The organism is Allobosea thiooxidans (assembly GCF_900168195.1).
GTDB lineage: Bacteria > Pseudomonadota > Alphaproteobacteria > Rhizobiales > Beijerinckiaceae > Allobosea > Allobosea thiooxidans.
The window spans coordinates 1-55,546 of record NZ_FUYX01000018.1; the positions used below are offsets into that span (position 1 = coordinate 1).

At 67.6% G+C, this 55,546-nt stretch carries 53 protein-coding genes and 1 tRNA gene (1 of these 54 cut by a window edge); 37 read left to right on the forward strand and 17 right to left on the reverse strand.

The features are described 5' to 3' along the window. Positions 1-286: 286 nt before the first annotated feature. The gene (locus B5Y19_RS22795; protein WP_055730067.1) at positions 287-1,153 is read right to left on the reverse strand and encodes a LysR substrate-binding domain-containing protein; all 867 of its coding nucleotides are present in this window, start codon (positions 1,151-1,153) and stop codon (positions 287-289) included. A gap of 199 nt (positions 1,154-1,352) precedes the next feature. On the opposite strand from B5Y19_RS22795, the gene ilvD reads away from it, so the two are divergent. From ilvD to B5Y19_RS22825, 6 genes are all read left to right on the forward strand, one after another. Next, a complete protein-coding gene (gene ilvD, locus B5Y19_RS22800) occupies positions 1,353-3,194 on the forward strand; it encodes a dihydroxy-acid dehydratase (RefSeq protein WP_055730068.1) in 1,842 nt (613 codons plus the stop codon). Between the two features lie 202 nt (positions 3,195-3,396). Beyond that, on the forward strand, positions 3,397-4,503 hold the full coding sequence (locus B5Y19_RS22805; protein WP_055730069.1) for an HPP family protein: 1,107 nt from the start codon (positions 3,397-3,399) through the stop codon (positions 4,501-4,503). A 322-nt stretch (positions 4,504-4,825) separates the two neighbouring features. Beyond that, positions 4,826-5,671, forward strand: coding sequence for a transporter substrate-binding protein (locus tag B5Y19_RS22810; protein WP_055730070.1), 846 nt, complete (start codon positions 4,826-4,828; stop codon positions 5,669-5,671). A gap of 18 nt (positions 5,672-5,689) precedes the next feature. Next, positions 5,690-6,349 carry an amino acid ABC transporter permease gene (locus tag B5Y19_RS22815; RefSeq protein WP_055730071.1) on the forward strand — a complete coding sequence of 220 codons (660 nt, stop codon included), beginning with the start codon at positions 5,690-5,692 and terminating at the stop codon, positions 6,347-6,349. A gap of 7 nt (positions 6,350-6,356) precedes the next feature. Beyond that, the gene (locus B5Y19_RS22820) at positions 6,357-7,010 is read left to right on the forward strand and encodes an amino acid ABC transporter permease (protein ID WP_055730072.1); all 654 of its coding nucleotides are present in this window, start codon (positions 6,357-6,359) and stop codon (positions 7,008-7,010) included. Continuing rightward, the gene (locus B5Y19_RS22825) at positions 7,010-7,783 is read left to right on the forward strand and encodes an amino acid ABC transporter ATP-binding protein (protein ID WP_055730073.1); all 774 of its coding nucleotides are present in this window, start codon (positions 7,010-7,012) and stop codon (positions 7,781-7,783) included. Before B5Y19_RS22820 ends, B5Y19_RS22825 begins: the two co-directional genes overlap by 1 nt. A gap of 96 nt (positions 7,784-7,879) precedes the next feature. Here the strand turns inward: B5Y19_RS22825 and B5Y19_RS22830 are convergent, their stop codons facing one another. Further along, the gene (locus tag B5Y19_RS22830; protein ID WP_055730074.1) at positions 7,880-8,335 is read right to left on the reverse strand and encodes a hypothetical protein; all 456 of its coding nucleotides are present in this window, start codon (positions 8,333-8,335) and stop codon (positions 7,880-7,882) included. A 234-nt stretch (positions 8,336-8,569) separates the two neighbouring features. On the opposite strand from B5Y19_RS22830, the gene B5Y19_RS22835 reads away from it, so the two are divergent. Both B5Y19_RS22835 and B5Y19_RS22840 read left to right on the forward strand, forming a co-directional pair. Next, complete coding sequence (locus tag B5Y19_RS22835; RefSeq protein ID WP_055730075.1) at positions 8,570-9,013, forward strand: Lrp/AsnC family transcriptional regulator; 444 nt, start codon at positions 8,570-8,572, stop codon at positions 9,011-9,013. A 188-nt stretch (positions 9,014-9,201) separates the two neighbouring features. Continuing rightward, complete coding sequence (locus tag B5Y19_RS22840; protein ID WP_079592159.1) at positions 9,202-10,332, forward strand: saccharopine dehydrogenase family protein; 1,131 nt, start codon at positions 9,202-9,204, stop codon at positions 10,330-10,332. Between the two features lie 33 nt (positions 10,333-10,365). Here B5Y19_RS22840 and B5Y19_RS22845 read toward each other — a convergent pair whose 3' ends face one another. Then, entirely contained in the window at positions 10,366-10,980 is a 615-nt protein-coding gene (locus tag B5Y19_RS22845; protein WP_055730077.1) for an HAD family hydrolase, read from the reverse strand. A gap of 124 nt (positions 10,981-11,104) precedes the next feature. Between B5Y19_RS22845 and B5Y19_RS22850 the strand changes: the two genes are divergently transcribed. Both B5Y19_RS22850 and B5Y19_RS22855 read left to right on the forward strand, forming a co-directional pair. Then, positions 11,105-11,977, forward strand: a complete 873-nt coding sequence (locus B5Y19_RS22850; RefSeq protein WP_244555697.1) for a protein-methionine-sulfoxide reductase heme-binding subunit MsrQ — start codon at positions 11,105-11,107, stop codon at positions 11,975-11,977. An 80-nt stretch (positions 11,978-12,057) separates the two neighbouring features. After that, a complete protein-coding gene (locus B5Y19_RS22855; RefSeq protein ID WP_079592160.1) occupies positions 12,058-13,788 on the forward strand; it encodes an MFS transporter in 1,731 nt (576 codons plus the stop codon). 142 nt (positions 13,789-13,930) lie between these two features. On the opposite strand, the gene B5Y19_RS22860 is transcribed toward B5Y19_RS22855, so the two are convergent. Then, positions 13,931-14,728, reverse strand: coding sequence for an undecaprenyl-diphosphate phosphatase (locus B5Y19_RS22860; RefSeq protein WP_055730079.1), 798 nt, complete (start codon positions 14,726-14,728; stop codon positions 13,931-13,933). 255 nt (positions 14,729-14,983) lie between these two features. On the opposite strand from B5Y19_RS22860, the gene B5Y19_RS22865 reads away from it, so the two are divergent. Genes B5Y19_RS22865 through B5Y19_RS22875 form a run of 3 tightly spaced genes read left to right on the forward strand, consistent with a single transcriptional unit; the run spans position 14,984 to position 17,675 of the window. After that, a complete protein-coding gene (locus B5Y19_RS22865) occupies positions 14,984-15,676 on the forward strand; it encodes a glutathione S-transferase family protein (protein ID WP_055730080.1) in 693 nt (230 codons plus the stop codon). A gap of 11 nt (positions 15,677-15,687) precedes the next feature. After that, positions 15,688-16,812, forward strand: a complete 1,125-nt coding sequence (queG, locus tag B5Y19_RS22870) for a tRNA epoxyqueuosine(34) reductase QueG (RefSeq protein ID WP_280174397.1) — start codon at positions 15,688-15,690, stop codon at positions 16,810-16,812. After that, positions 16,809-17,675, forward strand: a complete 867-nt coding sequence (locus tag B5Y19_RS22875) for an SDR family oxidoreductase (protein ID WP_055730081.1) — start codon at positions 16,809-16,811, stop codon at positions 17,673-17,675. The genes queG and B5Y19_RS22875 overlap by 4 nt, the downstream gene beginning before the upstream one ends. 6 nt (positions 17,676-17,681) lie before the next feature. Here B5Y19_RS22875 and olsB read toward each other — a convergent pair whose 3' ends face one another. The 5 genes from olsB to B5Y19_RS22900 all read right to left on the reverse strand — a co-directional run bounded on the left by olsB (position 17,682) and on the right by B5Y19_RS22900 (position 23,624). Continuing rightward, on the reverse strand, positions 17,682-18,554 hold the full coding sequence (gene olsB, locus B5Y19_RS22880; protein ID WP_411914167.1) for a l-ornithine N(alpha)-acyltransferase: 873 nt from the start codon (positions 18,552-18,554) through the stop codon (positions 17,682-17,684). A gap of 183 nt (positions 18,555-18,737) precedes the next feature. Next, positions 18,738-20,828, reverse strand: coding sequence for a hybrid sensor histidine kinase/response regulator (locus B5Y19_RS22885; RefSeq protein ID WP_055730083.1), 2,091 nt, complete (start codon positions 20,826-20,828; stop codon positions 18,738-18,740). 86 nt (positions 20,829-20,914) lie between these two features. Continuing rightward, positions 20,915-22,468 (reverse strand): YifB family Mg chelatase-like AAA ATPase, encoded by a 1,554-nt coding sequence (locus B5Y19_RS22890; protein WP_055730084.1) that lies wholly within the window; start codon positions 22,466-22,468, stop codon positions 20,915-20,917. Between the two features lie 96 nt (positions 22,469-22,564). Beyond that, positions 22,565-23,221: a peptide-methionine (S)-S-oxide reductase MsrA gene (gene msrA / locus B5Y19_RS22895; RefSeq protein ID WP_055730140.1), complete on the reverse strand. Its 657-nt coding sequence runs from the start codon at positions 23,219-23,221 to the stop codon at positions 22,565-22,567. An 82-nt stretch (positions 23,222-23,303) separates the two neighbouring features. Then, positions 23,304-23,624, reverse strand: a complete 321-nt coding sequence (locus B5Y19_RS22900; protein ID WP_055730085.1) for a hypothetical protein — start codon at positions 23,622-23,624, stop codon at positions 23,304-23,306. Between the two features lie 185 nt (positions 23,625-23,809). On the opposite strand from B5Y19_RS22900, the gene B5Y19_RS22905 reads away from it, so the two are divergent. Beyond that, positions 23,810-23,899, forward strand: a tRNA-Ser gene (locus tag B5Y19_RS22905). A 313-nt stretch (positions 23,900-24,212) separates the two neighbouring features. On the opposite strand, the gene B5Y19_RS22910 is transcribed toward B5Y19_RS22905, so the two are convergent. Further along, positions 24,213-25,625: a M20 family metallopeptidase gene (locus tag B5Y19_RS22910; RefSeq protein WP_055730086.1), complete on the reverse strand. Its 1,413-nt coding sequence runs from the start codon at positions 25,623-25,625 to the stop codon at positions 24,213-24,215. A 14-nt stretch (positions 25,626-25,639) separates the two neighbouring features. On the opposite strand from B5Y19_RS22910, the gene B5Y19_RS25900 reads away from it, so the two are divergent. From B5Y19_RS25900 to B5Y19_RS22920, 3 genes are all read left to right on the forward strand, one after another. Further along, complete coding sequence (locus B5Y19_RS25900) at positions 25,640-26,077, forward strand: hypothetical protein (protein WP_139384526.1); 438 nt, start codon at positions 25,640-25,642, stop codon at positions 26,075-26,077. Positions 26,078-26,137: 60 nt separating this feature from the next. Beyond that, positions 26,138-27,517, forward strand: coding sequence for an L-serine ammonia-lyase (locus tag B5Y19_RS22915; protein ID WP_055730141.1), 1,380 nt, complete (start codon positions 26,138-26,140; stop codon positions 27,515-27,517). Positions 27,518-27,588: 71 nt separating this feature from the next. After that, positions 27,589-27,801, forward strand: coding sequence for a beta-eliminating lyase-related protein (locus tag B5Y19_RS22920; RefSeq protein ID WP_055730087.1), 213 nt, complete (start codon positions 27,589-27,591; stop codon positions 27,799-27,801). A 196-nt stretch (positions 27,802-27,997) separates the two neighbouring features. On the opposite strand, the gene B5Y19_RS22925 is transcribed toward B5Y19_RS22920, so the two are convergent. Genes B5Y19_RS22925 through B5Y19_RS22940 form a run of 4 tightly spaced genes read right to left on the reverse strand, consistent with a single transcriptional unit; the run spans position 27,998 to position 31,669 of the window. After that, entirely contained in the window at positions 27,998-28,771 is a 774-nt protein-coding gene (locus tag B5Y19_RS22925) for a LamB/YcsF family protein (RefSeq protein WP_055730088.1), read from the reverse strand. Continuing rightward, the gene (locus B5Y19_RS22930) at positions 28,768-30,273 is read right to left on the reverse strand and encodes a tripartite tricarboxylate transporter permease (RefSeq protein ID WP_079592162.1); all 1,506 of its coding nucleotides are present in this window, start codon (positions 30,271-30,273) and stop codon (positions 28,768-28,770) included. Before B5Y19_RS22930 ends, B5Y19_RS22925 begins: the two co-directional genes overlap by 4 nt. Positions 30,274-30,280: 7 nt before the next feature. After that, the gene (locus B5Y19_RS22935; protein ID WP_055730090.1) at positions 30,281-30,694 is read right to left on the reverse strand and encodes a hypothetical protein; all 414 of its coding nucleotides are present in this window, start codon (positions 30,692-30,694) and stop codon (positions 30,281-30,283) included. Between the two features lie 39 nt (positions 30,695-30,733). Continuing rightward, entirely contained in the window at positions 30,734-31,669 is a 936-nt protein-coding gene (locus tag B5Y19_RS22940; protein ID WP_176168701.1) for a Bug family tripartite tricarboxylate transporter substrate binding protein, read from the reverse strand. 128 nt (positions 31,670-31,797) lie between these two features. On the opposite strand from B5Y19_RS22940, the gene B5Y19_RS22945 reads away from it, so the two are divergent. The 7 genes from B5Y19_RS22945 (at position 31,798) to B5Y19_RS22975 (ending at position 39,402) form a co-directional block, all read left to right on the forward strand. Then, positions 31,798-32,703, forward strand: coding sequence for a LysR family transcriptional regulator (locus B5Y19_RS22945; RefSeq protein ID WP_055730092.1), 906 nt, complete (start codon positions 31,798-31,800; stop codon positions 32,701-32,703). A 518-nt stretch (positions 32,704-33,221) separates the two neighbouring features. Further along, entirely contained in the window at positions 33,222-34,355 is a 1,134-nt protein-coding gene (locus B5Y19_RS22950) for a mandelate racemase/muconate lactonizing enzyme family protein (RefSeq protein ID WP_055730093.1), read from the forward strand. A gap of 16 nt (positions 34,356-34,371) precedes the next feature. Next, positions 34,372-35,361, forward strand: a complete 990-nt coding sequence (locus B5Y19_RS22955; RefSeq protein WP_055730094.1) for an NAD-dependent epimerase/dehydratase family protein — start codon at positions 34,372-34,374, stop codon at positions 35,359-35,361. After that, positions 35,358-35,816, forward strand: a complete 459-nt coding sequence (locus B5Y19_RS22960) for a RidA family protein (protein WP_055730095.1) — start codon at positions 35,358-35,360, stop codon at positions 35,814-35,816. Before B5Y19_RS22955 ends, B5Y19_RS22960 begins: the two co-directional genes overlap by 4 nt. Positions 35,817-35,906: 90 nt before the next feature. Further along, positions 35,907-37,499, forward strand: a complete 1,593-nt coding sequence (locus tag B5Y19_RS22965) for an ABC transporter substrate-binding protein (protein WP_244555699.1) — start codon at positions 35,907-35,909, stop codon at positions 37,497-37,499. A gap of 90 nt (positions 37,500-37,589) precedes the next feature. Next, positions 37,590-38,534, forward strand: a complete 945-nt coding sequence (locus tag B5Y19_RS22970; protein WP_055730096.1) for an ABC transporter permease — start codon at positions 37,590-37,592, stop codon at positions 38,532-38,534. Between the two features lie 88 nt (positions 38,535-38,622). Then, the gene (locus tag B5Y19_RS22975; protein WP_244555700.1) at positions 38,623-39,402 is read left to right on the forward strand and encodes an ABC transporter permease; all 780 of its coding nucleotides are present in this window, start codon (positions 38,623-38,625) and stop codon (positions 39,400-39,402) included. Between the two features lie 114 nt (positions 39,403-39,516). Here the strand turns inward: B5Y19_RS22975 and B5Y19_RS22980 are convergent, their stop codons facing one another. After that, entirely contained in the window at positions 39,517-40,236 is a 720-nt protein-coding gene (locus B5Y19_RS22980) for a FadR/GntR family transcriptional regulator (protein ID WP_055730098.1), read from the reverse strand. Between the two features lie 167 nt (positions 40,237-40,403). On the opposite strand from B5Y19_RS22980, the gene B5Y19_RS22985 reads away from it, so the two are divergent. From B5Y19_RS22985 to B5Y19_RS22995, 3 genes are read left to right on the forward strand one after another with little or no spacing between them, the layout of a single operon-like run. Then, positions 40,404-42,104 (forward strand): thiamine pyrophosphate-binding protein, encoded by a 1,701-nt coding sequence (locus B5Y19_RS22985; protein ID WP_055730099.1) that lies wholly within the window; start codon positions 40,404-40,406, stop codon positions 42,102-42,104. A 32-nt stretch (positions 42,105-42,136) separates the two neighbouring features. After that, positions 42,137-43,012 (forward strand): alpha/beta hydrolase, encoded by an 876-nt coding sequence (locus B5Y19_RS22990; RefSeq protein WP_055730100.1) that lies wholly within the window; start codon positions 42,137-42,139, stop codon positions 43,010-43,012. Positions 43,013-43,064: 52 nt separating this feature from the next. Further along, positions 43,065-43,667, forward strand: coding sequence for a cupin domain-containing protein (locus B5Y19_RS22995; protein WP_055730101.1), 603 nt, complete (start codon positions 43,065-43,067; stop codon positions 43,665-43,667). A 312-nt stretch (positions 43,668-43,979) separates the two neighbouring features. Here B5Y19_RS22995 and B5Y19_RS23000 read toward each other — a convergent pair whose 3' ends face one another. Beyond that, entirely contained in the window at positions 43,980-44,177 is a 198-nt protein-coding gene (locus tag B5Y19_RS23000) for a hypothetical protein (protein ID WP_055730102.1), read from the reverse strand. Between the two features lie 406 nt (positions 44,178-44,583). On the opposite strand from B5Y19_RS23000, the gene B5Y19_RS23005 reads away from it, so the two are divergent. The 10 genes from B5Y19_RS23005 to B5Y19_RS23050 all read left to right on the forward strand — a co-directional run bounded on the left by B5Y19_RS23005 (position 44,584) and on the right by B5Y19_RS23050 (position 54,990). After that, positions 44,584-45,054 (forward strand): TRAP transporter small permease, encoded by a 471-nt coding sequence (locus tag B5Y19_RS23005; protein ID WP_055730103.1) that lies wholly within the window; start codon positions 44,584-44,586, stop codon positions 45,052-45,054. Further along, positions 45,051-46,322, forward strand: a complete 1,272-nt coding sequence (locus B5Y19_RS23010; protein ID WP_055730104.1) for a TRAP transporter large permease — start codon at positions 45,051-45,053, stop codon at positions 46,320-46,322. Before B5Y19_RS23005 ends, B5Y19_RS23010 begins: the two co-directional genes overlap by 4 nt. 28 nt (positions 46,323-46,350) lie before the next feature. After that, positions 46,351-47,343 (forward strand): TRAP transporter substrate-binding protein DctP, encoded by a 993-nt coding sequence (dctP, locus tag B5Y19_RS23015; RefSeq protein WP_055730105.1) that lies wholly within the window; start codon positions 46,351-46,353, stop codon positions 47,341-47,343. 49 nt (positions 47,344-47,392) lie between these two features. After that, positions 47,393-48,199, forward strand: a complete 807-nt coding sequence (locus tag B5Y19_RS23020) for an IclR family transcriptional regulator (protein WP_176168703.1) — start codon at positions 47,393-47,395, stop codon at positions 48,197-48,199. Beyond that, complete coding sequence (locus B5Y19_RS23025) at positions 48,196-49,419, forward strand: CaiB/BaiF CoA transferase family protein (RefSeq protein ID WP_055730107.1); 1,224 nt, start codon at positions 48,196-48,198, stop codon at positions 49,417-49,419. Before B5Y19_RS23020 ends, B5Y19_RS23025 begins: the two co-directional genes overlap by 4 nt. Further along, positions 49,416-50,198, forward strand: coding sequence for an enoyl-CoA hydratase/isomerase family protein (locus B5Y19_RS23030; RefSeq protein ID WP_055730108.1), 783 nt, complete (start codon positions 49,416-49,418; stop codon positions 50,196-50,198). Before B5Y19_RS23025 ends, B5Y19_RS23030 begins: the two co-directional genes overlap by 4 nt. Then, positions 50,195-51,355 carry an ABC transporter substrate-binding protein gene (locus B5Y19_RS23035; RefSeq protein WP_055730109.1) on the forward strand — a complete coding sequence of 387 codons (1,161 nt, stop codon included), beginning with the start codon at positions 50,195-50,197 and terminating at the stop codon, positions 51,353-51,355. The genes B5Y19_RS23030 and B5Y19_RS23035 overlap by 4 nt, the downstream gene beginning before the upstream one ends. A 17-nt stretch (positions 51,356-51,372) precedes the next feature. Next, a complete protein-coding gene (locus tag B5Y19_RS23040; RefSeq protein WP_055730110.1) occupies positions 51,373-52,515 on the forward strand; it encodes an extracellular solute-binding protein in 1,143 nt (380 codons plus the stop codon). A 228-nt stretch (positions 52,516-52,743) separates the two neighbouring features. Then, the gene (locus B5Y19_RS23045) at positions 52,744-53,676 is read left to right on the forward strand and encodes an acetamidase/formamidase family protein (protein WP_055730111.1); all 933 of its coding nucleotides are present in this window, start codon (positions 52,744-52,746) and stop codon (positions 53,674-53,676) included. A 42-nt stretch (positions 53,677-53,718) separates the two neighbouring features. Beyond that, positions 53,719-54,990: a M20/M25/M40 family metallo-hydrolase gene (locus B5Y19_RS23050; RefSeq protein WP_055730112.1), complete on the forward strand. Its 1,272-nt coding sequence runs from the start codon at positions 53,719-53,721 to the stop codon at positions 54,988-54,990. 3 nt (positions 54,991-54,993) lie between these two features. Here B5Y19_RS23050 and B5Y19_RS23055 read toward each other — a convergent pair whose 3' ends face one another. Continuing rightward, a protein-coding gene (locus B5Y19_RS23055) for an aldo/keto reductase (RefSeq protein ID WP_055730113.1) crosses the window boundary here: on the reverse strand, positions 54,994-55,546 show its 3' portion. It continues 485 nt past the right edge of the window; only the last 553 of its 1,038 coding nucleotides appear in the window; the start codon falls outside the window, past its right edge; its stop codon occupies positions 54,994-54,996.

Genomic DNA, 55,546 nt, shown 5'->3' on the forward strand with positions numbered 1-55,546 from the left:
GGTCAAACCCACCGGACCAAACGCCCTGCCAGTCAGTGAAGCGCGTCAACAGCGCCGCTCAGCGGCGGCGCCGTCTCGATGGGCGGTTTATAGGCGGGACCCCTTTCTCCTGTCAACGGCCATTTTGAAAGTTTTTCGACAAAAAACGGTTCTCCATGGAATTCAAATAGTTAGCCGGAGAATCCGGTTTCTCCCGGCAGCGGCGCCCCGTTTTTCTCCACCGCAGCGCCGCATGCGCCCTTCCCTGCCCCCTGGGCGAGGCTCGCAAGGCCGGCTCAGAACCGCCTCAGGACGGCAGATCGGCCTCGGCCAAGGCCTCGGCAAGAAAGCCGCTCAGCGCCGCGACCGCGGCCGACGCACGACCGGGCGCCTGATGCAGCGCGATCTCCGAGGCCGGCAGAGCCGGCAATCCCTGATCGGGGCCCAGCAGCTTGAGGCCCGGCCGGGCCGTGCCCGCCTTGACCACGGTCAGCGCCGCGCCCGAGGCCGCCACGGCCTCGACCGCGCCGATGCTCGAGGAGGAGAACAGGATGCGCCAGCGCAGCCCCGCCTCGTTCAACGCCTCCAGCGCCCATTCCCGGAACATGTTGGGCGCCTTCAGCAGCGCGAGTTGCAGCGGCTCGTCCAGCGCGAAAGCCACGCGATCGGAGCAGGCCCAGGCGGTGTGCTCCTTGCGAAGCACATCGCCGCGGCCATCGCCGGCCTTCTGCGTCGCGAGCACGAGATCAAACTCCTCGCCGAGGCTGTTCAGCAGATCCCGGGTGAAGCCGGTCGTGACTTCGAGTTCGACCTCGGGATGCGAGCGGGCGAAGCGGGCCAGCGTCTCGGGCAGGACGATGGTGGCGTAGTCATCCATCACCGCGAGCCGGACGCGGCCCCTGACGCTTTGCGCGTTGATGACGTCGAGCGCCTCGTCATGCAGGGCGACGATGCGGCGGGCATAGCCGAGGAACTGCTCGCCCGCGCGCGTCAGCAACACCTCGTGCGGCGAGCGTTGCAGCAGCGTCTGCCCCGCCAGCTCCTCGAGCCTGCGGATCTGGGTGCTCACCGTCGACTGGCTGCGGGCGAGAGCGGCCGCAGCGCGGGTGAAGCTGCGCAACTCGGCGATCGTCGCGAAGCTGCGCAGCAGATCAACGTCGATATTGCGCAGCATGCCCCTGCCCCCAAGGCTCCTTGCGATGACCAAGGCCCGTTATGCCAATTTGGCACCGGGCTGTCCCGGCCATCGGCGCAGGCGCGGCCATGCGCGCCGCCGATCATGGAAATCGAAGAATTCAATTATGCCGCAGCGGGCGGCGACGATAGGTTGCAGCCCAACGGGACATCAGGAGCCCGCAACGGAGACGCATGAGATGCCCAGGCTGAGATCCGCCACCTCCACCCATGGCCGCAACATGGCCGGCGCCCGCGGCCTGTGGCGCGCCACCGGCATGAAGGACGGCGATTTCGGCAAGCCGATCATCGCCGTGGTCAACTCCTTCACCCAGTTCGTGCCGGGCCATGTCCATCTGAAGGATCTCGGCCAGCTCGTCGCGCGCGAGATCGAGAAGGCCGGCGGCGTCGCCAAGGAGTTCAACACGATCGCGGTCGATGACGGCATCGCCATGGGCCATGACGGCATGCTCTACAGCCTGCCCTCGCGCGAGCTGATCGCCGACAGCGTCGAATACATGGTCAACGCGCATTGCGCCGACGCGATGGTCTGCATCTCGAATTGCGACAAGATCACGCCAGGCATGCTGATGGCGGCGATGCGGCTCAACATCCCGACCGTCTTCGTCTCGGGTGGGCCGATGGAAGCGGGCAAGTTCATCGCCGAGGGCGTGCTGAAGAAGGTCGACCTCGTCGACGCGATGATCGCCGCGGCCGACGACAAATACACCGACGCGCAGGTCGACGTGATCGAGCGCTCGGCTTGCCCGACCTGCGGTTCCTGTTCCGGCATGTTCACCGCCAATTCGATGAACTGCCTGACCGAGGCGCTGGGCCTCGCTTTGCCCGGCAATGGTTCGACGCTCGCCACCCATGCCGACCGCAAGCGCCTCTTCGTCGAGGCCGGCCATCTGATCGTCGACATCGCGCGCCGCTACTACGACCAGAACGACGAGAGCGTGCTGCCGCGCAATGTCGGCTCGTTCAAGGCCTTTGAGAACGCGATGACGCTCGACATCGCCATGGGCGGCTCGACCAACACGGTTCTGCACCTGCTGGCGGCGGCGCATGAGGCCGAGATCGACTTCACCATGGCCGATATCGACCGGCTGTCGCGGCGCGTGCCCGTGCTCTGCAAGGTCGCGCCGGCCGTCGCGGACGTCCATATGGAAGATGTCCACCGCGCCGGCGGCATCATGGCGATCCTGGGCGAGCTCGACCGCGCCGGGCTGATCGACACCTCGCTGCCAACCGTCCACAGCCCGACCATGGCCGAGGCGCTTTCGCGCTGGGACATCAAACAGACGCATAGCGAGGCGGTGCGCAGCTTCTACAGCGCCGCGCCCGGCGGCGTGCCGACGCAGACCGCCTTCAGCCAGGAGCGGCGCTTCGAGGAGCTCGACCTCGACCGGGAGGCCGGTGTGATCCGCAGCGCCGAGCACGCCTATTCCAAGGATGGCGGCCTTGCCGTGCTGTTCGGCAACATCGCGCTGGACGGCTGCATCGTGAAGACGGCGGGCGTCGACGCCTCGATCCTCAAATTCTCCGGCCCCGCCGTGATCTTCGAAAGCCAGGACGCGGCGGTCGACGGCATCCTCAACCGCAAGGTCAATCCCGGCGACATCGTGCTGATCCGCTATGAGGGGCCGCGCGGCGGGCCCGGCATGCAGGAAATGCTCTACCCGACGAGCTATCTGAAGTCGAAGGGCCTCGGAAAGACCTGCGCGCTCGTCACCGACGGGCGCTTCTCGGGCGGCTCCTCCGGCCTGTCCATCGGCCATGTCTCGCCGGAAGCGGCCGAGGGCGGCGCGATCGGCCTGGTCGAGAGCGGCGACATCATCGCCATCGACATCCCGAACCGCTCGATCGCGCTCCAGGTCTCGGACGAGGAGCTGGCGCGCCGGCGCGCGGCGATGGAAGCGAAGGGCAAGGACGCCTGGAAGCCGGCCGCCCCGCGCAAGCGCAAGGTCTCGACCGCGCTCAAGGCCTATGCCGCGACGACGACGAGCGCCGCCAAAGGCGCGGTGCGCATGGTCGACTGATCGCAGATCCTATCATGCGCCCGGCTGGAGACGGCCGGGCGCATGGCTTTGCCGAGAGCGAATTTCCAGAGAGCGAGCCCCGGAAAGGGGCTTTCTTCCGTTTTGCGCGCAGGCGCCGCCGCGATGCCAGTTTGGCGTTGCCCGGCGCATCCGGTTCCGCCTATTGAGCCTGCCGCGATTTCAAGCACACCGGCCGGCCTTCATGACTTCCGTTTCCCCCCAGCCTTCCGCGGACGGGCGCTCGCGCCTGCGGCTCTTCGTTCCGATCCTCGCGGGCGCGACCTGGCGGGACCGGCTCGTCGCCTGCCTCGGAGCCCTGGTCTGCGTCGGCGCGACCGGGCTGATCAGCAGCCTGCTTCTCGGCCATGATCCGCATCTGCCGCTGCTCGTCGCGCCTATGGGCGCCTCGGCCCTGCTGCTCTTCGCCATCCCGTCGAGCCCGCTCGCGCAGCCCTGGCCGATCGTCGGCGGCAACACCGTCTCGGCGCTGATCGGCCTCGCCGTCAGCCGCTACGTGCCGGAGCCCGCCATTGCCGCGGGTTTCGCCGTCGCGCTCGCGATCGCCGCGATGTCGCTGCTGCGCTGCCTGCATCCTCCCGGCGGCGCGGCCGCGCTCACCGCGGCGCTGGGCGGGCCTGCCGTCGCGGCCTATGGGCTCGGCTTCGCCTTCGTGCCGGTCGGGCTCAACGCGCTGGTGCTGACCCTGCTCGGCGTCGCCTTCCATCGCTTCTCCAGCCACAGCTACCCGCATCGCGCCGCCCCCGCAGCGAACGCCCACGGCACCAAGGACCCGCCCTCCATCAACCGCGTCGGCTTCAATGAAGCCGATATCGACGCCGCCCTCGGCGATCTGGGCGAGGCCTTCGACATCGACCGCACCGATCTCGACAAGCTGCTCCGGCGCGTCGAGCAGCATGCGCTCGGGCGCAGCCATGGTCAGCCGCTCTGCGCCGACATCATGTCGCGCGATCTGATCAAGGTGGACCAGCACGACGACGTCGAGACCGCCCGCCGGCTGCTGCTCGACCATGCCATCCGGACGCTGCCGGTGGTCGACCGCGACAACAGGCTGCTCGGAACGCTTGGCCTGCGCGAGCTAGCGCGGCCGGGGCAGCGTGTCCGCGACGTGATGTCGGCAGCCGTCGTCGCGCAGCCGCAGGAGCCGGCCATCGACCTGATCCCGACCCTGACCGACGGCCGCCACCATGCGGTTGTCGTGGTCGACCGCCAGGAACGCGTGATCGGCCTCGTCAGCCAGAGCGACCTGCTCGGCATGCTGCTGAGCCCGCTGCGTCGCGAGGCCGCCTGAGACGCCGACCTCCCTTGTCCGCGAACCAATCCGGCTTCGGCGGGGCCAGCGCCGGATTGCCGACGCACCCCGCCGCACGCGTGGCGGCGGCGGCCTATCCCCCTGTCACAGCGCCGGATTCGCCCGAAACGTGATTTCCACTTCCGGGCCCGATGCTTTAGCGTGGTGACAGGCAGCGAGCGCCTCGCGCGTGTCTTCGTCCGAACCGGCCGTTTCGTCCAGCGAAACGGCCGCCCCTTGTCCGGCAGCGCCGCGCCGTCGTCTCCTTCCGGCACCGGGGGCGCGAGGGGCGGCTCCGGGCGGGCAGCGCGAAGAGGGTGCCATGTTCCATAAGATGATGAAGATCGCGGCGGGGCTCGGGGTCATCGCCTGCGCGATGCTGCCTGCGACAGGCGCTTCGGCCCAGGGCAAGCTCAAGGAGGTGCTGAGCCGCGGCAAGCTCATCGTCGGCACCGGCAGCACCAATCCGCCCTGGCATTTCCGCAACGAGAAGGGCGAGCTCGTCGGCTTCGACATCGAGATCGCCAAGATCATCGCGCAGGGCCTTTTCGACGACCCCAACAAGATCGAATTCGTGAACCAGGCCTCGGATGCCCGCATCCCGAACATCGTCACCGGCAAGGTCGACATCGCCTGCCAGTTCGTCACCGTCACCGCGGCGCGCGCGCAGCAGGTCGCCTTCACCGTGCCCTATTACCGCGAGGGCGTCAGCCTGATGCTGGTCGCCGGCGGCCCCTTCGCCGATTTCGCGGCGTTGAAGGCGGCGGGCAGCAAGGTTACCGTCTCGGTGCTGCAGAACGTCTTCGCGGAGAAGATGGTCAAGGACGCGCTGCCGGAGGCAAAGGTCGACCAGTTCGAGAGCGTCGACCTGATGTACCAGGCGCTGAATTCGGGCCGCGCCCAGGCTGCCGCCACCGACTCCTCGTCGCTACGCTTCTACATGAAGCAGAATCCCGGCCGCTATGTGGATTCGGGCTATAGTTGGAACCCGCAGACCTATTCCTGCATCGTCAAGCAGGGTGACCCGGACTGGCTCGGTTTCGTCAACGTCGCGCTGCGCGAGTCGATGACCGGCACGACCTTCCCGAACTACAAGGCGGCCTATGAGCGCTGGTTCGGCGAGACGCCGCCGGAGCCCAAGATCGGCTTCCCGCAGGAATTCCGCTGAGCCGTCTGACCGCGCCTCGTGGATTACTCGCTGCATTTCGGCGCCGTCTGGGCGAGCTTCGACAAGCTTCTGTCGGGGCTCGCCATCGGCCTCGGGCTCGCCGTCGTCGCCGTCGCGATCGGCACCCTGCTAGGCCTGCTCTCGGCCTTCGCCAGCGTCGCGCCCTACCGGGCGCTGCGCAGCCTCGCGGCCCTCTATGTCTCGCTGGTCCGCAACCTGCCCCTGCTGGTGCTGGTCCTGCTCGCCTATTTCGCCCTGCCCCAGACGGGCATCACCCTCGACAAGTACCAGAGTTTCGTCGGCGCGCTGGCGCTCTATTCCGGCGCGTATCTCACCGAAGTGTTCCGGGCGGGACTGATCTCCGTGCCCAAGGGCGTGATCGAGGCGGCGCGCTCGATCGGCCTGACGCGGCTGCAGACCAATGTTTCCGTCGTTGCGCCGATCATGCTGCGCAACGCCCTGCCATCGCTCGGCAACACCTTCATCGGCATGTTCAAGGATTCGTCCATCGCCGCCGCCATCGCCGTGCCGGAACTGACTTTCGAGGCCCGCAAGATCAACGTCGACACCTTCCGGGTCATCGAGACATGGACGGTCGCGAGCGGGCTCTACATCGCCGCCTGCGTCGTCATCGCCATGCTGCTGCGCGGCCTGGAACGGCGCTTCCCGAAGTTCTGAGGCGCCGATGCAAGTCTTTCTCGATCAGCTCTGGATCGCCCGCTTCGCCCTCTGGGACGGCTTCCTGCTCACCGTCCAGATCGCCGCCGCCTCGATCCTGTTCGGCACGCTGCTCGGCGGCATCGTCGGCATCCAGCTCTCCTACGCACCCTGGTGGCTGAAGCTGCCCTTCCGGCTCTATGTCGACATCATGCGCGGCACGCCGGTGCTCGTCCTGATCCTCGCCGCCTTCTACATCCCCTCTGTCGCGGGCCTGAGCCTCGGCCCGACGCAGGCCGGCATCCTGGCCCTCTCGCTCTTCGCCGGCGCGCATATCGGCGAATTGCTGCGCGGCTCGCTGCAGGCGATCCCGCCCGGGCAGGCGGAGGCGGGGCGCAGCATCGGGCTGACCTTCCCGCAGTTGCTCGCCTATGTGCTGCTGCCCCAGGCGGCGCGCAGCGCGCTGCCGCCCTGGATCAATACCGGCGTCGAGCTGATCAAGGGCTCGAGCCTGCTTTCGATGATCGGCGTCGGCGAACTCCTGCTCAAGACGCAGGAGATCATCGGCCGCAACTTCATGACCATCCAGTTCTATGTCTTCGCCGGCATCCTCTATCTGGCGATCAACATCGTGCTGGACCAACTGGGCAAAGCCGTCGAAAGACGGGTCGGGCAACACTGATGGACAAGCAGCAACCCCTCCTGGCGATCCGCGGCCTGACGAAGCGATTCGGCACGGTCGACGTGCTCAAGGGCGTCGACCTCGATCTCGACCGGCGCGACGTCGTCTCGATCATCGGCTCCAGCGGCTCGGGCAAGACGACGCTGCTGCGCTGCGTCAACCTGCTGGAAGAGTATCAGGGCGGCGACATCGTCCTCGACGGCGAGACCATCGGCTACCGCTCGGCGAATGGCCGCCGCCACAGGTTCGGCGACCGCGAATTGTCGCGCCAGCGTTCGATGACCGGTATGGTCTTCCAGAGCTTCAACCTGTTCCCGCATCTGACCGCTGCCGGCAACGTCATGCTCGGCCTGCGCAAGGTGCTGAGGCTGCCCAAGGCCGAGGCCCGGGCTGTCGCCGAGACATGGCTTACCCGCGTCGGGCTCGCCGCCCGGGCCGATCACTATCCGAGCCAGCTTTCGGGCGGGCAGCAGCAGCGCGTCGCGATCGCGCGAGCGCTGGCGATGAACCCCAAGCTCGTCCTGCTCGACGAGGTCACCTCGGCGCTCGATCCGGAGCTGGTCCAGGAGGTCCTCAACACCGTGAAGAGCATCGCCGACGACGGGGCGACGCTGCTGATCGTGACGCATGAGATGCGCTTCGCGCGCGACGTCTCGAGCCGCGTCGTCTTCATGGAGCAGGGCCGCATCGTCGAGGACGGCCCGCCTGAGCAGATCTTCGGGGCACCGAAGAACCAGCGCCTGGCCGCGTTCCTGCGCAACACGCGCCACTGAGCCGCGTCGCAGGCCGCAACCGCCCGGCTGGAAAAGCGGAACGCCGCGCCTCGCGGCGCGGCGTTGCCATATCGGCTCGAGCAGCCGTCTCGGCGATCAGCCCTTGAGCTTGGCGTTGCACTGGCTCCAGTAGCCGCCGCCCTTCTCGATCCACTTCAGCTCGCCATTGGCGTTGGCCGCCTTGTTGGCGTTGTACTGGTCGGCGCAGGTCTTCAGGCGCGCCTTGCCGGCCGACTCATTGGAGTATTTCTGCGAGACCGTCTTCGGGAAGACCGCAGCCTTGGCCTTGCCCATCGGCTTGGCGGCAGGCGCCGCGGCGGGGGCGGCCGTCTCGGCCGGCATGGCCGCGGCGGCATCGGCCTCGTTGGCGTCGTCGTCGCCGCACTGGGCCTTGCGGAAATCATTCCACTTCTGGCCCTTCAGCGTGTTGGCCTTCTTGGCGTCCTGATACTTGGCGCTGCATTCCTTCATCGTCAGCGCCGCCGCGGGTGTCGCAGCGAAGCAGGCGAGGGCGAAGGCCGATGCTGATGCGAGAATGAAAGTCCTGAACATGGCGTTCTCCATGGCAAAGCGTGCTGCCGCCGGTCGGCATGCCACTCCGATTTGCCCGCCGAAGCAAGCCCTTTCCGGCGCGCCAACAACCCATCCGCCCGCAAGATGTTCCTTTGCAGGCAAGGTCTTGCGTCGATGAGCGAGGCATGGACCGGGGGACCATCCGGGCCCACCCCTTGCCGGTTTCCTGCATTTCCCTGCTATATGACGGCCCAACTCACAGCTGGAGGCGATATGGCACGGCCTTCCGATGCCGCGAAGGACCGCGAACTCATCCGCATCCTGACCGAGAATGCCCGGCTGCCGCTGTCCGAGATCGCGAAGATGCTCGGCGTCTCCAGGGCGACGGCCCAGGGCCGCCTGGCGCGGCTGGAACGCGACGGCGTGATCGCGGGCTATACCACGATCCTCGGCAAGGCGAGCCGGCCGGCCACGACGATCGCGGCACTGATCCTGATCGAACTCGAGGTCCGGCAGCAGGGCAGCGTGGTCGCCGCGTTGAAGAAGCGGCCCGAAATCGTGCAGTGCCACACGCTGAGCGGCCATTTCGACCTCTCGGTCAAGATCGAATGCGAGACAGCGAGCGACCTCGACACCATCATCGACTGGATCGCCGAGATGGAAGGGGTCCGGCGCACCACCTCCTCCGTGATTCTGGCGCGGAAGTTCGAGCGCTGATGCCGCTAGGCGGGCATGGCCGGAGGCCGCCCCGTCCATTTCCCATCGATATGTCGCATATTCCTTCATCTTGACGGCAGATCGCTGCGCCTCGCGCCGATCCGCCCGTTAAAGCATGCGCCAGTTGAAGCGATGATCGGCACGAGAGGGAGGTGCCTTGCCTGCCCGACCCGTCAGGAGATCGCGACATGACCATCCAGAAGCAACGCATCGCCGTGCTCGGCGCCGGCCAGATCGGCGTCATCATCGCCGGCATGCTGGCCGAGCAGGGCCATGAGGTGACGCTGGCCGACGCCGCCGCGGCCCGGCTCAAGCAGGTCGCCGGCGGCCGCTTCGCCACCGCCGCGGTCGATGCCTCCGACCTCGACGCGCTGCGCAGCTTCCTCAAGGATCGCGACATCGTCGTCAGCGCCTGCCCCTATTTCCTCAACAAGGGCATCGCCAGGGTCGCGGCCGAGACCAAGACCCATTACTTCGACCTGACCGAGGACGTCGCCACCACCGCCTACATCAAGGAGCTCGGCGCCACCGCCGAGATCGCGCTCGCCCCGCAATGCGGCCTCGCCCCGGGCTTCATCTGCATCCTCGGCGCCGACATGGCCGCGCGCTTCGAGACCGTCCGCACCATCAAGATGCGCGTCGGGGCGCTTCCGCTCTACCCAACCAACGCGCTGCGCTACAACGTGACCTGGTCGGTCGACGGGCTGATCAACGAGTACTGCAACCCCTGCGAGATCGTCTTCGACGGCCAGCCGACGCTGGTGCCGGCGCTGGAAGGCATCGAGGGCGTGATGATCGACGGCGTCGCCTACGAGGCCTTCAACACCTCGGGCGGGCTCGGCACGCTGACCGAGACGCTGGCCGGCAAGGTGCGCAACATGAGCTACAAGACGCTGCGCTATCCCGGCCATGCCGAGATTATGAAGCTCCTGCTGCGCGACCTCGAGCTCGCCGATGATCGCGAGACGATGCGCCGCATCCTCAGCCACTCCGCGCCCTTCACCCGCAAGGACGTGGTCGTGATCTTCGTGACCGGCGTCGGCGAGCGCAACGGCCGCCTGGAGGAAGAGAGCGTCGTGCTGCGCTATGACGGCAACGACCAGCTCGGCGCCATCCAGCTCACCACCGCCGCCGGCTGCGTCGCGATGATCGAGCTCTTCCTCGCCGGCAAGCTGCCCGCCAAGGGCTTCGTGCGGCAGGAAGACGCCGTCCTCGCCGACTTCCTGGCCACCAAGGCCGGTACCCGGCTGGTGCGGGAAGCCCGCGGCGTCGACGCCGCCGGCCTGGTGCCCGCCACCACGATCAAGAGCGCAGCCTGAAGCGGCGCTCTCCCGACCGTCAGGTTCTGCCCGTCAGAGCCTGACGCCCAGGCCGCGCAGCTCGGCGCGCAGGTCGATGGGCTCGACGAAATGGACGGCCCGCATGCCGATATTGCGGGCCCCCACCACATTCTTCTCGCTGTCGTCGACGAAGATGCAGTCGCCGGCCTTGAGGCCGTAGCGATCGAGCAGCACTTCGTAGATCGCGCGCTCCGGCTTCAGCAGCCGCTCATGGGCCGAGACGACGACGCCGTCGAAGCTCTGCAGAAACGGGAAACGGACCAGACACTCCGCCCATTTCTCGCGCGAAAAATTGGTGATTGCGTAGACCTTCTCGCCCTGCCCCTTCAGATCCTCGAGCACCGCGACGCTATCGGCGATGGTGTGTGGCACGCTGTCGTGCCAGCGCTCGTCGAAGGCGCGGATCTCGCGCTCCCATTCCGGATGCTGCTTGACCAGAAGGGCCACGCCCTCCTCCCAGCTCCGGCCGCGATCCTGCTCCAGATTCCAGTCGCCGGTGCAGATATTCTGCATGAACCAGTCGAGCCGCTCCGGTTCTGGGATCAGCGAGCCGTAGATCAGCCGCGCATCCCAGCGCAGCAGCACATTGCCGACATCGAAGACGACGGTGGGGCTGTTCGAGGCCATCACGAATTCCGCGTGAAAAGGGGCTTCAGGACAGCCCATTCACGGGCTTGTGTCCAGACGTGCAGGACAGCGACCGACCCCATCGGTTATGCGGGGGCATGACGTTTCGCATCGGAGAGCATCCGTGACGACCTGGCTGCCATGGGCCGACCGGCAGGGCCGCTTCTCGGCTCTGCGGGCGGTCGCCTTCGCCTTGCTGCTGGTGCCGGCGCTGCTCCTGCTCCACGCCGCCTGGATGCATCAGCTCGGCTCCAAGCCCTGGACCGAGGCGATCCACCAGACCGGGACCTGGACCGTCAGGCTGCTCGTCGCCACGCTCGCGATCTCGCCGTTCCGGCGCCTGTTCGACTGGGGCAAGCTGATCGGGATCCGCCGCATGCTCGGCCTCGGCGTCATGAGCTACGCGCTCGGGCATCTCGCCCTCTACTGCATCGACATGGCGTTCGACTGGGGGCTGATCGTCTCCGAGATCGTGAAGCGGTTCTATCTCACCATCGGCTTCGTCGCGCTCATCGGCCTCGTCGCGCTCGGCGCGACCTCCACCGATGGCATGATCCGCCGGCTCGGCAAGAGCTGGCAGCGCCTGCACAACCTCGTCTATCCGATCGCGATGCTGGCGCTCCTGCATTTCGCGCTGCAGTCCAAGATCGACGTCACCGAGCCGGTACTGATGAGCGGGCTCTTCCTGCTGCTGATGCTCTATCGCGGCCTGTATCGCTGGAAACTGCCGGTCTCGGCGCCGATCCTGGCCGGCACGGCGCTGCTCGCGGGGCTGCTCACCGCCGGGCTGGAGGCAGGCTGGTATGCGGCGACCTCCGGCGTCTCGGCCTGGCTCGTCTTCCAGGCCAATGCCGACATCCTGACCTATCAGGACTATGCCTCGCTGCGGCCGGCGCATTGGGTCGCGCTCGCCGGGCTCCTGGTCGCGCTCGGCCATGGGCTGCGGGTTCGCAAGGCGCGACAGCCCCGGCAGGCACGGCGGCCGGCGACGGCGTGAGGAGAAGAACCTTCCAAGTTTCGACATCCTCGAAACCGAAAGGGTTTCCCCCTCCAGCCTTCATGCTCTAACCCTATGGCATGCCTGACGACCCACATGCCCAGCCGACTGCCGATGTCGTAGAAGCCGAGCTCGCTTCGGAGGGCATCAAGCCGGCACAGGCCCGGGTCTCGCCCTTCGTCCCGCTGCAGCAGCCGATCTTCCGCGCCGTCTGGTTCGCCAGCCTCGCCTCGAATTTCGGCGGCCTGATCCAGGCGGTCGGCGCCTCCTGGATGATGGCCTCGATCTCGCCTTCGGCCGAGATGGTGGCGCTGGTCCAGGCCTCGACCACGCTGCCGGTGATGCTGTTCTCGCTGGCAGCCGGCGCGATCGCCGATAATTACGATCGCCGCCGCATTCTGCTGACCGCGCAGGTCTTCATGCTGCTGGTCTCGGTGATGCTTGCCGTCTTCGCCTGGCTCGGCCTGATCACGCCCTGGCTGCTCCTGACCTTCACCTTCCTGATCGGCTGCGGCACGGCGCTCAACAACCCGGCCTGGCAGTCCTCGGTGGGCGACATGGTGCCGCGCCGGGACGTGCCCGCCGCGGTGACGCTGAACAGCGTCGCCTTCAACATCGCCCGCAGCGTCGGCCCCGCGATCGGCGGCGCCATCGTCGCGGCGGCGGGCGCCGTCGCCGCCTTCGCGATCAACGCCTTCAGCTACATTCCGCTGCTCGTCGTGCTGGCGCGCTGGGAGCCGCCGAAGATCGAGCGCCTGCTGCCGCGCGAGACCCTGTTCATCGCGATGAGCGCGGGCGTGCGCTATGTCGCGATGTCGCCGAACATCCGCACCGTCACCTTGCGCGCGTTCGTCTACGGCTTCGGCGCCATCGTCGGGCTGGCGCTGCTGCCGCTGATCGCGCGCGATCTCGTGCGCGGCGGCCCGCTCACCTATGGCGTGCTGCTCGGCGCCTTCGGCGCGGGCGCGGTCGCCGGCGCCTTCATGAGCGCGCGCCTGCGGCGGGCGATGAGCACCGAGGCGCTGGTCCGCTCCACCTTCATCGCCTACGCCACCGGAGTGACCATCATCGCGTTCAGCAAGACGATCTGGCTGGCGATGGCGGGGCTTTGCATTTGCGGGGCGTGCTGGGTTCTGGCCCTCTCGACCTTCAACGCCACGGTGCAGCTGTCCGCGCCACGCTGGGTCGTCGGCCGGGCGTTGGCGCTCTACCAGATGGCGACCTTCGGCGGCATGGCGATCGGCAGTTGGGCCTGGGGTCGCTCGGCGCAGCATTTCGGCGTGGAGAAGGCCCTGCTGCTCTCGGCGGTGACGCTGCTCGTCGGCGCCGCGCTCGGGCTGCGTTATCGGCTGCCGCCGCTGGAAGCCCTCAACCTCGATCCGCTCAGCCGCTGGCGCGAACCGAAGGTCGCGGTCGACATCGAGCCTCGCTCCGGGCCGGTGATCGTGACGATCGAGTACATCATCAAGCCCGAGGACGTGGTCGCCTTCCTTAACGTCATGGCCGAGCGTCGGCGGATCCGGCGCCGCGACGGCGCCCGGCACTGGACGCTGCTGCGTGACCTGACCGATCCGACGCTCTGGGTCGAGCGCTATGACAGCCCGACCTGGGTCGAATATGTCCGGCAGAATCAGCGCGTCACCCAGGCCGATGCCGAGATCGGCGAGCGGGTGCGCGCGCTGCATAGCGGCCCGAACCCACCGGTGGTCCACCGCATGATCGAGCGGCAGACGACGTCGCTGCCGCAATTGCCGGCGACGCGGGCGCCCACGCTAGCGGATTCGCTCAACGATCCGGCGCGGCCCGTCTGAGGCAGTTCGTCATGGTCGGGCTTGTCCCGACTCCACGTCTTCACCGATGAAGCGCAGTGTTCAGGACGTGGATGCTCGCCACAAGGGCGAGCATGATGGGAGCTGGGATGACGGCGCGGATCTCTGCCTTGCCCGGCCAGGCTCAGCCGACGATCCAGAGGCCGGCGAGGCCGACCATGCCGACGATGATCCGCCACCAGGCGAAGGGCGCGAAGCCGCGCTTCGAGACGAAATCGAGGAAGCTGCGCACCACGATCAGCGCCGCGAAGAAGGCGGCGACGAAGCCGATGACGATCAGGACGCCGTCGTCGAAGGTCAGGGTCTTGTAGTTCTTGAGCAGGTCGTAGGCGAAGGCTCCCGCCATGGTCGGCATGGCTAGGAAGAAGGAGAATTCGGCCGCCGCCCGCTTGCTGGCGCCGAGCAGCATGGCGCCGACGATGGTCGAGCCGGAACGCGAGACGCCCGGGATCATCGCCAGGCACTGGATCAGGCCGATCTTGAAATACATCGGCAGCGGGAAGGTGGTGGCATCGGCGTGCTTCTCCTGCAGCTCGAGTTCGTCGACGACGAGCAGGATCAGGCCGCCGGCGATCAGCGTGCAGCAGACGATGAAGGGGTTGAACAGCACGGTCTTGATGAACCCGTGCAGGATCGCGCCGATCACCGCGGCCGGAAGGAAGGCGATCAGCACGCCGAGGACGAAGCGCCGGGCCGAGGGGTCGGTCGGCAGCCGCAGCGCGATGTCGAGCAGGCGACGGAAATAGACGAGCAGGATCGCCAGGATCGCGCCGAGCTGGATCAGCACCTCGAAGGTCTTGCCGTTCGATTCGAAGCCGAGAAAGTGCCCGAGCAATAGCAGGTGCCCGGTGGAGGAGACCGGCAGGAACTCGGTCAGGCCCTCGACAATGCCGAGGACGAAGGCTTCGATGAAGTTCTGCATGGAGGAAAGCCCTCGTGCGGCGCAGGTGACGCCCGGAGGCGCGTGCATGGACGTTCAACCGGCTTACGCCGAGCTCTTTGCAAATTGGTTACCACTTCGCGAAGCAGCAGGGCCAAATTGCGCGCTTCCGCATCGCGGCGGGTTGTGGCGGTTTTCGGGCCTGATATAGCAGCGCCGATCGCCTATCGGGCCTTTCCGAGCCCGACGGCCCTGCTTCCGTCGCATTTTGCCTGCTTCACAGTCTTCATGAGTTCCATGGCGACCCTGTATCATTACTCGCTGTGCCCGCATTCGCGCTTCATCCGCCTGGCCCTCGCCGAGTTCGGCATGGAGGCCGAGCTGGTCGAAGAACGCGTCTGGGAGCGACGGCGGGAATTTCTCGAGCTGAATACGGCGGGAACAACCCCCGTCTTCCAGGAGCAGAACGGGCTGGCCGTACCCGGCGCAGGCCCGATCGCGGAATATCTCGACGAGACCCGCGGGCTGGCGCTGGCGGATCGGCGCCTGTTGCCGGAAGGGCCCGGCGAGCGCGTCGAGGTGCGCCGCCTGCTGGACTGGTTCAACATCAAGTTCCACGAGGAGATCACCGGCCCGCTCGTGCTGGAAAAGGTGATGAAGCGGTTCATGAGCCGCGACGAAGGCGGCGGGCCGCCGGAAATGAGCGCGATCCGGGCGGCGCGCGCGAATGTGCGCTATCATCTGCGCTATATCTCCTGGCTGCTGGCCAAGAGGAACTGGCTCGCGGGGGCGCGTCTGAGCTATGCCGATCTGGCGGCGGCGGCGCATCTGTCCTGCGTCGACTATCTCGGCGACGTGCCCTGGGAAGAGGATGAGGCGGCTCGCGCATGGTATGCGAGGATCAAGTCGAGACCGAGCTTCCGGCCGCTGCTGAGCGACCGCATGCCCGGCATGGCTCCGAGCGCGCATTACGACAATCTGGACTTCTGAGCGGCGACAAGCTGAAGCGCGCCGTCGCCGAACGCGCGCGCGACGAGGGCTTCGCGGTGATCCGCGTCGCCGGAGCCGACGCGATTCCCGAGGCGCCCGGGCGGCTCCTGGCCTGGCTCGACAGCGGCTATCAGGGCGAGATGGGCTGGATGGCGGAGCGCCGTGACCAGCGCGCCGACCCGCGCCGGCTGTGGAGCGAGGTCCGCTCGGTCGTCATGCTCGGCATGAACTATGCCGGCGAAGGCGATCCGCTGGCCGTGCTGGCGCAGCCGGACAAGGCGGCGATCTCGCTCTATGCGCGCCGGCGCGACTATCACGACGTCATCAAGGGCAAGCTCAAAAGCGTCGCCGGCCTGCTCGCGGCGCGCGCGGGTGCCGACGTCAAGGTCTTCGTCGACACGGCCCCGGTGATGGAGAAGCCGCTGGCCCAGGCGGCCGGGCTCGGCTGGCAGGGCAAGCACACAGTGCTGGTCTCGCGCGAGCATGGCTCCTGGCTGCTGCTCGGCGCGATCTACACCACTGCGGAGCTCCCCGCCGACGCGCCCGAGCGCGACCATTGCGGCTCCTGCCGGCGCTGCCTCGACATCTGCCCGACCGATGCCTTCCCGGCGCCCTACCAGCTCGATGCGCGCCGCTGCATCGCCTATCTCACCATCGAGCATCCCGGCCATATCGACGCCGCCTTGCGCCCCGGCATCGGCAACCGCGTCTTCGGCTGCGACGACTGCCTGGCCGTCTGCCCCTGGAACAAGTTCGCGCAGACCGCGCAGGAAACCCGGCTCGCGCTCAAGGACGAGCTCGACGGGCTCGATCTCGCCGCGCTCGCCCGCCTCGACGATGCCGGCTTCCGCAAGCTCTTCGCCGGCACCCCAGTGAAGCGCACCGGCCGCGACCGCTTCCTGCGCAACGTGCTGATCGCGATCGGCAACAGCGGCAGAGCCGCGCTTGCCGAAAGCGCCCTGCCCCATCTCGCCGATCCCTCGCCGCTCGTCCGCGCCATGGCGGCCTGGGCTCTCGGCCGGCTCGATCCGGAGCGCGCCGGCGAGCTCGCCGCGGCCAAGCTCGACAGCGAAAGCGACCCGCAGGTGCGCGCCGAATGGCACGCACTCACGCCCCAGACGGAAGACGCCGCATGAACATCCTGATCCTCGGCCTGGGCTATTCCGCCGGGTTCTTCGCGCGCGCCGCCCTGGCGCGAGGCTGGGAGGTGACGGGCACCGTGCGCTCGGCCGAGAAGGCCGCCGAGCTCAGCCGCGAGGGCATCCGGACCCTGGTCTTCGGCGGCTTCGCGGTCTCGTCGGCCCTCGCGAAGGCGGTGGCGGAGGCCGATGCCGTGCTGGTCTCGGTACAGCCGTCGGAGGATGGCGACCCGGCTCTCGGCCCCTTGCGCGCGGCGCTGACGACGGCGCCGAAGCTGCGCTGGATCGGCTATCTCTCGACGATCGGCGTCTATGGCGACCAGGGCGGCGCCTGGATCGACGAAGCGACGCCGCCGGCCCCGACGAACGCCCGGACGCGCCAGCGCGTCGCCATCGAGGAGGCCTGGCTCGCGCTCGGCCGCGACAGCGGCAAGCCGGTCCAGATCTTCCGCCTGTCCGGCATCTACGGCCCCGGCCGCAACGCCATCGGGAAGCTGCGCGAAGGCAAGGCGACCCGCCTGATCAAGCCCGGGCAGGTGTTCAACCGCATCCATGTCGACGACATCGCCGGCGTGCTGATGGCCTCGCTGGCGAAGCCGCGCAACGGCGCGGTCTACAACGTGACCGACGACGAGCCTGGACCGCCGCAGGACGTCATCACCTTCGCCGCGGAACTGACCGGTCTCAAGCCGCCGCCCGAGATCCCGTTCGAACAGGCCGAGCTCTCGCCGATGGCTGCAAGCTTCTACGGCGAGAGCAAGCGGGTCTCGAACATGCTGGTGAAGCAGGAGCTCGGCTACGCCTTCCGCTATCCGACCTATCGCGAAGCGCTGCGGGCCCTGGCTGCGACTGGCGAGTGAAGCGCGTCAGGCGGCGCGGCGCGGCGTCTCGCCGCCGTAATAGTCGGCATAGCGCTTGTCGATCGCCGAGACCGGCAGGACGACGAGCACGTCGGTGGTGCCGAACTGGCGGTCGATGACAGCCCCTGTGCCGAAGCGCGCGCCGAGCCGCAGATAGCCCTTGATCAGCGGCGGCATCTGCTTGAGCGCGAGCTTGGCGTCGACCATCTCGAGCGGCAGGCGATCCATGCCGACATAGTGCTCGGCATGGGCCCGGGCGCTCCATTCGCCCTGCGAATGGGCGTGGTGGTGCAGGAAGCTCAGCGGCAGCGCAAGCGCATCGGGGTCGGTGCCGTCGAAGGAGGCGCAGCCGAACATCGCGTCGATGCGGTGATGTTGGAGATAGGCCCAGATGCCCGACCAGAGCAGCTCAACCGTACGCTTCGTCCGATACGGCTTCAGCACGCAGGAGCGGCCGAGCTCGAGGAAACGCTGGCCGGGGTGACGAGCGAGGAGCGGCGCGAGATCGAATTCGCCCTGCGTATAGAAGCCGCCGAGCCTCTCGGCCGCGCTCTGACGCATCAGGCGATACGTGCCGACGACCTTGGGCTTGACGCCGCCGAAGCGGCCACGCGCGGCATGGTCGATGACGAGCAGGTGGTCGCAGGCTGCGTCGAAGCGGTCGGCATCGCGCCGGAACACGCGCGCCACGACATCAGGCTTCGCCGACATCTCCTGATAGAAGACACGATAGCGCAGGCGCTGCGCCCGCCAGACCTCGCGCGGGCCGCGCGCCAGGCGGACTTCAAGCGAGCCGAGCCGGCCAAGCGTGCCGGACAACGGCGGCGCTTCGTCGGTTTCGGTGCCGAATCGGCGCATCGCTCCACCCGTGATCAGCATCAGCGGGGCCAACCGGGAGAACCGGTTGCCGGCTGACAACCGTGCGGGCAGCGCGTTCTTGGTGCCAAAAACGTGCAATGCCATCGCTTGTCTCGTCCCCCCAAGCCGCTCTGGGCCTGAGGTAGGCTTGCTCCGGTGATCTTACAACTTCGCGACAAAACTGCGTCGAAGCCGTGACGCCCGTCAAGCCATCCGGCTCCCGGCGGAGGACGACGACAGCCGTTCGAGCCAGCGCAGCAGGGCTGCGCGCTCCAGCGGCTTCGGGAGGCAGTCATCCATGCCGGCGGCCAGAGCGGCCTCACGATCCGCCGGCGCGACATTGGCGCTGACCGCGACCAGCGGCAGCGCCGTGCCGCGGCCGAGCCGGCATTCCAGCGCGCGGATGGCACGGGCGCAGTCGAGCCCGGTCATCACCGGCATGCGCACATCGAGCAGCGCCAGGGCGAGCGGCGCGGCAACGCCGGCGAAGCTTGCCTCGATCCGCTGCAGCGCCTCGCGCCCGTCCCGGGCCCAGACCGCAGTGCAGCCAAGGCGCTCGAGCGTGCGAATCACGAGCAGGGCGTTGATCTCGTTGTCCTCGGCGACGAGCACGGCCAGGTTCTTTCCGGGTGCGCGCCGCGCTGCCGGCGGTGCGACGCCCTTGTCGGCCGGCGCGGACACCGCCGGCGAGAACCCGGCGCCAAGGCGTTCATAGAGCGAGCGGGTGCGGACCGGCTTGATCAGGAAGCCGGAGAAGCCGGCCGCCTGCGGCGACCCGAATTGCCGCCGCTCCAGCGGCGACAGCAGGACCAGATTATTGCGAACACCGGCCGTCGCGGCGGCCGCCACGAGGTCCTTCGCCGGCGCATCGCCGAGGGCGTGATCGACCAGCGTCGCCGTGACCGAGCTGTCGCCGGCCAGTTTGGCACGGGCGGCCTCCACCGTCGCCGCGACCGAGACGGCCGCGCCGCTCGCCCGGATCGTCTCGGCGAGGAAGCGCGCGGCGAAAGGGGCGGGCGAGGCCAGCACGACATGCTCGCGATGCCAGTAGGGAATGCGGCTCGCCGGCGCGTCGGCCGCGCGCAGCGGCAGCAGGACGCGGAAGGTCGCGCCTTCGCCGAGGCGGCTTTCGGCCCGGACCTCGCCTCCCATCAAGCCAACGATACGCCGGACGATCGCCAGCCCCAGGCCGGCCCCGCTTTGCCGCATGCCCGCTCCGTGGTCGAGCTGCTCGAACTCGCCGAAGATCACGTCGAGCCGGTCGGCCGGGATGCCCGGCCCGGTATCGGCGACCGCAATCTCGAGATTCGGGCCCGCCGACCGGAGGCTCACGCCGACGCCGCCGGTCTCGGTGAATTTCACGGCATTGCCGACGAGGTTGAGCAGAACCTGCCGCAACCGGTCACGATCACCGATCAGGCGCGCCGGCAGATCGGGCGCGATATGGGCGGCAAGCTCGATGCCCTTGGCCTGAGCGCGCGGGGCCACCAGCTCGGCGACCGTCTCGACCAGCTGGACGAGATCGAAGGGCTCTTCGACCAGTTCCAGCTTGCCGGCCTCGACCTTGGCGAAATCGAGGATGTCGTCGACCAGGGCCAGCAACGCCTCTCCGGAAGTCCTGAGCGCCTCGATATAGGTAGTTTGCTCGGCATCGGGCCCGGTATCGGCGAGCAGATCGGCCATGCCGAGAATGCCGTTGAGGGGCGTCCTGAACTCATGGCTGACCGTCGCGAGGAAGCGCGACTTGGCCTCGTTCGCCGCCTCGGCCCGCGACCGGGCCTCGACCAGAGCGTCCTCACCCGCGATGCGGGCGGTGATGTCGCGGCCGACACGCTGGATCAGCATGCGTCCCTCGGTGCCGGGCACTGCCGTCTCGACCCAGGAGATCCAGCGCTCGCCCTCGTAGGTCGCGACGCATTCGTCGAAGCTGCGCGCGCCCCCCTCCAGAAGCTGCACCGGCCGGCTGGCGAGCTGGGGAAGCTGAATCTTGCTGCCGACGAGATCGACCTCGCTGGCGCCGAACAGCACCGCATAGGCCCGGTTGGCGTAGACGATGCGCGCGCCCTCGCGCCGGACGATCAAGTCACCCTGCGCCTCGATCAGGCTGCGATAGCGCTCCTCGCTGTCGGCGAGGCTCCAGAGCCGGTCGTTCAGGGTCTCCGCGTCCTGCGACAGGTTCGACACCTGTCGCCGCAGCTTCGCACGCTGGCGCAGCAGCCGCAGAATCGCGAAAGCCGCGGACAGGACGAGCAGCGCGCCTGCGACGATCGGCCATGACCAGAATGAAGGAGCCATGTTCCCGGTCTAGCGACCGTCTCTTGAGAAAGCCGCCTGGCGAAAGCCCAAATTTGACCGGTCGCCGTAGAGCGCCGGTTAACCAGTCAGGCCGCCTGTACGAACGGCTCGCCGCGCGAGCGGTAGGACAAGGCCTCGGCCAGATGCAGCCGGCCGACCCTGTCCTCCCCGTCGAGATCGGCGAGGGTGCGGGCGACCTTCAGGATCCGGTGATAGGCTCGCGCCGTCAGGCGCATCGCCTCGGCGGCATCGCGCAGCAATGCGAGCCCGGCATTGTCGGGACGCGCGATCTCCTCGAGCACAGGCACCGGGCAGGCGGCATTGGTGGCGACATGCCCGAGCCCTCGCTCGGCGAGGCCGAGCGCCTCGAAGCGGGCGCTCTGGCGCCGCCGTGCCTCGGCCACCCGCACGGCCACCACGGCCGAGCTCTCCCCCGCCGCGGGCAGGATCAGATCGGCCGCCGTCACGGCCGGCAGATCGATCGCGATGTCGACCCGATCGAGCAGCGGGCCGGACAGCCTGGCCTGGTACTGCGCCATGCAGCGCTCGTTCGGCTGGCGCCGGCAGGCGAAGCCGGGCTCAGTCGCCTTGCCGCAGCGGCAGGGATTCATCGCCGCGACGAGCTGAAAGCGTGCGGGATAGGAGACGCGATGATTGGCGCGGGAGATCAGGACGTCGCCGGTCTCCATCGGCTGGCGGAGCGCGTCCAGCACCTGCGGCTGGAACTCAGGCAGCTCGTCGAGGAAGAGCACACCGTGATGCGCAAGCGAGACCTCGCCCGGCCTCGCCTGGAGGCCGCCGCCGACGAGCGCGGCCATGGAGGCCGAATGATGCGGCGCGCGGAAGGGGCGGCGATCGGTCAGCGCGCCGTCGGCGAGATGCCCGGCGACCGAGAGCACCATCGAGACCTCGAGCAGCTCGCGCGGCGAAAGCGGCGGCAGGATCGACGGCAGACGGCTCGCCAGCATCGACTTGCCGGCGCCGGGCGGGCCGTTCATCAGGAGGTTGTGGCCGCCGGCAGCCGCGATCTCGAGCGCCCTGCGGCCGCTCTCCTGCCCCTTCACATCGGCGAGATCCGGCAGCGTGCCGGCCTGGCGGGCAACCGCCGGCTCCGGCCGTGCCATCACCTGCGTGCCCTTGAAGTGATTGGCGAGCTGGATCAGCGAGCGCGGCGCCAGGATATCGATGTCGGCGGCCGCCCAGGCCGCCTCGGGCCCGGAGGCTGCCGGGCAGATCAGCCCCTGCCCGCGCGCATAGGCGGCGATCGCCGCCGGCAGGACGCCGGCCACCGCCGCGATGGTGCCGTCGAGCCCGAGCTCCCCGAGCACGACATAGCCGGCAAGCGCATCGGGCGGGATCGCACCGATCGCAGCCATGACCGCGAGCGCGATCGGCAGATCGTAATGGCTGCCTTCCTTGGGCAGATCGGCCGGCGCCAGATTGATCGTGATGCGCTTGGCCGGCAAGGCCAGGCCAGAAGCGAGCAGCGCGGCGCGAACCCGCTCGCGGCTTTCCGCCACAGCCTTGTCGGGCAACCCGACCAGGATGAAGGCGACGCCACCGGCCGCGACCTGCACCTGAACATCGACGGCGCGTGCCTCGACGCCTTCGAACGCCACCGTCGCGACTCGCGTCACCATGTCGGCCCCGCCCCTTCCCCACGGGAAAGCTAGCGGAGCTTCAGCGGCGACGCAAGAACATACAGAGAACCGAAAGGCGGCTCACGCTGGGCGAGGTCAGGCCTCGACGCCGAGGCCGATCTGGCAGGCGACGCCCGTGCCGCCCAGCCCGCAATAGCCCGCGGGGTTCTTGGCGAGATATTGCTGGTGGTAGTCCTCGGCGAAGTAGAGCGTCGGAGCGTCGCGAATCTCGGTCGTGATCGGGCCGTAGCCGCCGGCGGCGAGCGCCTTCTGATAGGCGTCGCGCGATTGCTCGGCCGCCGCCTTCTGCTCGACGTCGTAGGCATAGATCGCGGAGCGATACTGCGTGCCGATGTCACCGCCCTGGCGCATGCCCTGCGTCGGATCGTGGTTCTCCCAGAAGACCCGCAGCAGATCCTCATAGGCGATCTTGGCCGGGTCGTAGACGACGAGGACGACCTCGGTATGGCCGGTCAGGCCGCAGCAGACCTCCTCATAAGTCGGGTTCGGCGTCGTGCCGCCGGCATAGCCGACGGCGGTCACCCAGATTCCCTCGCCGCTCTGCCAGAACTTGCGCTCGGCGCCCCAGAAGCAGCCGAGGCCGAACAACGCCTTGCGCATGCCCTGCGGATAGGGGCCGACCAGCGCGCGCCCGTTGACGAAATGGGTTTCGGCTGTGGGGATCGCCGCGTCGCGGCCGGGCAGGGTCTCCGCCGGGGTCGGCATTTCGGTCTTCTTGCGCAGGGAGAACATCATTCGCTCCGTTCCGTTCGAGCCTGCCGCCTATGTAGGCCTCCCGCGGGCCTTCGCACAGGGCCCGCGGCGCAACGGGCTTTCACCGACGCGTGACAATGCCGATCCGGGGCTCGGGCCGCCTTCCCAGCCAGAGCAGAGCGAAACCGAGAAGGAGCGCGGCGAAGGCCGCGGGCGCCTGCAGCAGCGTCAGCAGCACCGGGTCCCAGAGCAAGGGATGGATGTTGCGCTCGATGGCCGGCTGCAGGAGCCCGTAGCGTTCCTGCAGCGCTGAAGCCAGCACCTCGCCCAGCGCGGTGAAGCGCAGGCCGGAATTGGCGATCGAGCGGGCGCCGTCGAGCACCACCATGACGAAGCCGGTGGCAACCAGCAGATATCCGACCAGACGTAGAAGAAACCGCACGACCTGCTCCCCAGCCCTCTGTCTGGTTTCGGAACACGAGCCGCCGCGCCCCCGGACGCCCGCATTCCCAGAAGGGCCTATTCGGGGCCGGATCGCAACCGGTCGCCGCGTTTTTGCGGGATTGTGCAAAACGCAGCATCTCGGCCCTTGAAAGATGGCGAGCCGGCGGTCATAAGCAGCGCGCCGGACAGGTGGCCGAGTGGTTGAAGGCGCACGCCTGGAAAGTGTGTATACGGGAAACCGTATCGCGGGTTCGAATCCCGCCCTGTCCGCCATGCAAGTTGCTGATCTCTCTGGCGCTATGGCTAGAGAATCGCCCTCTCGCCCCAACGCTCGGCCTGGCACGCAGCCTTCCCCACTGCTCTCGGCTCTTGTGGGTGATCAAGCTCGCCGCAGCCTGGGGGTCTGCCCGCCAGCTTCCGAAATGTGCCAGAAGCGGACTTTGACAGCCTGTCCGCAAGCGGGTCTCCAGAGTGCTGTCATAGCACAGGTCGCAGTGAGTTCTCGGGCGCTCGGTGGTTGGCATGCTCGCCCAAGCGCTTGGGCATGGCCCGACCAATTGTCGGCCGGGCCATCGATCTCCATTCGTCAGAACATGTGGAACGGCGGCTTGGCGTCGTCGGGCAGGAGCGCCTTGTAGGGCGTCTGGACCAAACGTTCCTGGAAATCGGCCTTGGCCTGTTCCAGCAACCCCGGTTCGACGAGCACGTCCACGGCGACGCCCGCCATGACCTTCGCGACGTGAACCATGCCCTTATGTGCCAGCGGAGACTGCCCGTGAGCGGTCAATTGCCAGGAATGCCCGGGCGTGCCGATCGTATAGGTCGCGCCGCGTGCCTGGACGGTCGGAACAGCCCAGGAGACATCGCCGACATCGGTCGACCCCATCATCCGCGGCCCAGGCACCTCCTTGGGGGCAATCGCATTGCATAGGGGGAAATCCGTCGCCGGCAATCCCGAGCGGCGGAAGGCGCTCTCGATATGCGCCGGCGTCACCGTCTTCTGCATGCGCCTGGCGAAGGCAACGTCGTCCGCGTCGAAAGGCGGTGGGCCGAGCCGATCGAAATTGCGCTGCATGGCATTTTCCAAGGGCGTGTTGGCCAGCAAGTTGCTCATCGCGCTGACGACTTCGCTAGTAACGGTGGTCTCCGTCATCAGCGCCGCGCCTTCGGCGATTTTCCGGACCCGGGCGAGGAGTTCATGGACCTGGGAGACCATCGTCGCGCGCACGACGTAACGCAGTCTGGCCTTGGCCTGCACGACGTTCGGCGCGATACCGCCGGCATCCAGATAGGCATAGTGGATGCGGGCATCGGACGGCATGTGCTCGCGCATGTAGTTGACGCCGACATTCATCAGCTCGGCGGCATCGAGGGCCGAACGGCCGAGATGCGGCGCGGCAGCGGCATGGCTGGCGCGGCCGGTAAACTCGAAGTCGATCGTCGTGTTCGCCAGGGACATGGCAGCCGTCACCGCCGCGAAATCCGCCGGATGCCAGGAAATCGCGATGTCGACGTCCTTGAAGGCGCCCTCCTTGACCATGAACGCCTTGCCCGCCCCGCCTTCCTCGGCCGGGCAGCCATAGTAGCGGACGCGGCCCTTGAGCCCACGCTCCGCGAGGAAATCCTTGACCGCCGCGGCCGCCAGCATGGCGCCGGCCCCGAGCAGGTTGTGGCCGCAGCCATGGCCGGCCGGCTGGTTTGGAAGCGGTTGGTGCTCGGACACTCCCGGCGCCTGCGAGAGCTCTGGCAGCGCGTCGTACTCGCCGAGGATGGCGATCACCGGGCCGTCTTCTCCCGCCTCGCCCATGACGGCGGTCGGCAATCCGGCGATGCCCGTCTCCACGCGAAACCCCTCGCGCCGAAGCTGTTCGGCATGGGCCGCGGCCGACTTGACCTCCCGGTAGTTGAGCTCGGGCATCTCAAAGACGCGGTCGCTCAGTTCGATATAGTCCGCCTGCTTTGAATCGACGATCGTCCAAATCTTATCGGTATTCTGCACAGCCTTCTCCCGAGATGCATCCGCGCCAATATGCGCCGCTGAAGACTGCCATCTTCCGCAATGGCCCGGCATCGGCAGCCTCAGCCGCGAGAGGCTACTACAAGGGCGACGGCAGAACGGCTGAATTTTGCTCCGAAGAATCGGCGATTATTGCAGGTCGATCGCGTTTGCTCGCGCCCTCCGAAACTCGGGAAGCGTCCCATGATCCGCTCCCGCTCTCAGCGCTTCCCTCCAGCGCCAGCTGCGGACATTGGAACATTGACCGAAAGCCCTCCAACCGCATCCGCCGGAGCGCCGCAGCTGGACCCAAGACCGATGGCTATGACGTCAAGCGCTCGGTCCAGAGCTTTCCCTTTGCGGCCTTGCATGCGATCGGAATCGTCGATGGCAAGTGCATGGTGGGGCTGATCCGCAGCGTGATGGAATGGCGATCTCCGTCTGAAATCGGATAGCGATCGCGCAGCTCACCCCTGGGCCGACCGTGTAGGACCACGCTCGATGGGAGGCGAATGATGTTCCTGAGTGTTTTCGACGTCTTCAAGATCGGGATCGGCCCGTCATCCTCGCACACGATGGGGCCGATGACGGCCGCGGGGCGCTTCCTCGACCTGTTGCGCCGCCACCCGTTCCGCGATGCTGCGGCGGCGGTCAGCGCCAGGCTCCACGGCTCGCTCGCCTTCACCGGGAAGGGCCATGCCACGGATCGGGCCGTGACGCTCGGCCTGCTCGGCTGGGCGCCGGCCGAGCTCGATCCGGACGAAGCCGAACGCCAGCTCGCCGCGCTCGGCACGACGCATCAGCTGCGTCCCGACGGCCTGCCGCTGCTAGCCTTCGATCCGGCCGTCGACATCGTCTTCGACTACGGCCCGCCTCTGCCCGGCCACGCCAACGGCCTCGTCTTTTGCGCCCGTGATGCCGCCGGCGCCGAGCTCCTGTCCGAGACCTATTATTCGATCGGCGGCGGCTTCGTGGTGACGGCGCAGGAGCGCGAGGCGCCGCCAGCCGCCACTGCCGCGGCCTCCTGGCCCTATCCGTTCGCGAACGCGGCGGCGATGCTGCGCATGGCCCGCGAGAGCGGGCTCTCGATCGCGCAGATGAAGCGTGCCAACGAGAACCACCTCCAGGCACCCGACGAAGTCGAGCGCGGCCTTAGCCGGCTCTGGTCGGTGATGAACGGCTGCATCGAGCGCGGCCTGAGCCAGGAGGGCGAACTGCCCGGGGGCTTGCGCGTGCGTCGCCGGGCTGCGCGCATTCACCGCCAGCTCGCGGCCGAGCGCCAGAGCAACCGCGCCCAGCCGCACGCCGCCTCGGACTGGCTCGGCGTCTATGCCATGGCGGTGAACGAGGAGAACGCCGCCGGCGGCCGGGTAGTCACCTCGCCGACCAACGGCGCCGCCGGCGTCGTGCCTGCTGTGCTGCGCTATTATCTCGACCATTGCATCGGGGCCGAACCCGACAGGATCGCCGATTTTCTGCTGACCGCTGCGGCGATCGGCGGGCTGATCAAGCACAACGCTTCGATCTCCGGCGCCGAGGCCGGCTGCCAGGGCGAGGTCGGCTCGGCCGCCGCGATGGCCGCAGCCGGGCTCTGCGCCGTGCTCGGCGGAACGCCCGAGCAAGTCGAGAACGCCGCCGAGATCGCGCTGGAACACCATCTCGGCATGACCTGCGATCCGGTCGCGGGGCTGGTCCAGGTGCCCTGCATCGAGCGCAACGGCATCGGCGCGATCAAGGCGGTCGCAGCCGCCTCCCTCGCCTTGCGCGGCGACGGCTCGCATTTCATGCCACTCGACAACTGCATCGAGGCGATGCGCCAGACCGGCGAGGCCATGAACGCCAGGTTCAAGGAAACCAGCCTCGGCGGATTGGCGGTCAACCTGCCAGAATGCTGAGCCCAACTTTCGCAAGCCGCACCTGTCCGGCTCCGATGAGGCCGATACGCTGCCGATGAGGATCTAGCCGAATGGTCGTGGATGACGTCCGTTCGGATACGGTGACACGCCTGGACGCAAGCATGCGAGCCGCCATCGCGACCGCCGAGTTCGGCGACGCGGTCCATGACGACGACGCGGCCACGAAGCGGCCGGAAGCGATGACCACCGAGCGACTGGGCAGGGAGGCTTCCCGACGGGCCCGCAGGCCTATGATGCGCTCCGTGTTCCAGGCTGGACGCTGACGTGTCTGCTGAGCTTCTGCGAGCATGGCGCATCCTCCATCGGGAGGCTGCATCCGAAACAATTCGACATCGCGCCGGACGTAGTGCGCCCAGGCTGCCCGGACATAGCCCGTGACCAGGACCGAGCCGAGCACGGCGTCGGCATCGAGCTGCAGAGGGGCGACCTCGCCCCTCGCGATGGTGGCGCCGAGGCTGTTCAGTTCAACCCGAACAGGGTCGGCAGGCTGACGACTTCGATGCCAGCGGCAGCGAGGCTCTCCCGCACCTTGCGCATGACCTGCACGGCGGTGGGCTCGTCCCCGTGAATGCAGAAGGTGTGGACCTCGGCCGGAATGCGCTTGCCGGAGCTGGTAATCAGCGCCTTCTCCTGCAGGATGCCCAGGACCTGCTGCGCCGCCTGTTCAGGATCGCTGATCACGGCGTCGTTGCGCTCGCGCGAGGCCATCTTGCCATTGTCGTCGTAGATGCGGTCGACATAGGCCTCGTTGGCGTAGCGCAGGCCGAGCTGCTCGGCAGCCCTGGTCATCTGCGAGCCGGCATTGGCGACATAGATCAGCTCGCGATCCGCCGCCTTGATGCCGCGGCCGATCGCGAGCGCGTAGTCGATATCGTCATGCGCCATGTTGTTGAGCGCGCCATGCGGCTTCACATGGGTGACACGAGCGCCGTTCGAGCCCGCGAGGGCCCTCAATGCGCCGATCTGATAGGTGACGAGGTATTCCAGATCGGTCGGCCGCATCCGGATCTGCCGGCGTCCGAAGCCCCAGATATCGTTGAAGCCGGGATGGGCACCGATCGAAACACCGTTCTCGAGCGCGAGCTTGACGGTCCGCACCATGATGGTCGGGTCGCCCGCATGCATGCCGCAGGCGACATTGGCGGAGCCGATGAGCGGCATCAGCTCGGTATCGTTGCCGATGCTGTACTTGCCGTATCCTTCGCCGATATCGGCGTTGATGTTGACTTTCACACTGCGTCTCCGGAGGAAAGTGCACGGCTGCCGCCGCGCAGGGAAAACAGGGCACCCAGCGCCGCAACGGCGAGGATGGCGAGCGCGATCGGGTGGCCGAGCAATGCCGCGGGGTCGCGGTCTGTGACGATCAGCGTCTGGCGCAGCGAAAGCTCGAATTGCGGGCCAATCACGAAGCCGATCAGGAAGGTCACGCGCGAATAGTCGAAGCGGTGCATCAGATAGCCCAGCGCCGCGAAGCCGATCATCACCCAGACCGCGAAGAGCGAGTGGACCTCGAGATAGGCGCCGACCACGCACAGCATCGTCACGACCGGGATGATCACGGCCGCAGGCACACGGGTGAGCTGGGCGAAGGCGACGAGGCCGACCCGCCCGACCACCAGCATCAGCAGCGCCGCCACGATCATCGTGCCGTAGATGCCGTAGATCAGCCGGCCATGCTCCTCGAACAGACGTGGACCCGGGATGACGCCATGCACGGTCAGCGCCGCGATCAGGATCGCCGCCGAGACGCTGCCCGGCAGGCCGAGTGCGAAGAGCGGGATGAAGCTTGCCGGCACGACCGCGTTGTCGGCGGTTTCCGCCGCGGCGACGCCCTTGAGCTCACCCTCGCCATAGCGCTCGCCGGGCCGGGCGAAGCGCTTGGCAATGCCGTATGAGGCGAAGGAGGCGACGCTCGGCCCGAGGCCGGGAATGATGCCGATGGCCGTGCCGATCACGCTGGAGCGCATGATGGTCGGCAGCACGTGCCGGAACTCGCCCCAGCCGAAGCGATCCCCGCTTGCGTCGGTGCGTACCGGCGGGGTGGCCGCCCCACCGCGCTGCGAAAAGAGCTCTTCGGTCTGGATCACCATCTCCGACAGGGCGAGCATGCCGACGGTGATGGCGAGCAGGGGCACACCGTCGAGCAGTTCCACCTGCTCGAAGGTCATCCGCGGCGTGCCGCTCTCGATATCGAGGCCGATGGTCGCGACGAGCATGCCGAAGATGCCGGCGGCGAGCCCGCGCAGCAGCGATTTGCCGGCAAGCGCGGCGATGAAGGTCAGCGCCAGCAGCATCAGCGCGGTCATCTCGACCGGCCCGATCTTCAGCGCGAAGTTGGCCAGTGGCCGCGCCAGCAGGATCAGCGCCAGCGTACCGACGATGTCGCCGATCACCGAACCGTAGAGCGCTGCCTGCAGGGCCTGGCGGGCCTTGCCCTTGCGTGCCAGCGGATAGCCGTCGAGGCAGGTCACCGCCGCGTTGGGCTCGCCCGGCACGTTGATCAGAACGGCCGTCGTCGCTCCACCGGCGCCGCTCGCCTTGGCGATGCCGATCAGGAAGGCGACCGCGCTGAGCGGGGTCATGTAGTAGCTCAGCGGGATCGCGATCGCGAGGGCGGCCGGGCGGTTGAGCCCGGGCAGCACGCCGATGGCGTAGCCGAGCAGCACGCCGAGAAAGACGAACAGGATCGTGACCGGCGTGAGCGCATCGCCGAAGCCGAGAAGCAGATCGGACATGGCGGCCTCAGCGGAAAACGAGCCAGAAGGCGCCGCCCAGCAGCGCCGAGGTCGCCAGCACGGGCAGCGGTCGCCGCTCGCCCAGGGCCAGCATCCCGGCCGCCGGCGTCAGCGCCGCACTGGCAGCGACGCCGGCATAGGCCAGGACGATCGCGCCGAACCCCGCCACCGCCAGCGACCGGGCAAGTGCGCCGAAGCCGGCGGGGTAGGCGCTTTCGGGCCGGCGGGCCGTCAGACGCAGAACGCCGTCGGCCAGCACGAGCAGCAGGATCGCCGCCGCGAGGATGTTGGGCAGGAAGGCCGGGGAGAGGCCGAAGCCCCCCTCGCTCGTCTGGGTCGGAATGATCCAGAACAGGAGGGCGAGGCAGCCGCCGCCGAGCAGCAGCATCTCGGCCAGCAGCGAAGCTCGCGAGCGCGTCATGGTCGATCTCTCCAGCTTGAGAGCCTTGCCTGTGGCGGCTTACTTCGACACCTCGAGCAGCTGCTTGAAGCCCTCGCTCTGGCTGGCGATGGTCTTGGCCAGCTCGTCGCCCGTGGCAACGAAGTCGTTGAGGCTGCGCTTCTCCATCAGCTCGACGATCGAGGGATCGGCGGCTGCGGCAGCGAAGGCGGCGTAGAGAGGCTTTGCGACATCGGCCGGCAGGCCCTTCGGCGCCACGAACAGGATCAGATTGACGCTGGAGAGGCCATAGCCGAGCTCCTTCAGGGTCGGGACGTTCGGCAGGCCCTTGAGCCGCTTCTCGCCGAGCACCGCGAGCGCCGCGACCTCGCCCGACTTCGCCTGGGGATAATAGGCACCCGAGCTGTAGCCGAGCGGCGTGTGGCCGCCCATGACTTGCGTGACCACCTCGGCGCCGCTGCGCGTCGGCACCGGCACGAGCTGCAGGCCGGTCTTCTTGCCGAGTGCGGCGGTGATCATCCGGTCGAGCGAGGTGCTGGAGGCGTAGGTCGTCTTGCCGCCCGACGCCTTCGAGGCCTCGATCGCATCCTTCAGGGTCTTCCAGCCGCTCTTGGGCAGGGCGATGAAGGCTTCCGGGAACTCGCCGGTCGCGGCGACATAGGTGAAGTCGTCGATGCTGAAGCCGAGCTTGGTCACCTGCGGATCCAGCGTGATGGTGGTCGAGGTGGTGGCGACCAGATTGTAGCCGTCGGCCGGCAGCTTGGTGAGCGCGGTCGCGGCGACCGCGCCGCCGGCGCCGGGCCGGTTCTCGACGATCACCGGCTGGCCGAGCTTCTTGGAGACGAGATCGGCGACCGCCCGCGCGACCACGTCGGTCGTGCCGCCGGCACCGAAGCCGACGGTGACGGTAACCGGCTTCTCCGGCCAGGCCGCCTGCGCGGCAGGCTGCCCGAGAAGGAAGACGGCGGCGCCCATAAGGGCCAGTCGCTTGCGCATGACGAACTCCCGATTGGTTGTGCTTGAAAATCCCCTCGCCTTTCCGGCGTCCGGCCATTGCGCAATGCGCCGAACATGATGTCCAATGCAAAATGGAGGCTTGGCCTGATGCAAAACATGCATAAGCCATGAGGGACCTGCGAAAGCTGCATTTCTTCGTGACCGTGGCCGAGGTCATGAACCTTTCGCGCGCGGCCGAGGCCCTGAACATCAGCCAGTCCGCACTGTCCCGGCAGATCCAGGCGCTGGAGGAGGAACTCGGCTTTCCGCTGTTCGAGCGCATCGGCAAGCGCCTGGCGCTGACCGTCGAGGCCGAGGCGATGCTGCCCCGCGCCGCCGAACTGCTCGAGCGGGCGGAGGCGCTGTCGCTGCGCGCCGATGCAGTGGCGCGCGGGCAGATCGGACATCTGCGGATCGGAGCCACCGCCCAGACCATCGCCTCGCTGATCGCCCCGGCGCTGACCCGGTTCCGGACGAGCCATCCTCGGGTCGAGGTCGCGCTCGTGGAGGGGCCGAACCGCTTCCTGATCGAACTGGTCGAGCGCGGCGGGGTCCATCTCGCCATCGCCACGCCGGACGATATCGGCGCGTTCCACAACCAGCCGCTCTTCATGGCCGAGCTGCTCGCCTATCTCCCGCCGGGGGATACGCGCCACGCAGCGCAGGCGCTGCCGATCGAGACTCTGGCCGATGCGCCGGTCCTGCTGCTGCGGCGCGGTTTCATGACGCGGGATCTCGTCGACGAGAGCTGCCGACAGGCCGGCGTACGGCCACGCGTCGTCCTCGAGAGCGACAGTCCGCACGCGCTCGTAGCCATGGTCGAGGCGGGGCACGGCATCGCGATGCTCTCCTCCTCGGCCGCGCGCGGCGTGCGGTCCTCCCCGCCGAAGCGGGTTACGCTCGGCGGGCAGCCCGTGCGCCGCCAGGTCTCGGCGATCTGGAACCCGGCGCGCCATCACCCGGCCGCTTTGCCGGTGCTGGTCGATTGCCTGCAGAAGACAGTGCAAAGCGACGGCGGCCGCCAGGCGGAGTGATCGGCCGCCGCCGGTTTTTCCGGCAGCTGAGGAAACAAGGATCTCGGGTCAAAGACCCTCGGGCATCCGCGGGTAACGTGCATACGCTCAGGGGCCGTGAAAAGCGCGCCGTCGCGCCAGGCGAATCGGCCGTATCCTGATCCGCAATTGGTCTCCGCTGCTCATCGAGCGGGCGCTTTCGGAGCTCGAATTTCCTCGGCGATGCACTCGGCTTGTCTTTGGGCTTCGAGCCGGGTCGCGTCGCGGAAATGTGCCGACGCTCCGGAGCCATGCGTATTCGCGTCGGCCTCGCGCGCTTCAATCAGCCCGTAAGTCAGCCTGCGCCGTCAGACCCGCACTGGCGATGCGTTTGCGGCGACGCGCAATCGACGATGCTGGATATCGGCAAGCCGGCAGGCGTGCAAAAATCAGAGGATGTTCGCCGATTGGCTCGGCCAAGAACGGTTGCGCTTCCAACTTAATTGGTTCAACATTGGCTCGAATTGATCGGCATTGGCCGAGCACCGACGAGGGCCTGCATGTTAATCGACGATGTCACGTTCATCCCGCTGCAGGCGCCCATCCCGTCAGGAAAAGCCTATGGCATGTCGAAGTCTCTGGCGACGGCCCGTGCGACGACATTGGTTCGGCTCAAGCTTGCCAACGGAATCGAAGGCGTCGGCGAGTGCTGGGGCATGCCGCAGGTCAACATCGCGATGCTGCCCTTGCTGAAGAGCTATCTGGTCGGCACGAATGTGCACGACATCGAGCATGCCTTCGCCTCGATGCTGGCCAGGCACTATCATTTCGGGGTGCAGGGGCCGATGACCTGGAGCATTTCCGGCATCGACATGGCGGCAAAGGACGCCGCCGGAAAGTTGCTTGGCCTCCCGGTCCATCGGCTGATCGGCGGCAAGCAGTCAGCGACGGTCCAGATCTACGCTTCCGGTGGCTATCTGACCGAGAACAGCGCGCGCGATTTCGAGCCGCAGATCGAAGCGATGGCGAAGGCCGGCCATCGCGCGGTCAAGATCAAGATCGGCGTTTCGCCCGACAATGACGAGGACCGGGTCTCGATCGCCCGGCGCATTCTCGGGCCGGACGTCGAAATCATGGTCGACATCAACTCCAACTATACGCTGGACCTGGCCCGGGAAAGCATCACGCGGCTCGCGCCCTACAAGATCGGCTGGGTCGAGGAGCCGCTGGCGCCACAGGATCTGGCCGGCTACGAGCTGCTGCAGCGCTGGAGCCCGGTTCCGATCGCGACCGGCGAGGCGCTCTACACGGCATTCGACTTCAAGCGGCTGATCGATCGGCGCGCCGTCGACGTCGTCCAGCCCGACCTGTCGCTCTGCGGGGGCTTCTGGCAGGGCAAGCAGATCGCCCAGCTGGCCTCGATGGAGCATATCCGCCTGTCCCCGCATGTCTGGGGAACGGGCGTCGGCCTCGCCGCCGCGGTCCATTTCGTCGCCTCTCTCCCCGTCTATCCGCACGCCAGCAACATTCCGCGACCGACGCTGGTCGAATACGATCTCGGCGACAACCCGTTGCGGGACGCCATCCTGGTCAACCCGCTCGGGCAGAGCGGCGGGGCCATCGTCGTGCCCGATGAGCCGGGCCTCGGCATCACGATCGACTGGAACGCGGTGGAACGCCATGTCGTCCGCTGAAACGGGGAGCGCCGTGATGGAGGAAGGCCTGTCCGCAGAACGTTCTGCAGCCGAATCCGCGCAGAATGTTCTGGTCGCAGGCGGGCTGGGTTTCGTGGGTTCGCACATCGTCCGGGCGCTGGTCCGCGACGGATACAGGCCTGTGCTCTTCGGTCCGGCCATGGCCGAGGACCGGCTCGCCGATATCGCGGGGCGTTACGCGGTTTTCGAGGGCTCGATTAGCGATCGCGATGCGCTGGAAGCCGCGTTTGCGGCTTTCAAGCCTTCGCAAGCGATCTCCTGTGTCGCGCACAGCGTCGGCAGGCAGGGGTTGATGCGTGCCGGCGAGGCCGAATCCGACGCCGCTTTCGAGGTCAATGTCGCGGGGCACGGAAAGCTCGTCGAAGCCGCCTGCCGTGCTGGCGTCAAGCGCATCGTCTGGGCCGGGTCGAGCGTCGTGTACGGACCGGCATCGGTCTATGCGCGCAGCCATGTCGACGAGAACGACGCCTCGGCGCCGACCACCGTCTACGGCATGACCAAGCATCTCGCCGAGGAGCTCTCGGCTTTCATGACGCGGCGCTATGGCGTCGAGGTCGTCAGCATGCGGCTGCCGCTCATCCTCGGCCCGGGGCTCTGGTATCAGGGCGCGGCCAGCGCCCTCGCCGAAGTCTTCGCCGCGGCGCGCGAAGGCCGGCCGGCGCGCGTCACCTTCCATGATCACGCCGTCGACCTGATGCATGTCGTCGACGCCGCCGAGGCGATGCTGGCAGCGCTGAAGCACCGCGGCCCAGTGCCGGTTGCGTACAATGTGAAGGGCTTCGAGGCGAGCATCACCGATCTCGTCGCGGCCGTCAGGCTGCGCCATCCGGAGGCGGATATCGCGGTCGAGCGCATCGAGCCCGCCCTGCTGCTGCCGCTGATGGACGGCAGCCGCTTCGTCGCCGAGACCGGGTTTGCGCCCCGCTACGATCTCGGCGGACTCGTCGACGACCTTCTCGCCAGACATTCGGGAGCAGCGCAATGATCGAACAGCGTCTTGTCGAGCTCGGCATCGCATTGCCCGAGGCGGCGTCCCCTTCCTTCAACTATGTGCCGGTGACCCTGTATCGGGGCGTCGCCTATGTCGCCGGCCAGCTGCCCAAAGTCGACGGCGAGATCCGGATCCGCGGCAAGGCGGGAGGGGAGGTCTCCCTGGAGACCGCGCGGGGCGAGGCCCGCATCTGCATCCTCCAGGGATTGGCCTGCCTCAAGCAGGCGCTGGGATCGCTCGACCGAATCGAGCGCGTGCTCAAGGTCACCGGCTTCGTCGCATCGGCCGCCGGCTTCAACGACCAGCCGAAAGTCCTCGACGCAGCTTCGGATCTGCTGGGCGAGATCCTGGGCGAAGCCGGCCGCCATGCGCGTTCCGCCGTCGGCGTGGCGGAGTTGCCGCGCGATGCGAGCGTCGAGATCGAACTGGTCGTCGCCTACCGCGACTGATCTTGCGGAAGAGGGGAGCCGGCCAACGGGCGCCCGGCCTTCCCCTGGATTCAACGATCCGAACCGGAGCCCGGTGAGGGGAGAACAACAGTGACGCGTTTCGATATCCCAGGCGCGATCGACCGCCGGGCCTTCCTGGCCTTTGGCGGTCTGGCCGTCGCCGCTGCCGTGATCGGCCCCGCCGGTGCGGCCGAACTCTACGGGCCGAAGCCGACGGGAGCGAAGACCGGCGGTACGCTCAATATGGGTCTGCTCGTCGAGCCGCCCGGCCTCGATCCGTTCCATCAGGCCGCGGATGCCCGCATCCGCCTGACCGTGCTGATCTATCAGGGCCTGTTCTATGAGAGCCCCGAAGGCACGGCGATGCCGCTGCTGGCCGAGGGCTTCGATCTCTCCGGCGACCGGCTCGTCTACACGGTGCGGTTGCGCAAGGGCGTCAAGTTCCACACCGGCCAGCCGATGACGGCGAAGGACGTCGCCTATAGCTACAACTACATCAGGGATCCCAAGAACGGCTCGCCGGGCGCCGGCGACTTCGCGATGATCACGGCAGTCGAGGCCGTGGATGACGCGACCGTCAAGATCACGATCTCGGCGCCCAACGCGGCTTTGCCGATGACGCTCGGCAACAAGTACGGTGGCGTCGTTCCGGCCGGGTATTTCGACGATCCCGAAGCCAAGACCAAGCTGAACCAGGCGAGCGTCGGAACCGGGCCGTTCAAGCTCTCGGAGTTCAAGCCGAACAGCAATGCGACGCTGGTACGCAATCCGGATTACTGGGAACCCGGCGTGCCCTATCTGGATCGGATCAACTTCATCTTCGTGCCGAATGCCGCGAGCCTGCTGGTCGGCCTGCGCAACAAGCGGATCGACATCGCGACCCTGGCCCGGCCTCAGGACGTGAAGCAGGTCGAGGGCGTCGCCGGCCTGACCGTCGAGAGGAAACCCTCCTTCAATCAGAAGGCAATCGACCTCGGCGCCGAGCTGAAGCCGCTCGACGACGAGCGGGTCCGGCGCGCCATCGCGCTCGCGGTCGACAAGGACGAGATCATGCGGGCCTCGATCGGCGGCCTCGGCAACGTAATCGGGACGATGGTCGCCGGCATGCAGGACAGCTGGGGGGCGCCGGCCGACAAGCTGGCGAACCAGAAGGTCGACATCGCCGCCGCCAAGAAGCTGCTGGCCGAAGCCGGGCATCCGGACGGCTTCGATCTCACCCTGACGACGATCATCGGCTATGACTGGATGGACGCCGCCGGCGTGATCCTGCGCGAGCAGCTCGGGAAGGTCGGGATCCGGCTCGCCATCCAGCGGGTCGAGCTCGGAGTCTGGGTGAAGAACTTCCAGTCGAAGCAGATGGGATTCACGTTCAACGACTGGGCCACGGTCCCCGATCCGAACCTGTTGTTCTATCGGCATTTCCACAAGGCACCGGAGGGCGCGGACTTCCGGAACTGGAAGAACGACGCGGCCAGCAAGCTGCTCGACGAGGGACGGGTCGAGAGCGACCCGGCCAAGCGGCGCGACATCTATGTGCGCTACCAGCAGGTCATGGCCGAAAGCGTACCGACCATCATGCTATTCTCGGCGGATCATGTCGTGGTCCGCGGCCAGAAGGTGCAGAACTACGACCAGCATCCGACGGGCTGGTATTACGGCCTGGCCCGCACCTGGATCTCCTGAACCACCCACACGGCCCCCGAGCGCTCGGGGGCCATTCTTGGCGCGGCTCCCGGTCGGCCGCGCCGCCAGATCCAGGAAACGCGGATTTCTATGGGCGTCTACATTGCAAAACGATTGGCCGCGTCGGCGGTGACGGCGCTGCTCACTTCGATCGTGGTCTTTCTTCTGGTGCGCTCCGTCCCGGGTGACGTCGTCGGACAGATGCTGGGACAGACGAGCGATCCCGTCGCGGCGAAGGCCCTGCGCGAGTTCTTCGGCCTCGACCAGCCGGTCTGGCGGCAATACGCCAACTGGCTCGGACGAGTTCTCGCAGGCGATTTCGGCACGAGCTGGACGCGCGGCCAACCGGTGATGGGCATGGTCGGCTCGGCGCTCGGCGTCACGATCCAGCTTGCCGCCGCCACGCTCGTCCTCGCTACGGCGATCGGGGTGCCGCTCGGGATTCTCGCGGCGATCTACGAGGGGCGGGCGCCCGACCGGATCGTGCAAGCCTTCAACCTGCTCGGGCTCGCGGCCCCGGTCTTTTGGATCGGGCTGATGCTGCTCGTCGGCATGTCCTCAAGCTTCGATTGGTCGCCACCGCTGATGTATGTGCCGCTGCATGAATCGGTCAGCGAAAACCTGTCGATCATCGCCTTGCCGGTGCTGAGCCTGGCCCTGCTGCAGGCGGCGGCCTACAGCCAGTTCGTTCGACAGAGCATCGTCTCGGCGCTGGGGCAGGACTATGTCCGCACCGCCGTCGCCAAGGGTCTGTCGACTCGGACGGTCTTCTTCCGGCACCTGCTCCGCAATATCGGCATTCCGCTCGTCACCTTCATGGGCCTGATCCTGATCCAGATCCTCGGCGGCGCGGTGATCATCGAAAGCCTGTTCGCCTTGCCCGGGCTCGGCCGGCTTCTGCTGTCCTCGATCGAGACCCGCGACTATCCCGTGCTGCAGGCAGGGCTTCTCGTCGTCGTCGTCATCGCCATGCTCGTCAATCTCGTAGTCGACCTCTCCTACCGGATCATCGATCCGCGGGTCCGGCTGAGTTAGGTCTCCGATGAACGCCTCATCTGTCGATCCCACCTTTCGCCAGCGGGTCGCGAAGCATGCACGCCGGCTGCGGCATGAACCGGACCTGTTGATCGGACTGGTTCTCTCTAGCTTCGTGTTGCTCGTGGTCCTGTTTCCGGGCCTGTTCGCCGGTCATTCGCCCTTGGCGGTGAATGTCGACCGGGCCATGGAGGCACCGTCCGCGACGCACCTCTTCGGCACCGACGACGTCGGCCGCGACGTCCTCGCGCGAGTCGTCTACGGCGCCCGCATCACGCTTTCGATATGCGCTTCCGCACTGGTCCTGGCGGCCGTGATCGGCGGTGCGCTCGGCCTGCTGTCCGGCTTCGTCGGCGGGCGGATCGACATGCTGTTCGGCCGGCTGATCGATGTGGTTCTCAGCTTCCCGCCGATCATCTTCGGCGTGATGGTCACCGGCATATTGGGGCCGAAGACCACGAATCTGATCTTCGCGCTCACCGTGGTCTATGTGCCGCTGTTCTTCCGGATCGCCCGCTCGGGCGCCATGGCCGAAGCCGGCATGATCTATGTCGAGGCAGCCCGCAGCATGGGGTTGTCGCAGGGGCGCATCCTCCTGCGGCACGTCGCCCGGAACGTACTGCCTGTGATCCTCGTCCAGTGCATGGTCCTGTTCCCGCTGGTGCTGCAGATTCAGTCGGCACTGGGCTTCCTCGGGCTCGGCGTGCAGCCGCCGACTCCGGACTGGGGCGCCATCCTGCAGCAGGGCAAGGACTACATCCTGCTGGCGCCCTGGATGTCGGCCTTTCCCGGGCTGGCGATCCTGATCACGGCGCTCGCGCTGATGCTCGTCGGCCGCGGCCTGCAGCGGCGGATGGACCGGCGCTAGGGCATCGGGCCGAAAAGCCGAGCGCGGTTGTCGCGAAGAGCCGATGCAAGATCAAGGACCTGAATCGCCGGACCGAACACGGTGCTCAGTCCGACAATCCAGGGCCGGTCCCGCTCAGCTTTCGCTGACCGACATCAGGGTCCGCAGCAGATAGCTGCTGATCAGCTCGCGCGCCTTGGCCGCGTCGCGCTTCTGCAGCGCCTCGACGATCCGGGCGTTGTCCCGCGCCGCCGCTTCGCGGACGGCGCTGATCGGCAGCGGATGCCCGCCCGGGCGGCCCCAGCCGGACCTGCGCCGCGATTCGATAATCCGCTCGAACACCGAAATCAGGAAGCCGTTATGGGAGGCACGGACGATTGCGAGATGCAGCGCGTATTTGGCTTCCTTGAACTCGCTCCAGCTCCCGGCATTGCGCAGCGCCTCGAGATAGGCGGAGAGAGCGGCAAGATCCTGCTCGCTGGCCCGCTCGGCGACCAGCTCCGCCAGCATCGGCTCGAACATCAGCCGGGCCTCGAGCAGTTCGCCCAGGCTGAACTCGGGCTGCGACGCGCGCGCCTCCGCTTCCTTTGCCTTGTTGCGCGCCACGAAAGTGCCGCGTCCGACATGCCGGATGATCAGCCCTTCGTCAGCGAGCTGGTTCATGGTCTTGCGCACCGTGTTGCGCGCCGCGCCGAAGCGCGTCGCCAGGGCGCGCTCCGTCGGCAGGCGCGTGCCGGTACGCAGCTGCCCCTCGACGATCGAGCTTCTCAGGCTCTGGTAGATGGCATCGCTATCGGAGTCCGATTTGAGCCGCGGGCTGGTCTGGTCCGGTTGTCTCGCCAGATTGTCGATCATGTTTGGTCTGATTTGGTTCCGCCAATGAGATTATCGATACATCATTCGAACTCGATGTTCAAAAGCCCCGCACGGGAGGCGGCGCACAGGGTTCGGAGGATCATTGGTTGCGTTTGGGTAAGATTGGTTTAAACCAATGCAGCCGATGTGAACGCGAGGATTCTGCCATGGGTCAGCAAGAGGGACGGACAGGAGCGCAGATCCTGGTCGACTGTCTGAGATTGCAGGCCGTCGACCGGGTCTTCTGCGTCCCCGGTGAGAGCTACATCTCGGTTCTCGACGCCCTCCACGATGTCCGCGACGAGATCGACCTCGTCGTGTGCCGACAGGAGGGCGGCGCGGCCAATATGGCGGAGGCGCATGGCAAGCTGACGGGGCGTCCGGGCATCTGCTTCGTCACGCGCGGGCCCGGCGCGACCAACGCCTCGATCGGCGTCCACACCGCCTTCCAGGATTCGACGCCGATGATCCTGTTCATCGGCCAGGTCGGCCGGGACTTCTCGGACCGGGAAGGCTTCCAAGAGGTCGACTTCCGGGCCATGTTCGCACCCTTGGCCAAATGGGCCGCGCAAATCGAGGATGCGTCCCGCATTCCCGAATACCTTCATCGCGCCTTTCAGACGGCGATGGCCGGGAGGCCCGGCCCGGTGGTTCTGGCCCTTCCGGAGGATATGCTCGCCGAGGTCGTCGAGGCCGATCTCGATCTCGGCCGCCGCGCCGAGGCCGTCGCATCCGCGGCCCGTCCGGACCAGATCGAGCAGGTGATGTCGCTGCTCGCCAAGGCGCGGAAGCCGATGGTGATCGCCGGCGGCGGCGGCTGGACCGAGCAGGCGGGCCGGGATCTGGTCAGCTTCGCCAGCCGCAACCAGCTGCCGGTGGCGGTATCGCTGCGCTGCCAGGACTATCTCCCGAACCGGGAGCCGTGTTTCGTCGGCCATTTCGGCATCGGCGCCGAGCCGAGCCTTGCCAGGCGCCTTGCCGAAGCAGACCTGCTTCTCGTCCTCGGGCCGCGTCTCGGCGAGATGACGACGGCGGGATACACGCTGCTGGTGCCGCCGCGACCGCGGGGCAAGGTCCTCGTCCACGCCCATTCCGACGCGAACGAGCTCGGCCGCGTCTATCAGGCCGATCTGCCGATCCATGCGGCCGCGGGCAGCGTCGCGGCGGCGCTCGCGGCCTGCGAACCGACGCCAGAGCCGGCCTGGGCCGCCTGGACCGCGGCCTGCCGGGCAGACTACGAGGCCAGCCTCGCACCATCGCCGCAACCAGGTGCCGTGAATCTGGGCGAGGTCGTCGAACAGCTCAGGGCCGCCCTGCCGGACGAGACGATCATGTGTTCGGGCGCCGGGAACTACACCGGCTGGCTTCATCGCCACTGGCCGTTCAACAGCTATCGGACGCAGCTGGCGCCGACCTCCGGCGCGATGGGCTACGGCGTGCCGGCGGCCATCGCGGCGAAGCTCACCTGCCCGGAACGCGAGGTGGTGTCGGTGGCCGGCGACGGCTGCTTCATGATGAACGGGCAGGAACTGGCGACAGCCGTGCAATACGGCCTGAAGATCCTCTTCATCGTGGTCAACAACGGCATGTACGGCACGATCCGCATGCACCAGGAGCGTCACTACCCGACCCGGGTCAGCGGCACGGCGCTGGTCAATCCGGACTTCGTGACATTGGCGCGCGCCTATGGCCTGCACGCCGAGCGCGTGGAGCAGACCGCGGATTTCGAGGCGGCGCTGGAGCGCGCGCGCAAGGCTGCGGGAAGTGCGCTGATCGAGCTGGTCACCGACCCTGAGGCATTGTCCGTACGCAGCACGCTGTCGAAGCTGCGCAGCGCGTCCTTGGAACGCCTGGCGCCCGTCGCGTGAGTCAGTCGGCCCGATCCGGTTTTGAGGGAAACATGTCGAACGATCCGATTTGGGCTGGGCTCAGCCCCGAGGAACACGAGTTCCAGTACAATCCGCAGGCCGCGTTTCCGAACTTCAAGGATGCGCAGGCCGCGCGCGCGCCGGTCAACGCGGCGGCGCTGTCGAAGCTGCAGCGCCATGCCGATCTGGCCTATGGCGATCATCCCCTTCGAAAACTCGACATCTATCCCGCGGCGGGGGACGGCAAGGCCTCTGTCCATGTCTTCTTCCACGGCGGTTATTGGCGCGCACAGGACAAGCAGAACTTTGCCTGCGTCGCCGCACCGCTCGTCGCGGCAGGGGTCACGACCGTCGTCGTCAATTACGAGCTCTGCCCAGGATCGACCCTCGATGGGGTCGCCGAGTCCGCGCTCGCGGCGCTGGGCTGGGTGAGCCGCGAGATCGCGCGGTTCGGCGGCGATCCGGGCCGCATCAGCCTGTCCGGCCATTCCGCCGGCGCCCACCTCGTCGCCGAATGCCTTGCGCATGACTGGTCGGCAGAGGGCGTCGATCCGGGCTCGATCGTCGGCGCGGTGCTCATCAGCGGCATCTACGACCCCCGCCCCGTCATTGGCACCAGCGTCAACGCCGAGGTTCGCCTGACCGAGGACGTGGCGCGGCGCCGCGATGTCGAACGCCGCCCGGTGCGGGTCGGTTGCCCTGCGAGCCTGTTCGCCGGGGGCCTCGAGCCCTGGCACTGGGTCGACCAGACCTATCGCTACGCGCATCACCTGCACCGCAGCGGCGTGAACCCGGAGGTTCATGTCCTGCCGCGCTGGGGACATTTCGACATTCTGAACGACCTCGTCGAAGGCGAGGGACCGATCTCGAATGCGATCCTTCGCCAGGCCCTGCGCAGGCGGGACTGAGGCACTTGGCGAGGCACGGGAGGAACTGCAGACCATGAGCCGTCTCTTCAGAATGACCGCCTATGAGCTTTGCTCCGACGCCGTCATCCGGATGCAACCCGACACCGTGTCGGCCATCTTCGCCCGGCAGGGCGAGGCCGTCGTCGCGGATGAACGCGTCGCAGAGGATGGCGCGGCCTTTGCCCTCGCCGGGGACGCGCTTTCGAGCTCCGGCTGTGCCTGGCTTTTCGAGATCGGCCCCGCGGAAGCGAGGTTGCGCCGCGAGGAGGGCCTGCAGCCGATCCTGTCCCGCATCGCCACCGCGCCCGAGGGCGAGCTCATTCTGCGCATCGACAGGGTCGGCTCGGCAGCAGGTGCCCAGACACCGGCACACCGGCATCGCGGCCCGGGAATCCGCCGGCTCGTGAGCGGGCTGCTTCACGCCGAGGTCGGTGGGCATTTCGACCGGATCGAACCAGGCCAGGCCTGGTTCGAAAGCGGCCGCGAGGACGTCGTCGGCACCAATGTCAGCGGTGGCGACAATTCCTTCGTGCGGGTGATGTTGCTGCCGTCGGAGCTGGCCGGCGGGGCGAGCTCGTTCGTGGCGGCTTCGCCCGTCGATGCGGCAAAGCCGCGGGCCGCGCGAATCCAGATCCTGGGAGAGCGGAAAATCTGACGGCGGGAACACGGCTGCGGAGACCGATCCAGAATAGAGATGGCGGGACCATCGCCGGGCATGCGCCATCTCCAATCCCGTTGCCGCTCCACTCCGCGCGCCGACGCCGAGACCGATCGGGATCCAACGGCAGCACATTCTGTGCTGCTGTGGCGATAGTCGATCGGAGTCGATGATTTTGAGCTTTCTCACTGAAAGGCCGGAGCCAGGAGACTGCATTAACTGGCATCGTCTCCTGCCAATCCCAGCCCCGCAATAATCAGCCGGGCAAGCATGCCGACTCGCTGGCGAAGCACTTGGCCAGGCAAAAGCTCAATGCCGGGCAGTTGGTCGCGCAATCCTCCCCTTGCCCTGATCAGTCGGGCGGCACGGCATGGCGCCGTCCATCGCCATTTCCACGGCGTTCGCGCGGCTGAGTCCGGCCGCAGCCGGACCGACGAAGGCAGCCAGGATCGCGGCCGTGACGAACAGGGCCAGCACCAGACAATGCGCAACGAGCCGAAGCTTCATGAGCCTGCATCGCCATGGCTCCGAAATCCACGAAAGGCCCTGCGCTTCAAGACGCCGTCAACGCCCGAGGAGAAGCCACTGGCGGAGTCGAAGTCGCTGCGGCTGTAGCCGGCGACGACACCGAAGCCACCGGCCGAGCGCTGGCGCCTGGCGGCGTTGCCGTCGCCAGCGGTTGCCCCAGGCGCCATAGCCCCGGCCCCAGACCGCGAAGCGATCCGTCCGCGGCAGCGGGCATCGCCCGCTCAGAGCGCGTGCCGCGTCGATGCCAGCAGGCCCGAGAATGCGTCGCCGCCATGAGCAGCTGATTTTTCGGCGAACCGCAAATGCCCACTTGATTTCGTATATGAAATTAATTTTTATACGTGGGAGAGGCGCGCGATCAGAACGGCGCCCACGGAGGCGCCCTTTGCATATTCTCGCCACCGCCTATCGGGCGCTGCTCATCGCGCTCGTGGCGCTGATCGTCGCGATCGTCGCGATCGCCGTCGTCTTCCGCTATGTGCTCAACACGCCGCTGATCTTCAGCTTCGACCTCGCCACCATCCTGTTCGTCTGGCTCGTCTTCCTCGGACTCGCGCCGGCGGCGCATGAGGGCTCGCACATGGCGGTCGACCTGTTCACCGCCCTGCTGCCGGAGGGGATCGCCAAGGTGCTGGCGCTGGTCGTCCGCCTGCTGATGATCGCGATCGCGCTGTTCCTGATCCGTCATTCCTGGGACCTCGCCATGCGCACCCGCATGGAGATCGCCTCGATGCGCATCTCGATGATCTGGGTCTACATGGCGATGCCGGTCGGCTTTGCCGTCTTCGCCGCATACGAGGCCTGGGCCCTCGCCATGAGCGCGGTCGGCCGCCCCATCGGGAGGCATGCGCAATGAGCCCGAGCGCGCTTCTCAGCGTCTTCCTGTCGCTGACGGTCATCGGCCTGCCGATCGCCTTCGTGCTGCTCGGCACCGGCATCGCGATGACGCTGGCCGATCCCGACATCCTCGAGGTCGCCTATATCCAGAACATCATCGTGGGCACGCAGTCCTTCCCGCTGATCGCGATCCCGCTCTTCATCCTCGCCGGCGAGCTGATGAACATCTCCGGCATCACCCGCCGGCTGATGGATTTCGCGCAGGCGCTGACGGCGAACATGATCGGCGGCCTCGCCCAGGTGAACATCGTCCTGTCGACCCTGAAGGCGGGCATGATGGGCTCGGCCAATGCCGACGCCGCCATGGACGCCAAGACCCTCGTGCCCGAGATGGTCAATCGCGGCTACAGCCCGGCCTATGCCTCGGTGGTGACGGCAGCCTCGGCGCTGATCGCGCCGATGATCCCGCCCGGCATCGGCCTGATCCTCTACGGCTTCGTCACCGACACCTCGATCGGCCAGCTCTTCATGGCCGGCATCCTGCCCGGCCTGATCATGACGGTCGCGATGATGGCGATGTCGCATTGGGTCGCCAGGCGCCGTGGCTACGGCCGCGACAGCGAGCCGATCGCGCGCGGGCAGATGTGGCGCACCTTCGTCGGCTCGGTGCCGGCGCTGCTGATGCCAGTCATCATCGTGCTCGGCATCCGCGGCGGCGTCTTCACCGCCTCTGAGGCCGGTGCCGTCGCGGTGGTCTATTCCCTGGTCTTCTGCATCGTCTATCGCGAATGCGGCTGGAAGGACCTGGCCAACGCGCTTGCATCGACCGCCTCGACGACCAGCGTCATCATGATCGTGCTCGCGGCTTCGACGGCGCTGAGCTGGACCCTGTCCTTCGAGCAGCTGCCGCAGAAGGTCGCCGAGATGCTGGTCGACAGCTCCTCGAACCAGCTCTCGCTCTTCCTGATCGTCGCGGTGCTGCTGCTGATTGCCGGCATGTTCGTCGAAGGCACGGCGCTGATCCTGATCCTCGCGCCGATGTTCGCGCCGGCGGCGGCCAAGCTGAACATCGACCCCGTCCATTTCGGCATCTTCTTCGTCTACATGATCCATCTCGGCGGCATCACGCCGCCGGTCGGGACGATCATGTTCACGACCTGCGCGATCACGCGCGTGCCGCTCCAGGACTTCATCAAGGAATCGCTGCCCTGGCTCGCGATGCTGCTCGGCATCGCGGCGCTGATCGCGGCCGTCCCCGGCACCGCGACCTGGCTCGGCTATCTCTGACCACAAAACACAAAGGGAGGAACGACCGATGAGCTTGAGGATGATGGGCGGCGCCGCGGCGCTGGCGGGGATGCTGATCGCCGGCGTGCCGGCAGCGCAGGCCCAGCAGAAGACGCCGGTTCTGCGCTTCGGCCACATGAATTCGCCGACCCATATCGTCAATCTCGGCGGCCAGCGCCTGAAGGCGGCGATGGAAAAGGCGAGCGGCGGATCGGTCCAGATCGATCTGTTCCCGAGCGCACAGCTCGGCGAGAACTCGGCGGTGCTGGAGCAGCTCACGCTCGGCTCCAACATCATCACCCAGGTCGGCCCCGGCACGATCGCGCAATATGTGCCGAACTATGCGGTGATGGTGCACCCGTTCCTGTTCAAGAGCTGGGACGAGGTGAAGAAGGTCGCCGGTTCCGATCTGGTCAAGGGCTGGGAGAAGGACCTCGCCAAGCACAACATCAAGCCGCTGTGCTTCTTCAACTTCGGCACACGCGACCTCTATACCCGCAGCAAGGCGGTGAAGACGCCGGCCGATTCCGCCGGCCTCAAGATGCGGGTCCAGCCGGTCGCGATCTATACCGAACTCGTCAAGTCGATGGGCGGGCAGCCGACGCCGATGCCGTGGCCGGAGGTCTATAGCGCGCTCTCGCAGGGCGTGATCGACGCCGCCGAAGCGCCGCCGAACGCGATCGTCGACCAGAAGCATTTCGAGGCCGCCAAGTTCTACATGAAGACCAACCACATCCTCGACGCCTCGATCGTGGTGATGAGCTTGCGTGCCTTCAATGCGCTCAACGCCGAGCAGAAGAAGACGCTGGAAAGCGAAGCCGGCGCCGCCTGCGACTGGATGACCGAGGAATCGAACAAGGTCTATGACAGCGCCGTCACCGAGCTCGAGAAGCGCGGCATGACGATCGTCAGCGATGTCGATCGCGCCGCCTTCGAGAAGTCGGCCGGCTCGATCCAGAAGGCCTTCCCCGACTGGTCGCCCAATCTGGTGGCCGATATCCGCAAGCAGCTCGGACGCTGAGACCCAACCGCCGGGCGCAGCCATGCGCCCGGCCTATCGGAGCCGGACCGTGACGGACGACAACGACGCCACCAGCCGCTATCGCGCGCCCGCGCTGGAGAAAGGGCTCGACATCATCGAGCTGCTGGCGAGCTCGGCCAGCGGCATGTCGCTGACCGCGATCGCCAGCACGCTCGGCCGCTCCATGGGCGAGATTTACCGGATCGCACTCGCTCTCGAGGCGCGCGGCTATATCCGCCGCGACCAGGATTCCGACCAATATGCGCTGACGCTGAAGCTCTTCGAGCTGTCGCATGAGAACCCGCCCACCAACCGGCTGCTTTCGGTGGCGCTCCCGCTGATGGAAAAGCTCGCGGCCGATGCGCAGCAATCCTGCCATCTCGCCGTCCTCAGCGGGGCGCGGGTCCTGATCGTCGCGCAGGTCGATGCGCCGCGGCCGATGCACTATGCCGTCCGCCTCGGCGCGCAGTTCCCGCTGGCCGAGACCAGCTCCGGCGCCGTCCTCTTCGCCTATCAGCCGGACCATCATAGGCAGGCGCTGCTCGATGCGAGCATCGCCTCCTTCCCGGAACTGGCCGAAACGCTGCCCGAGAGGGCCGAGAAGGTCCTTTCCGAGGGCGGCGAGCGACGCGAAAGCCTCGTCGTCTCCGGCGTGACCAACCTCAGCCAGCCGGTCTTCGATCATCGCGGCGTCATCGCCGCCTGCCTCACCATCCCGTTCCTCGCCCAGAAGGGCCTTGCCGTCGACATCGACGCGGCGGAACGGGCCGTCATCGCCACGGCGGCCGGAATCTCGGCCGCGCTCGGCTGGCGCGACCCGCGCCAGACCACCGACAATGAAGGAGAAGCCGCATGAGCGGAGCGCTCTCAGGGCTGCGCGTGCTCGATTTCAGCCATCTGCTGTTCGGCCCCTTCGCCACGCAGATGCTCGGCGACCTCGGCGCCGACGTGATCAAGGTCGAGCGGCCGGTCAGCGGCGACCTCTACCGGGATCTCCCGCCCTTCTTCAATCGCAAGGTCGGCGATTTCGAGAATCCGAGCTTCCTCGCCTGGAACCGCAACAAGCGTTCGCTCGCGGTCGATCTCAAGAACCCCGAGGGCAAGAAGCTCCTGCAGGACATCGCCGCCACGGCGGACGTCTTCGTCCAGAACTTCCGCCCGGGCGTGCTCGACCGGCTCGGCTTCGGCTATGAGGAGCTCTCGCGCCTCAACCCGCGGCTGATCTACTGCTCCGGCTCCGGCTATGGCGAGAGCGGCCCCTATCTCGAGCGGCCCGGCCAGGACCTGCTGCTGCAGGGCCTCTCCGGCATCATGTCGATGACCGGGCGCTCCGGCGTCTCGCCGACGCCGCTCGGAGTCGCCATCGCCGACCAGCTCGGCTCCTATCACATGATCTACGGCATCCTCGCCGCGCTCTATCACCGCGAAAGGACCGGACGCGGCCAGAAGGTCGAGGTCGACCTGTTCCGCGCATTGCTCGCACACCAGACCCAGGAATTCGTCACCACGCTCAACACCGGCCGCGTCTTCGAGCGCCCGAATTCCGGCATCGCCCATCCCGGCATGCCGGCGCCCTTCGGCGTCTACCGGACGAAGGACGGCTTCCTGAACATCGCGATGAACCCCTTCGCCAGGCTGGTCGAGGCGCTGGAGGCGCCGGAGCTCGCGCGCTTCGACGATGCCGAGACCCTGTTCGACCGGCGCGACGAGGTCCATGCCGCGATCGAGGCGGTGACGCAGACGCGCACGACCGCGGCCTGGATGGAGCGGCTGCTCTCCTTCGATCTCTGGTGCGGCGAGGTGCTGCGCCAGGAAGAGGTGCCCAACGACCCGCAGGTGAAGCACATGAACGCCTTCACCTCCTACCAGCATCCGGTGATCGGCGAAGTTCAGACGGTCAACGTCCCGGTCACGCTCTCTGAAACGCCCGGCAAGGTCGAGCGCCACGCGCCGATGGTCGGCGAGCATACGGTCGAGATCCTCGCCGAGCTCGGCTTCGACGGCGAGCGCATCGCGGCGTTGCGGAACTCCGGCGCCGTCTGGGTTCATCCGAAAGCGGACACGGCCGCAGCATGACGAGCGCTTTCACCAGCTTCGAGCGGCGCGGCCCGGTCGCGCTGCTGACCTTCTCGCGCCCCGACCAGCTCAACGCCATGAGCGGCGCCATGGTCGAGGAGATCCTCGCCGCGATCGCCGAAGCGGCCGGCGATCCGGCCATCCGCGCGCTCGTGCTGCGCGGCGCCGGCGGCAACTTCATGGCCGGGGCCGACGTCAAGGCCTATGCCACGCAGTCGGCCGAGGCCTTTCGCGATTTCCAGGAGAGTGCCGGCCGCGTCTATGGCGCGCTCGAAGGGTTGCCCAAGCCCGTGATCGCCGCGGTCGAGGGCTATGCGCTCGGCGGCGGCTTCGAGATCGCGCTTTCGGCCGATCTGATCGTCGCCCATGCCGACGCCAGGCTGGGCCTGCCCGAAGTCAAGCTCGGCCTCGTCCCGGGCGGCGGCGGCACGCAGCGCCTGGCCCGCAAGCTCGGCCCCAACCGCGCCGCCGAACTGCTCATGACCGGCCGCTTCGCCAGCGCGCAGGAGATGGCGAGCTGGGGCGTGGTCAACCGCGTCGCGGAGGATGCGCTGGCCGAGGCGCTGGCGCTGGCCGAGCAGATGGCGAGGCATCCGGCCGGGGCGTTGGCCGATCTGAAGCGTCTCAACCTCGCAGCGTGGCAGACGGGTCTCGACGCCGGGCTGGACGCCGAGCGCGATGCTGTCTGCGCCCTCTTCCTCTCCGGCGACGGCATGCAGCGCATCCGCGACTTCGTCGCGCGCTCGGAGCGCAAGAAGATTGAAGGAACCAAGGCGTGAGCATCGCCCTCGAAGGTATAACCTGGGACCATCCGCGCGGGCGTGCGCCGCTGGAGAAGAGCATTACGCGCTACCGCGCCGAGCGACCCGACGTCGCGATCTCCTGGCGGGCCCGCAGCCTGCGCGATTTCGGCGAGCTGCCGCTTGAAGAGCTCGCCGAGCGCTTCGATCTCATCATTTTCGACCATCCCTTCGTCGGCCAGGCCGCCCGGCGGGGCCTGCTCGTCGATCTCGCGCCGCATATCCCGGCAGAGGCGATGGCCTGGCTCGATTCGGGGGCAGTCGGCCCATCCTGGCGCTCCTATCACTGGCAAGGCGCGATCTACGGCCTGCCGATCGACGCCGCGGCGCAGGTCGCCGCCTATCGGCCCGATCTGTTGGCGAAGGCCGGGCGCCATCCGCCGGCGACCTTCGACCAGTTGCTGCGGCTGGCGCGGGACCTGCGCGAGCACGGGCTCTGGGTCGGCGTGCCGGCCTGTCCGATCGACGCTGTCTGCATGGTGCTGACGCTCGCCGCCAATCTGGGGCGCCCGGTGACAGCGGAGAACCCCGTCTTCCTCGACCGGGAATTCGGCGTTCGCCTGCTGGAACGGCTCAAGGCCCTGGTCGCGCTGAGCCATCCGGAATCGGTCCGGATGAACCCGATCCAGATGCTGGACCTGGCTGCGAACGGCGACGAAATCGCCTATGTCCCCTACACCTTCGGCTACACCAACTATTGCCGCGCGGAAGCGGAAAAGCCGCTGCTTTTCGCCGACATCGTCGCGGCCGGCGATCGCGCCTGCCAGGGCACGCTGCTCGGCGGCGCCGGCTTCGGCGTCACCAGCCGCTGCCGGAATGTCGCGGAGGCGGTGCGCTATGGGCTGTGGCTCTGCTCGCCGGACTATCAGCGCACGCATTACTTCGCCGATGGCGGCCAGCCCGGCATGCTGCAGGCCTGGACCGATCCGGCCTGCGACGCCCAGAGCCTCGGCTTTTTCTCCGGCACGCTGCGCACCCTCGGCTCGGCCTATCTGCGTCCGCGCTTCGCCGGCTATGTGCCGTTCTTCGAGGAAGGCGGCCTGAAGACCAATGCCTTCCTGCGCGGCGAAGGCAGCGCCGAAAGCCTGGTCGACTGGTTCAATGGCGCCTTCGCCGACGCCCTCAAGAACGCCTGACGAGAGGACCGAAGACGATGACTGGCATCCGCCTGCGCGGAATGACCTGGGACCATCCGCGCGGCTACGACCCACTCGTCGCCTGCTCGGCGCTCTACAGAGACCGCCACGGTGTCGAGATCACCTGGGAGAAGCGCTCGCTCCAGGATTTCGAGTCGTTCCCGGTCGAGGAGTTGGCGCGTCGATACGATCTCATCGTCATCGACCATCCGCATGCCGGGCAGGTGGCCCGCGAAGGCTGCCTCCACCCGCTCGACCAGCCGGACTTCTCGGCAGAGCGACGCGCGATGCTGGCGAGCTCGGTCGGGCTGTCCTATCGCAGCTATGTCTTCGACGGCCGGCTCTGGGCGCTGCCGCTGGATGCGGCGACGCAGGTGCAGGCCTGGCGGCCGGACTTCCTCGGCAGCCCAGCCGAAACATGGGCCGAAGTGATCGCGCTCGCCCGCGCCGGCAAGGTCGTCCTGCCCTTGCGCGCGCCCCATTCCCTGATGTGCGTGATGACGCTCGCCGCCAATCTCGGCTGGCAGCCCGGCGGCAATGGCGAGGATTTCATCCCGCACGCCGTCGGTGAAGCCGCGGTCGAGCAACTCGCCGAACTCTCCGGCCATCTCGATGAGCGCTGCTTCTCGCTCGATCCGATCGCGGCCCTCGACCTGATGGCGGACAGCGACGAGCTGGCCTGCTGCCCGCTGGTCTACGGATATGTCAGCTACGCCCATGCCGGTTTCCGGCCGCATCGGCTCGCCTTCGCCGATATCCCCTGCCTCGGCTCGAGCGGACCGCTGGGCTCCGTTCTCGGCGGCACGGGCCTTGCGGTCTCGGCCAGGTCCGAGCAGCACGAGGAGGCCGTGAAATTCGCCTACTGGGTCACGTCGGGCGACGTGCAGCGCGGCCCCTATACCGCAGCCGGCGGCCAGCCCGGGCATGGAGCGGCCTGGCTGGATGCGGCCGTCGATCAGGCCGCCAACGGCTTTTACAGCCAGACGCGCGCGACTCTCGAAGGCGCCATGCTGCGGCCGCGGCACGATGGCTACATGGCCTTCCAGGACGGGGCTGCCCGCCTCATCGCGGAGGGACTTCTCGCCAAGACGCCGGCGAGGCGCATCGTCGAAGAGGTCAACCACCTGGCGCATGCGGCGAGCGCGCGGCAGGGGCGTTGATCGAAGCCCTTCCGGGCTCGCGCCGAAAAGCGGCGAGCTCCGTCTCGGAAACGGTTCGAGGCTGCCGGGGCTCGGTCGCATGTCGCCCCAGCCGGATGCAGGGGCCCCCTTCGCCGGTGGGCGCTTCTCAAGCGGCGGGCTTGTCCCTACGGTCCGCTGCGCGGGTAGACGGCGGAGTCGCTGGTTGCCCGCGGGACATCACGCAGCAACCGGCTCTGGAAGGCTCTCATGGCGCGCCATCACTTCGTTCCGACCCGCTATTCGAACGAGATCGGCACCCAGCCGCCGGTTCTGGAGATCGCCAGCGGCGACAGCGTCATCACCACCACGCTGGATGCCGCGGGCTTCGGCGGCGATGGCGAGCAGCATGCCCCGCGCGGCAACCCGATGACCGGCCCCTTCTTCGTCACCGGCGCCGAGCCGGGCGACGCGCTGCTCGTCACCATCGAGCGCATGACGCCGAACCGGAAGACCGGCTGGACCTATTCGCCGCTGGCGCCCGGCGTGCTCGATCCGTCGGTCCTGGCCGAGCTGCCGAAGCGCGAGCGCTACGAATGGGCCATCGATGCCGAGGCCGGCACGGTGAAGCTGCTCGAGCCGACCGACCGCATCAAGGACTGGAGCTTCCCGCTCGCGCCGATGCTGGGCTGCTTCGGCGTGGCGCCGGAGCGCGGCCAGGCGATCTCCACCGCGACCAGCGGCGCCTATGGCGGCAATATGGACTACCGGCTGTTCGGGCCGGGCGCGACCATCGCCTTCCCGGTCTTCGTGGACGGCGCGCTGTTCTTCCTCGGCGACGGCCATGCCTGCCAGGGTGATGGCGAAATCGCCGGCACCGGCGTCGAGACCTCGTTCGAGGTCGAGTTCTCGGTGAAGCTCGTCAAGAGGCTCGGCCTGCGCTGGCCGCGCTGCGAGACCGAGACTGATCTGCTGGTGATTGCGGCCGGCCGCCCGCTCGACCAGCCGCTGCAATTCGCCACCACGGAGCTGCTGCGCTGGGTCGGCGAGGATCTCGGCGTCAATCCGGTCGAGGCGAGCCACCTGCTCGGACAGGCGGTGCGCTACGACATCGCCAACGTCTTCAACCCGGCCTATTGCGTCGCCGCGCGGCTGGCGAAGACCGAGCTCACCCGCCCGATGTCTCTCCTCGCCCGTACCTGACGCCTCCCGCAGTCACCGAAACGCCGACCAAGAAGACCGACCATGTCCGAGAACACCGCCGCCCTGAAGGCCGAGCTGCTTCAGGCGATCGATGCGCGCCGCGACGAGATCATCGAATTGCTGCGCCGCTTCCTGCGCATCAAGAGCGTCAACCCGCCGGGCGACACGCGCGAAGCGGCCGCCTTCGTGCGCGAGCTGCTCGACGCGGCCGGCGTGCCACATCGCACCGAGGCCTTCGTGCCGGAAATGCCGAACATCATCGGCCGCTGGGAGGCTGGAAAGCCCGGCCGCCATCTCATGCTCAACGGCCACATGGACATCTTCCCGGTCACCAACGAGAAGCTCTGGGAGGCCGAGATCGTCGACGGCAAGATCATGGGCCGCGGCGCATCCGACATGAAGACGGGGACGCTGGCCTCCATCCTCGCCTACTGCCAGCTCTTCCCCCACCGCGAAAAGCTCAATGGCGCGCTGTCGCTGACCGTGGTTTCGGACGAGCAGTCGGGCGGGCGCTACGGCACCAAGTATCTGTTCGACGAATTCGGCGACGAGATGGAGGCGGATTGCTGCCTCAATGGCGAGCCGAGCGGCCTCGCCAATCTGCGCTTCACCGAGAAGGGCACGCTGCGCTTCTCGCTCTCGGCCAAGAGCATCGGCGGCCATGGCGGCTATGCCCACCGGGCACGCAACCCGATCGCGGATGTGAGCCGGCTCGTGACCATGATCTATGACCGGTACCACCTCAAGCTCGCCGAGCTGCCGCCGGAGATCGACGCAGTGCTGACCTCGCCCGAGACGATCGCTGCGGCCGATCTCAATCTGGGCAAGGGTGCCGGCGACGTCGCCCGGCGCATCACCGTCAATGTCGGCATCCTGCAGGGCGGACAGAAGGCGACGCAGATCCCGACGCATTGCATTGCCCATCTCGACATGCGCATCCTGATCGGCTCCGACCGCGACGCGATCCGGGCCGATCTCGAAGCCCTCGCCCGCGAGGCCGGTTGCGAGATGGTCGTCAACGAGGATCACAGCTATCCGGCAAGCCTGACCGATCCGTTCAGCGAGATGGCCAATATCCTGCGCGGCAATATCCGCGAGCTGCTCGGCCATGACGCGCCGCCGGTGTCGAGCCTGGGCGGCACCGATACGCGCTACTGGCGCTGGCGCGGCGTCCCGGCGCTGATCTGCGGCCCCTCCCCGATCAGCATGGGCACCGACGAGGAGCACGTCACCATCGAGGAGGCGATCGCGGTCATGAAGCTGCACGTCGCCTGCGCGATCGATTATCTCGGCTCGACCGGACAGGCCGGATAGTGCTCAGCCCGCAGGAACCGGCGCCGCTTCGGCGAGCAGGCCCTGCACCTTGAGATCGGACCAGAGCGCGGCTGGGACCGGCCGCGCGACGAGGTCGAGATTGCGCGCGACCTCCTGCGGCGTGACGGCGCCGAGCACGATCGTCGCCACCGCCGGATGCGCGGCGCAGAAGGCGAGCGCCGCCTGTGGCAATGCCACGCCATGAACGGCGCAGGCCGCTTCGATCCGGGCGACGCGTGCGAGGATCTCTGGCGGCGCGGGCTTGTAGTTGTAGAAGGCGCCGGGTTTTGCGCCGGTGGCCAGAATGCCCGAGTTGAAGACACCGGCCAGCATCACCGCGATCTTCTTCTCCAGCGCGAGCGGCAGGAACTCCGGCAGCGCGCCCTGCTCCAGCAGCGAGTAGCGACCGGCCAGCATCATTACGTCGAAATCGCCCGAGCGGGCGAAGCGCACGCACATCTCGGCCTCGTTGACGCCGACGCCGATCGCCTTGACCGCGCCCGACGCACGCAGCTTCTCCAGTGCGCGATAGGCGCCGTCCATGGCCTCCGCGAAG

Excerpts from the sequence above, each read along its gene's own strand:
- B5Y19_RS23000 (WP_055730102.1), bottom strand. The coding sequence starts at position 44,177 with ATGAAGCTTCGGCTCGTTGCGCATTGTCTGGTGCTGGCCCTGTTCGTC.
- B5Y19_RS22985 (WP_055730099.1), top strand. The coding sequence starts at position 40,404 with ATGGGTCAGCAAGAGGGACGGACAGGAGCGCAGATCCTGGTCGACTGT.
- B5Y19_RS22935 (WP_055730090.1), bottom strand. The coding sequence starts at position 30,694 with ATGACGCGCTCGCGAGCTTCGCTGCTGGCCGAGATGCTGCTGCTCGGC.
- B5Y19_RS23050 (WP_055730112.1), top strand. The coding sequence starts at position 53,719 with ATGTCCGAGAACACCGCCGCCCTGAAGGCCGAGCTGCTTCAGGCGATC.
- B5Y19_RS22805 (WP_055730069.1), top strand. The coding sequence starts at position 3,397 with ATGACTTCCGTTTCCCCCCAGCCTTCCGCGGACGGGCGCTCGCGCCTG.
- B5Y19_RS22945 (WP_055730092.1), top strand. The coding sequence starts at position 31,798 with ATGAGGGACCTGCGAAAGCTGCATTTCTTCGTGACCGTGGCCGAGGTC.
- B5Y19_RS22795 (WP_055730067.1), bottom strand. The coding sequence starts at position 1,153 with ATGCTGCGCAATATCGACGTTGATCTGCTGCGCAGCTTCGCGACGATC.
- B5Y19_RS25900 (WP_139384526.1), top strand. The coding sequence starts at position 25,640 with ATGCATCCGCGCCAATATGCGCCGCTGAAGACTGCCATCTTCCGCAAT.
- dctP (WP_055730105.1), top strand. The coding sequence starts at position 46,351 with ATGAGCTTGAGGATGATGGGCGGCGCCGCGGCGCTGGCGGGGATGCTG.
- B5Y19_RS22960 (WP_055730095.1), top strand. The coding sequence starts at position 35,358 with ATGATCGAACAGCGTCTTGTCGAGCTCGGCATCGCATTGCCCGAGGCG.
- B5Y19_RS22955 (WP_055730094.1), top strand. The coding sequence starts at position 34,372 with ATGGAGGAAGGCCTGTCCGCAGAACGTTCTGCAGCCGAATCCGCGCAG.
- B5Y19_RS22840 (WP_079592159.1), top strand. The coding sequence starts at position 9,202 with ATGACCATCCAGAAGCAACGCATCGCCGTGCTCGGCGCCGGCCAGATC.
- B5Y19_RS23010 (WP_055730104.1), top strand. The coding sequence starts at position 45,051 with ATGAGCCCGAGCGCGCTTCTCAGCGTCTTCCTGTCGCTGACGGTCATC.
- B5Y19_RS23040 (WP_055730110.1), top strand. The coding sequence starts at position 51,373 with ATGACTGGCATCCGCCTGCGCGGAATGACCTGGGACCATCCGCGCGGC.
- B5Y19_RS22825 (WP_055730073.1), top strand. The coding sequence starts at position 7,010 with ATGGACAAGCAGCAACCCCTCCTGGCGATCCGCGGCCTGACGAAGCGA.
- B5Y19_RS22845 (WP_055730077.1), bottom strand. The coding sequence starts at position 10,980 with ATGGCCTCGAACAGCCCCACCGTCGTCTTCGATGTCGGCAATGTGCTG.
- B5Y19_RS22970 (WP_055730096.1), top strand. The coding sequence starts at position 37,590 with ATGGGCGTCTACATTGCAAAACGATTGGCCGCGTCGGCGGTGACGGCG.
- B5Y19_RS23045 (WP_055730111.1), top strand. The coding sequence starts at position 52,744 with ATGGCGCGCCATCACTTCGTTCCGACCCGCTATTCGAACGAGATCGGC.
- B5Y19_RS22990 (WP_055730100.1), top strand. The coding sequence starts at position 42,137 with ATGTCGAACGATCCGATTTGGGCTGGGCTCAGCCCCGAGGAACACGAG.
- B5Y19_RS22875 (WP_055730081.1), top strand. The coding sequence starts at position 16,809 with ATGAACATCCTGATCCTCGGCCTGGGCTATTCCGCCGGGTTCTTCGCG.
- B5Y19_RS22890 (WP_055730084.1), bottom strand. The coding sequence starts at position 22,468 with ATGGTGACGCGAGTCGCGACGGTGGCGTTCGAAGGCGTCGAGGCACGC.
- olsB (WP_411914167.1), bottom strand. The coding sequence starts at position 18,554 with ATGCTGATCACGGGTGGAGCGATGCGCCGATTCGGCACCGAAACCGAC.
- B5Y19_RS22930 (WP_079592162.1), bottom strand. The coding sequence starts at position 30,273 with ATGTCCGATCTGCTTCTCGGCTTCGGCGATGCGCTCACGCCGGTCACG.
- B5Y19_RS22855 (WP_079592160.1), top strand. The coding sequence starts at position 12,058 with ATGCCTGACGACCCACATGCCCAGCCGACTGCCGATGTCGTAGAAGCC.
- B5Y19_RS22830 (WP_055730074.1), bottom strand. The coding sequence starts at position 8,335 with ATGTTCAGGACTTTCATTCTCGCATCAGCATCGGCCTTCGCCCTCGCC.
- B5Y19_RS23030 (WP_055730108.1), top strand. The coding sequence starts at position 49,416 with ATGACGAGCGCTTTCACCAGCTTCGAGCGGCGCGGCCCGGTCGCGCTG.
- B5Y19_RS22820 (WP_055730072.1), top strand. The coding sequence starts at position 6,357 with ATGCAAGTCTTTCTCGATCAGCTCTGGATCGCCCGCTTCGCCCTCTGG.
- B5Y19_RS22885 (WP_055730083.1), bottom strand. The coding sequence starts at position 20,828 with ATGGCTCCTTCATTCTGGTCATGGCCGATCGTCGCAGGCGCGCTGCTC.
- ilvD (WP_055730068.1), top strand. The coding sequence starts at position 1,353 with ATGCCCAGGCTGAGATCCGCCACCTCCACCCATGGCCGCAACATGGCC.
- B5Y19_RS22920 (WP_055730087.1), top strand. The coding sequence starts at position 27,589 with ATGGTCGTGGATGACGTCCGTTCGGATACGGTGACACGCCTGGACGCA.
- msrA (WP_055730140.1), bottom strand. The coding sequence starts at position 23,221 with ATGTTCTCCCTGCGCAAGAAGACCGAAATGCCGACCCCGGCGGAGACC.
- B5Y19_RS22950 (WP_055730093.1), top strand. The coding sequence starts at position 33,222 with ATGTTAATCGACGATGTCACGTTCATCCCGCTGCAGGCGCCCATCCCG.
- B5Y19_RS22995 (WP_055730101.1), top strand. The coding sequence starts at position 43,065 with ATGACCGCCTATGAGCTTTGCTCCGACGCCGTCATCCGGATGCAACCC.
- B5Y19_RS22980 (WP_055730098.1), bottom strand. The coding sequence starts at position 40,236 with ATGATCGACAATCTGGCGAGACAACCGGACCAGACCAGCCCGCGGCTC.
- B5Y19_RS22940 (WP_176168701.1), bottom strand. The coding sequence starts at position 31,669 with ATGCGCAAGCGACTGGCCCTTATGGGCGCCGCCGTCTTCCTTCTCGGG.
- B5Y19_RS22860 (WP_055730079.1), bottom strand. The coding sequence starts at position 14,728 with ATGCAGAACTTCATCGAAGCCTTCGTCCTCGGCATTGTCGAGGGCCTG.
- B5Y19_RS22915 (WP_055730141.1), top strand. The coding sequence starts at position 26,138 with ATGTTCCTGAGTGTTTTCGACGTCTTCAAGATCGGGATCGGCCCGTCA.
- B5Y19_RS23025 (WP_055730107.1), top strand. The coding sequence starts at position 48,196 with ATGAGCGGAGCGCTCTCAGGGCTGCGCGTGCTCGATTTCAGCCATCTG.
- B5Y19_RS22810 (WP_055730070.1), top strand. The coding sequence starts at position 4,826 with ATGTTCCATAAGATGATGAAGATCGCGGCGGGGCTCGGGGTCATCGCC.
- B5Y19_RS22865 (WP_055730080.1), top strand. The coding sequence starts at position 14,984 with ATGGCGACCCTGTATCATTACTCGCTGTGCCCGCATTCGCGCTTCATC.
- B5Y19_RS22835 (WP_055730075.1), top strand. The coding sequence starts at position 8,570 with ATGGCACGGCCTTCCGATGCCGCGAAGGACCGCGAACTCATCCGCATC.